Genomic DNA, 57,671 nt, shown 5'->3' on the forward strand with positions numbered 1-57,671 from the left:
AGCTTGTTTCGGAAAATAACAATACGATCATTGCCCTATTGGATGTTCAATTAGGGTCAGATGATGAATTTAAGCATATTCGTGAAAAACTTAATAAGGCCATCGCGACAGATGATGTGGAGACGTATATGACGGGCAATGGTTTAATTAATGAAGACGTCATTATTAGCTCAGAAAAAGGGTTGGCGAAAACAGAGGTCATCACAGTGATCTTTATTCTCGTCGTGCTTATATTAGTCTTCCGTTCAGCCGTGGCGCCACTGATTCCACTTTTAACCGTGGGAATGACCTACTTAGTCAGTCAATCGATTGTGGCATTTCTAGTGGATCTGCTTAATTTTCCGGTCTCCAACTTCACCCAGACCTTTATGGTGGCCGTCCTTTTCGGGGTTGGAACGGATTACTGTATTCTTTTATTAAGTCGATATAAAGAAGAGCTTTCTAGTGGTCAAGACATTCCCACCGCGATTATTACGACGTATAAAACGGCAGGGAAAACCGTGGTATATAGTGCTATTGCGGTCATGGTCGGCTTTGCCTCGATTGGCTTCGCCAGCTTTAAATTATACCAATCCGCCGTGGGTGTTGCTGTTGGGGTATTCATCTTAATCATTGCTCTCTTTACGATTGTGCCATTTTTTATGGCTACGTTGAAAAAAGCCCTCTTCTGGCCGGTTAAAAAAGACATTTCTCATAAAGAGAGTGGCCTTTGGGGGTGGATGGGAAATCTTGCAATCATGAGACCTCTTATCGCCCTAGCGGTTGTCGCTATATTCACGGTTCCGTTAATCATCAGCTATGATGGAGATTTATCGTTTAACTCGTTAGATGAAATTGGTGAGCAATATGATTCAGTAAAAGGATTCAATCTTGTGGCCGATAATTTTGGTCCAGGTGAAGTTATGCCTGTCCAAATTGTGTTGGAAAATGATGAATCGATGGAATCAAAAGAGTATATCGCCCTGTTAGAATCGATTAGTCAAAAACTAGCCAAATTGGATCATGTAGATAAAGTTCGCAGTGTAACAAGACCGACAGGAGATCCAATTGAAGAAATCTATGTGAAAAAACAAGCGGATGAACTGGGAAAAGGGATTGGCGAAGGAACAAAGGGAATTTCTACCATTAAAGATGGACTGAATGAAGCAGCCACTTCTCTTGATGAATCCAAACCTGATATTGAGAAAGCGACCTCTAGTATCGGGGATTTAACGAAAGGGACAAAAGATTTACAGACAGGAGTTACTCAGCTACAAACGGCTTTAGGTGAAATTGAAAAAGGGATTCGCCAAGGTTCGGGAGGCGCGAAAGATTTAAAAAATGGTGTGGCTGAAGCAAGTAAGCAAGCAAAAGCCTTGCAGTCAGGGGCCGCCCAATTGCAAGAAGGCTATCAAGGTGCGCAAAATGGATTGGGGCAATTAATCGCTGAATATAAAAAAATTCCGGATATGGTCAATGGGGCTGTGGGTATGCTGGCATCTCTAGAAGAGCCTTTCGGAAAGCTTATTCAAAATCATCCCGAAATCATGGAGGATCCGAATTTAGCAGAAATCCAAGGAGTAATTCAGGAAGCCGCGACACAGGTTGGTACAGCTGGTGGAACGGTTTCTGCATTGAATGAGGAGCTACAAAAGGTTCAATCAGGCTTACAAACAGCCAATGAAAATATGGCCAGCATTACAGGTGGTCTTGGAGAATTCTCAAAAGGAATGGATGAAGTAGTTGCTGGGTTAGCTCAACTAGAATCCGGCCTAGGCGAAGCAGCATCTGGGCAACAGCAAGTGGTTGAAAAAATCCCGGCCATCTCTCAAGGGCTAGGTCAAATTGCGAGTGGTCAAGAACAACTGCAATCAGGTTTCGGTGGTATGGGCGGTCAACTTGATGAACTTAGCAAAGGCCTAGGGGATAGTAGTGAAGGATTAGGAAAAATCGAAGAGGGTTTTGGAGAAGCAGAGGACCATCTCGATAAACTCGCGAAAGATACAGACCTCCAGCAATCAGGCATCTATATTCCTGACGAACTATTAAATAATGAAGATTTCCAACAAGTCTTTGATGTGTATTTTTCCGAAGATGGAAAAATGACGACAATGGACGTTGTCTTGGATGCGAGTCCTTATGACAAGCAATCGATGGATATGATCGATGAAATGGAAAGAGCGATTGTTGATGTAACGAAGGATACGAAACTGGAACAGGCGGAAGTGGGTGTTGGGGGTGTCACCAGTATGAACAGGGACCTCCAGGCAATGTCTGATTCCGATTATACAAAGACCGTTACTTTTATGATGATTGGGATTGTCATTGTCTTAATCATCTTACTTAGATCGCTCGTCATGCCTTTGTATATTATCGCATCATTACTCTTAACCTATTATTCTTCAATTGCGATGACAGAAGTGATCTTTGTCAATATTCTTGGTTATCCAGGGATCAACTGGGTGACACCATTCTTTGGATTTGTCATACTAATGGCACTCGGGGTTGATTATTCGATTTTCCTTATGGACCGTTTCTCTGAATATAAGGAAATGGATGTTAAAGAAGGAATCTTACTCGCTATGAAAAATATGGGCACCGTGATCATCAGTGCCGCCGTAATTTTAGCAGGAACCTTTGCTGCAATGTTGCCATCAGGCGTATTATCAATGCTGCAAATTGCGACCGTCGTCTTAACGGGACTATTATTCTATGCGCTGATTATCTTGCCACTCTTCGTGCCAGTTATCATTAACACCCTTGGTAAAGCAAACTGGTGGCCATTTATCCCGAAGAAATAATCGATTTGAACCGGAAGAAAGGGAGACCTGCTTCCGGTTTAATTTATTCGTTCAGATTGGCCGAGGGTCAACGGTGATTGCGCAATCTTAGGCTAGAAGCGCCCGAAATCCGGGGAAAATCCCAAAGTGGTAACGATTGAGTGTGAATCGCGCCGGAATTGGGGAAGGAACCCCAAAGTGGTAACGATTGAGTGTGAATCGCGCCCGGAATTGGGGAAGGAAGCTCAAAGTGGTAACGATCCAGTGCGAATCGTGGGAAGTCTCATTTACACAATATAATTTAAACTCCCCAAATGCGCAACTCACTTGGAATTTCGCGAATAGCGATCTAATGAAGAAGATTCAAATCAATAAGGAGAGGGTTTATTTGCAACTAGGCCTTGTGCGCCATTTTAAAGTGAAGGACCAGAAACCGACAGGCTGGGTAACAGCTGATCAATTTGCCCATTGGGTCAAGCATTATGATGAGGCTCCTATTGAACCAATTGAAAACATGGATGGAGAAATGGATTGGGAACTTTGTTTTACCAGCGACTTACCACGGGCTGTTCATACAGCCAAAAGTTTGTGTAAATGTGAGATCATTGAAACACCATTACTTCGAGAAATTCCACTCACCGCTTTTAGCAAGAAACTCAAACTCCCATTAGCTCTATGGAGTCTGGCGGGGAAATTGGCGTGGTCTTATTCGCACTCTTCACAAGAAGAAACAAGGAGAGAAACAGTAGCAAGAGCTGAAGAATTTATCGAGCTATTAAAATCCACTCAAAAAAATAAGGTCTTAATTGTGTCTCACGGGTTCTTTTTGATGGAATTATCGAAGCTCCTTGGAAAAGCTGGTTACAGCGGAAAAAGGAAATGGCATTATAAAAATGGAGAATTGCTTCTTTTTAAAAATGATGCTTGACTTCAAGGAAAAGAACCCATAAACTAAACATACCTATTAATACGAGGTAGGTGGAATGATGTTTAATCGGGAACTTTTAAAAGGAAGTACAGCCCTTATATTACTACAGTTATTGAATGAGCGAGCTATGTATGGGTATGAGCTTGTGAAAGAAATGGAAAAACGCAGTGAATACACCTTGCAGGTAAAGGAAGGAACGCTTTATCCTGCTCTCCACAAACTAGAGAAACAAGGATATATTGAAGCTTTTTGGGAGAAGCCAGAAAAAGGGCCAGCACGAAAATATTATAAATTAACAAAAGCTGGTGAAAAGCTGTTAAAAGAGAAAACGAGTGAATGGGCGCTGTTTTCCTCGATGGTCAATCGGGTGTTGGGGAAATCATGATCACTTTTCGCCAATATATCGAACAATTAGAGATAGAATTACGCCATCATCCGGATCGAACGGAGATTATCGCAGAAATCACAGTCCATATGAAGGAAGAAATGTCTGCACAGAATCTTCCTGAGAAGGAGGCGATGGCCATCATTATAAATAAGTTTGGAAGCCCACAAGAATTGGCTGGCAGTTTTCGTCAGGCTTCATTGCCTTCTCCTCAGCAAGTGAAAGTCCTGTTTATCCTATTTAACATTGGTGTATTTATAGTCGGGATAGCTATTACATTTGGGCATCATTTAGGAAACCTTTCATTCTTTCATTGGGCATGGGGAGCGCTCGCACAAAATAGCTGGTGGGTCTTAATGACTTATACAGCTTATTGGATTTTGATCGGATACCATTTGGGAAAAGAATTTGGTAGCCAAGGAAAAAAGTTGTTGACCGAAACCGTGCGGCTCACCATCATACCCAATTTATTTTTTATGATGATTGTATTATATGGCATTATGCCGATAGAGTGGTTCCGTTCGTTTTTAACAGCTCCCTTTTTCGGCGCTTGTCTTATTGCAACAATTTTGTTTTATCCGATTAGTCAAGCAGGTTTTTACCTTGGTAAACATCAGGGCCTTTAAGGGGATGTTCAAAAAGTCCGGTAAAAATGACACTGCGAATTCCTTCGTTGGCTTGCTTCTCCGCTGCTCATGTATCTAAATACATACATTCCGCTGCTCGAAGACTTCGCCGCCTCGAACTTTCGATGCACAGGACGTGCTAGTGTCGGCGTTGCTGACAGGACGTCAGCGTAGTCGCCGACGGGTCCTTTTTATCCTCCTTTTTGAACTCGCATTTTTAAGGGCTGTTCTTTTTACATATATACATAGTATTACTAAGTATATAATGATATTTGTAGAATAAAAGAATTGGAGGAGTAAAAATGGTATTTTTAAAAAATATCGGTATAAGTTTGATGAGCGCAATTGGAATCGCAGCGATCTGGTATTGGTTATTTGCGCCTACTTTTTCATCGGGTTTTTTCCTCGGAATAGGCTTGTTTTTAGCCGGAATCATCGTTTATGTAATCGCCCAAAAAGGTTCTATTTTAAAGCGGGTCGCCTTGATTGTGAGCTTATCAGGAGTAATACTAGCCGTCGGAATTATTGGCGCCATTATGGCGCTATTGACGAATATGTAAGGATCTCGTCAATCGTCCCTATCTACTACATATTGGAGACCCAAGAACATGACAGATCTGTAAGAAAACTGAAAGGAACTTCGATAGGTTAAACGGAGATTTCATCCTATACTAGAGGAGAAGAGAAAAGGAGGAATCTCCAATGACGACTCGCACCATTCAACTAAAAGAAAGTATCGGCAGTCGCACAGAGCGATTATCGAGAAGGAATTCACATAAATGGAAATGGTTAATGATCCCCGGTTTATTTTTATTGGCAGCCTTTTTATTGGTCACGGTTGCTGGAGAAAGATTAGTGGGCGACGAACAGATTGCGCAACTAAACGCTCTGAAAAGGGAAGAAAACTTTGTTCCACTTTCGCAGCTACCTGATTATGTGCAGCAAGCCTTTGTCAGTATTGAGGACCATCGTTTTTATCATCATGTTGGAATAGATCCAATTTCCTTGGCCCGTTCACTCCTCGTTGATCTGAAGACTCAATCCTTTGCCCAAGGTGGAAGTACCATTACGATGCAGCTCGTCAAGAATCAATTTTTGACGCAGGATAAGTCTCTAGGAAGAAAAGCAAAGGAGATGCTAATGGCTTTACAAATCGAACGTCATTATTCCAAGGATGAAATTTTGGAAATGTACCTGAATACAATCTATTTTGGTCATGGGACATACGGATTAACTGAGGCAGCACAGCTTTATTTCGATAAAAATTTGATCGTTGAAGACTCCCTAACATTAAAGGAAGCGGCAATCCTCGCCTCCCTACCAAAGGCGCCTGAAGTCTATTCTCCATTGAAAAACCCTGATAAGACCAGTGAAAGACAAGCGATTGTGTTGAAGAAAATGGAGGAATTTGGCCATATTACCCAGGAAGAGATGGACACGGCAGCATGGACAGATGAAAAAACCGAATAGCGAATGAATTAAAGGATTAGCGAGAGAAGGTTTGGATTGATGATGATTGGGATTAATTTGACATATTTAAAAAGGGAGAAAAAGAGAGAGCGCTTGTTGTGATCCACACAGGCGCTCTCTCTGCTCTCTAAGATTAGGATGCTTCAAGCACAACTTGCTTTGCATGATCCACATCAGAGAAAAATGCGTCCATCCCAAGCTGATCAAATAATCCACTTTGTTGAAACAGTTCTATTCCCCAATTCGGTAATCCGGCAATCAATATTGTGTAGCCGTTTTGCTGAGCCGTTGTGACAAAGATCGTAAACTTTTCCTCGCCTGTTGCATCAATGAGGCTAACATCAGTCATATCGATAATGAGTGTCTTCGGATTTCCGGCTAATTTATGAGCGATTGCCTGTTCGAAGGTTTGCGCTGTTCCGAAGAATAACGGACCTTTAATCGTAAAAATTTTATAGTGAATGCTCCAATTGTCATCCAACGACTTTTGTTGAAAGGATTCTTCCTGTTGAAGCTGAAGCAATTCGCTTTTCTTTTTCACAAAAGAGAGCACTGCTAATAACAAGCCGATCGGGATGGCGACTGTTAAATTCACGAATACTGTTAATAGGAAGGTGACTACTAAGACGAGTGAATCACTATTTTTTCTTTTGAGCAATGCTTTAAATGTTTTGATTTGACTCATATTCCAAGCTACATACATCAAAATAGGGGCCATCGCGGCTAGGGGAATATGAGAGGCATAAGGAGCGAAAAGTAATAATGTGAGTAGAACAAAAATACTATGAATGACACCTGAAAGCCTTGTCGCTGCCCCCGATTTAATGTTCGTAGCTGTTCGGGCAATCGCCCCTGTGGCTGGTATGCCTCCAAATAATGGTGTGATCATATTGGCAATCCCCTGTCCGAACAATTCTCGATTCGAGTGGTGCTTTTCTTTCGTCATTCCATCTGCCACAACTGCAGATAATAAGGACTCAATTGCCCCTAGTGATGCAATTGCAAATGCCGGTCCCCATAGCTGGTTGATTTTCGTCCACGTAATGTTGGGCAGGTGAAATGTAGGTAAGCTTTGTGAAATTCCGCCAAAGACCGTTCCAATCGTATCCAATTGACTTGGGAAAAATAAAATGGATACAAAAGTGGGAAGGAGTAAAGCAACAAGTAAGACAGGAACGCGCGGCGCTATTTTAGGTATCAAAACAATCGAAACAATGCCTATACTAGCAATGCCTAAACTATATAAATTTAAGGTAGGCAGATGTTGAAAAAACTCCAGCATATTTTCATGAAAATACTGTTTTTGCGCCATTCCATTTAAACCGAATAAATTCCCCAACTGACCTGTGAAAATAATCACAGCTATCCCCGTTGTAAATCCAATTGTCACAGACCTTGGAATATAGTGAACCAAATTCCCAATTCGCAAAAAACTCATCAGCACAAGGAAAGTTCCAGCCATAAATCCTGCAATTAATAAATTTTCATAACCGTACTGAAGAACAACGGCAAGCAAAATGGGAATGAAGGCCCCGGTAGGACCGGCAATCTGAAAACGAGAACCACCTAGCAAGGAAACAATCAATCCAGCGATGATCGTCGTGTAAATGCCGTACTCAGGCTTTACTCCAGAAGCCATGGCAAAAGCCATCCCAAGAGGAATGGCTACGATCCCGACGGTTATGCCGGAAATGAAGTCTCTACGTAGGTGTTGAAGCTGAAGACCAGCTAACAATGTGACTTCACCTCTGTCTTTATTTCATAAAAGTATCTATATTCCATTATAGCAAACAATATGGAAATTTTCAAAAATATATAAAAACAGGATCGTCTATTGTTTTTGGCTTATTTATTATATAATCGAGACGAAGGCAAAATTGATTGGATGAAAGGAGGAAGAAAATGATCATAAGCACTAAGCCATCTTTTTTAAGCTTTGTTTACTTAGGCAAGCTCCATGCAAAGTCTGTACTATGAACAACAGCGGTTGTTTGTATGGAGCTATTTTGAAACCGCTTATTTCAATCTGACTTGTATGGTGAAAAACTGTTTAATAGTATAGGCTTTGCTCCCTTAAAAAATTATCATCATTTTAAGGAGCGAGCCGGAATGAAATATATGAATGCACATGTTGTTTTTCCTAAGGATCTATTAAGGGAAATGCAGAAGTATGTACAAGGTGAGATGGTTTATATTCCGAATCCTGAAGGGGTTCGTAAAAAATGGGGCGAGAATTCAGGTCATAGAGAATTTCTGAGGCAGCGAAATGCTGAAATTCGCCACCAATTTAGCGAAGGAATCTCCATTGATCAGCTGATGGTTCAACATTCTCTTTCCTATGACAGTATTAAAAAAATTGTTTACTCGAAAAAGTAAGCAATAGGCTTGTGGGTTTCGAAACTCATGAGCTTATTTTTGTTCGGAGGTATGAGGTTATGATAGGAAAATATCTATCACGTAAAATCTTCAACGCTCTAATTGAACTAAGCTTACTATGGAATGAAACCCCAACAAAGGGCATATGGTAAGTTCGATTTCGTTACTATAAAAAACCACCGACAGAGCTTCCTAGGATAGCTAATGTTCACCAATATTCCGATCCATCGGATATTTTCCCCTCAAAAACTTGTTTTATCCTGCCCGCCGCTTTTGAATAATAATGATATTCACTCTCCCCTGGCTTTCTATGCTGTGAGCGTAAATAGGAGTGTGCCGAAAACAAGTAAGATTTGTTTTGTATATATAATTTCGTTTGAGGACTCCCTATACTTACCTTTAAAAGGGGAGCATTATAATGAAACATATTGATATGAATAGTTTACTTGAAGAACATAAAACGAAATTACAATGGATTGGTGGACAACATGCAAAAATCAAGCAAATAAAGAATATCCTAAATGGAAAAAGCGCAGATTCTGCGATGTTCTTTGCTATTGAAGGAATTTGGGCTCATCAAAAACTTATGAAAACTAACATTGAAATGGACTCCTTTCTTTTTTGTCCTGAATGTATTTATAGTGAGGAAGCCTTTCATTTAGTGGAAAAAAGTTTAAAGAAAGCTAAAAATGTTTTTATTATTTCTAAGAAAGTAATGGAGAAAATTAGCCAAGAAGATAAACTGGATGGTTTGGTCTCAATTGGATTATTGCCACATCATAAAATAGAATTTTTAAAATTAAAAAAGCATCCTGTGATTGTAGTCTTAGATGGTTTGGAGCAGGCTGGTAATATAGGCACGATCATTCGTACCTGCGATGGAGCTGGGGTAGACGCTATTTTTATTTGCAATAAAAAAGCAAAGCTAACCAATCCAAAACTAATTAAGGCTAGTATGGGTGGTGTGTTTACTGTGCCGATTATTGAATTTTCCAATGTTACAGCTTGTATAAATTGGTTAAGCAAGCATAATTTCCATATATACCTTGCAGATACCCGTGCGAATCGAACCTATAAACAGCATGAATATAGCGGGAATATAGCATTGGTGATAGGGAGTGAACGATATGGGATTTCAAAGGAATGGTATAATTATCCCCATCAACAGCTGTTGATCCCCATGCATGGTATTTGTGATTCACTAAATGTGGGAATAGCCACAGCGGTCATTGTGTATGAAATAAAAATGCAGAAGGACGGATCCGTTTTATAGAGCAGGAAATTTTGGCTTTTGAATGGAATAAAATAAGCAAAAACCCCTGAAAGAGTGCACAGAATCCAAAAGATTGATATTTAATGAGATGTATTGGTTTAAGGTGCATTCCAGTAGAAGCATATAGTCGTCACCTCGAATGTGAAAATTTCAAGAGAATCATCTATTATAAGCAAGTTATTGGAAGGATAAACCGTTATTCCCAGAGGTTTTTTACATCGTATTATCGAACAGATAAAGGGATAATATTTTAATAGGAGTAAAGTCAATGTATATAAAAACAGAAAGATTATTAATACGAAAATTTGAATCCGGAGATTGGCAAGCTGTACATGAGTATACGTCAGACATTAACGTTATGAAATATCTACCTGAAGGGGTTTTCTCTGAAGAAGAGGCAAAGACGTTTGTACATAATAACATGGGGGAAAATGCTGAAAATTTTCCTGTAGTCTTAATGGATGAAAAAACCTTGATGGGTCACATTGTTTTTCATAAGTACTTTGGTGAGCATACGTATGAGATTGGTTGGGTATTCAATCCTAAATATCACAATAAAGGATATGCTTCTGAAGCAGCGCAGGCTACATTGAAATATGGATTTGAGAATCTGAAATTGCATCGGATAATAGCTACATGTCAGCCTCAGAATATTCCATCATATCGAGTTATGGAGAAAATTGGAATGAGAAGGGAAGGCTATTTCAAGAAGTGTATACCACATGGAAATGAATGGTGGGACGAATATTATTACGCTATTTTAGAAGAAGAGTGGAAACGTGCGACGAATAGTTTTTAAATAAATCCGAACGAATTCCAAATGTTTCTGGTTAAAATTAAAACCGCATACAATTACAAACAATTAAAATTTCATATTTCCCCATTTACTCCTTTTACAAAATTCAGGGAGGTGCCAAAGCACCTCCCAGTTACTCAATTGCCAAAATGGCCTTTTTAAAGATGGTTCCTGGTTGCTGATTTCCTTGTAACGGATCTTGACTAGAAATCCTTGCAACCTTGTCCATATTGGTAATCACGACAATGATAGTAGGATCTTTTTTCGTATGTTCCAAGGCTTTTAAATTCATATGGGCCAGTTTCGTTTTAGGAGTAACACTCTCTCCTTCTTTTACGAAGACATCAAATCCTTGACCATTCAAGCTAACTGTGTCAATTCCCATGTGAATGAGGATTTCAATGCCGTTTTCAGTCGTAATCCCCACTGCATGCTTCGTCGGAAAAACAGTGGTGATTGTTCCACTTACTGGAGAATAGACATCCCCGGTATTTGATTTCATTGCGTAGCCATCACCGACTAATTTTGTTGAAAATACCTCATCTGCGACATCTTCAAGAGGCAGATAAACACCATCTGTTACGGAACGCAATTCGACTTGACCTTCAAATGCTTCTTTATCTTCTACTTGTTTAGGTTTTGGCACCATCATGTATGCCAAGACAAAGGATAGTGTGAGCGAAATAAGAATGCCTAACACCGCAAAAATAAAGTATTGGCCAATGTAAGCAGGTAGACTAAAGATACTTGAAAGGATATAACCATAAATACGAACACCAAAGAAACTAATAAAAGCAGAAGCAACAGAACTACCGATTGTTGCAGCAATAAATGCTTTTTTATACTTTGTTAAAACCCCGAAAAGGGCAGGTTCTGTGATGCCCAGTAAGCCAGATACAGCGGAAGAAACAACAATGGACTTCTCTGCTTTTGAAACTACTTTTGTATAAATCGCAGCTGTTGCCCCTGTAATCGCCATGTTCGCCATGAACATCATCGGCATTAACATGTCATAGCCTTGATTGGCAAAGTTTTGCAGTGCAATTGGAGTCATGGCGTGGTGCAAACCAGTTAAGATGGCAATCGGACGAATCGCACCAACGATGACTCCAGCCAAAATAGGGGAAATCGTAAACAACCAGCTTACGCCATCCGCTAATAGGTTTCCTAAGTGAATGCCGATTGGTCCAATCACGACAAGAGTCAATGATCCAGCCAAAAATAGGGAGAAGGTTGGAGTAAAGACGGTTCGCAATGTTTTAGGTAAAACTTTATCGACACCACGGTAAATATAGCTTAATGCAAGAACGGCAAAGATAATCGGAATAACCGTGCCTGCATAATTGAAGACCGGAACGGGTAAGAATCCAAATAATAAGAACTGAGAAATATCTCCAGCTTCTACAGCCGCAGTCATCGTTGGAAATTGTATTGTAGCGGCAATGGCGATTGCCAAGTATTGATTCGTTTTAAAGATCTTGGCAGCCGACGCAGCTACAAAAAATGGTAAGAATGTAAATACACCACTGGCAAGCATGTCAATGACTTTGAATGTGGGAGTCTTATTTGAAATGATATTCAAAGCCACAAGACCGGCCATTAACCCCTTGATCATCCCAGCACCTGCGATTGCTGGCACGATGGGACCGAAAACGCCTGATACCGTGTCCATAAAGAGAGAAACGATGCCTTTTTTCTCTCCTTTGTCTTGTTTATGATCTTCGTTGTGTTCAAGTCCTAATAATTTGGATAGCGGGGTAAAGTATTCCGCTACATTTGTACCAATCACGATTTGAAGTTGATCGCTTTGATATTTGACTCCTACTATAGCAGGATTAAGATTGAGTTTGTCATAATTGATCTTGTCTTTATCTTTAAGATTGAAACGAAGACGCGTCATACAATGCCATGCGTTGTTGATATTTTCCTTGCCGCCGATATTTGCAATAATCTCTTTTGCGACATCTTCGTGCTTCATATTGTTCATCCTTTCTGACGAATCATATTGTGTCCGTTTGCAGAATGAATGATACCATATTCCATTTATTTTGGAAACCAGTCCTAAAATTACCCAATTTCATTAATAGTTATTGTTATATCAACGTTTTTCGTGTCCTATACTTTTAATTGGACTGGTTTTTATGAGGGAAGACAGTCGTTATTTAGTCCAAATTGACAGGGGTCATTTGAACGTGTTTCAATAGCCATAAATGTTTATAATGAAGGATGATGAATAAATGAAGCCTACAATGATTACGGATATAAAAAGTTTTGCCATCAAACCAGATCGTCACAATCTTGTCGTTGTGAAAGTCGAAACAGACAAAGGGATTTCAGGTATAGGATGTGCCACTTTTCAATTTCGACCGTTAGCCGTTCAATGTATCGTAGATGAATACCTTAAACCTCTTCTTGTTGGCCGCGATGCTAATCAAATTGAAGATTTATGGCATGTTATGACTGTAAATGCTTATTGGAGAAACGGACCGGTGATAAACAATGCCATTTCAGGTGTGGATATGGCGTTATGGGATATTAAGGGAAAGCAAGCGGACATGCCTTTATATCAATTATTAGGTGGAAAAGCACGTACCGCCATCCCTGCCTATACTCATGCAGTTGCGAATGATTTAGATACGTTATACGGAGAAATTGATAAGTTTTTGGCTGAGGGGTATCGACACATTCGCTGTCAATTGGGATTCTATGGTGGGAATGCTACAAAAATGGTGACGCCTAAACAACCGATCGAAGGGACTTATTTTGACCAAAATGAATACATGAACACCACATTAAAAATGTTTGAAGCGATTGCGAACAAATATGGGGACTCATTCCAAATGCTGCACGATGTTCATGAGCGCTTATTCCCAAATCAAGCCGTACAATTCGCAAAAAAAGCGGAAAAATATAACTTGTTCTTTTTAGAAGATATTTTACCACCAGACCAAAATGAATGGCTGGCACAAATCCGTAGTCAAACTTCTACACCAATCGCTACAGGGGAATTATTCAATAATCCGATGGAGTGGAAAAAATTAGTCATGGAACGGCAACTAGATTATATGCGTGCTCATGTTTCGCAAATTGGCGGGATTACACCTGCGCTCAAATTAGCTCATGTTTGTGATGCGATGGGGGTACGAATGGCTTGGCATACACCATCGGATATTACACCAATCGGTTTAGCTGTAAATACTCATTTAAACATTCATTTGCATAATGCAGCGATTCAAGAAAATATTGATGTCCCTGAGAATACCCAAAAGATCTTCAAAAACATTCCAGCACCAGAAAAAGGATACTTTTACCCCATTGATCGTCCGGGAATTGGTGTAGACTTCCTCGAAGGCATGGCAGACGAATTTCCTGTGGAATATCGTCCACATGAATGGACGCAAAGTCGGATTCCAGATGGCACTTTAATCACTCCCTAAAAGAGGACGTTCAAAAGGAAGGCTTAAATGGATGAACAAAGGATAAACGGCTAAAGGCGCCACATCCCTATGTCTTCGCCGTTTTGACCAATGTTCTGTTGGCCTTAAAGCTAACAGTGGACAAATTAGCTTTGTCTTGCTTGATGCATTTCTTTATCAAATGGCGTTATATATGTGCAGGTGTAATCGATGGCCGTTAACTCACTATATTCATATACTCTGCCATCATTCAGCAAACAACGATTGGCAATTTTCATAGCGGGTGTTCCCTTTTTACACAAGAGTAGTTTCGCTTGTTCCTTGGTCACTGCGGTGGGTGTATAGCTAGTGATATAGTGAGAAATCTTATAGCCGCGGCTTTGAACATACTCTTGAATAGAGTGTTCCACATGTTCTTTGCTGAGGTCTGGAAAAAGTGATACAGGCATTTTAGATACCTCAATTTGCTCTATCTTAAAATCGACAATACGTACACGTTGGAATACCCATATTTCTTCCGATTGATCCAACTGAAAGATCTGTGCATCTTTTGGCGTTGATCTTTCCTTGGAGATGTCAATCATTCTTGAGGAAATGCGTTCATAAGGTGTTCGGGTCAGTGAATTAAAGATTAACGGATTTTTCTGTAGGTTGTCGTAAACATACATTCCGGAACCTTGAATAACCTTAATCACACCGATTTCACTAAGGTTTTTAATTGACTCTTGAATGGTATAGCGAGACACTTGATACATTTCCGCTAAGGTTCGCTGATCGGGAAGTTTCCCATTTGGAAATTGTTTTTGATAAATCTTGCTCAATAAATCTTGAATAATAAACTCCGTTTTTTTCAAAGAATAAGTCCCTTCTTTCCTGAAATATAGGATATGTATTCTTGTACCAAGTATATTTTTTGTTTTTAAATTGTCAATGGGGGTCACTGGCCTCATTAAAACTGAAAAGGAGAATGGCAATGCAACGAGTAACTATTTTGAATCGTTTAGAACAAGCTGGCGTGATCGCGGTAGTCCGGGGTGAGACGAAGGAAGAAGCTCTTAAAGCTAGCCATGCAATTGTGAAAGGGGGAATGAAAGGGATTGAACTAACTTTTACGGTTCCTCAGGCAGATGAAGCGATTGGTGAGTTGGTGGAAACATATCAAAATCAACCGGAAGTAGTGATCGGGGCAGGAACTGTTTTGGATGCGATAACCGCGCGTTTAGCCATCATGGCTGGTGCTCAGTACATTGTCAGCCCAAGCTTTGATCAGGATACAGCAGAAATCTGCAATTTGTATCAGATTCCTTATTTGCCAGGCTGCATGACCATAACGGAAATGCAGATTGCCTTAAAAAGCGGCGTAGATATCATCAAATTATTCCCTGGAAGTGCATATGGTCCAAGTATTGTAAGTGCCTTGAAAGCACCAATGCCTCATTTGAATATTATGCCCACAGGTGGTGTTAATCTAGAAAACATGGAAGATTGGTTTAACGCGGGGGCGATAACTGTAGGTATTGGCGGGAATTTACTAGCCCCCGCAAAAACAGGAGAGTTTGATAAGGTAACCGAAATGGCACGCCGATACATGGAAAAATTCCGTGCTATTAAAGGAGTCTGAGATATGGGAAAGGTAGTCACTCTGGGAGAAATTATGCTGCGATTGTCCACGGAAACAGGCATCCGTTTGTCAGGCGCCCATCATTTTCAAGCTCATTATGGAGGGGGAGAGGCGAATGTAGGGATTTCACTAGCAAACTTTGCGCATGAAGTATATTTCGCTAGTAAAGTTCCTGACAATGCCCTTGGACATGCCGTCAAACGACACTTGAATAGTTATGGAGTATCCACCAAACATTTATTGTTTGGCGGGGACCGTTTAGGAACCTATTATATGGAAGCCGGCGTTGGAGAACGGGCTGCCAGTATCATTTATGATCGGGCTTACTCCAGCTTTGCAGAAATGACGACTCTCGAATGGGACATGGAGACATTATTAGAAGAGGTAGACATTCTCCACTTGTCTGGAATCACTCCAGCCTTATCCAAATCTTGGAAAGCATTAGTGATGAGATGCATTCAGATCGCCAAAAACCATGAGGTGAAAATCAGTTTTGATATCAACTATCGTGGCAAACTCTGGAGTCAAAAAGAAGCTGGAGAAACGATCCGTCAAATCCTGCCGTATGTGGATTTCTGTTCAGCAGGAAAAATGGATGCCTTATATTTATTGGGAATGAAAGAGTATAAGGGGAACGAAGATGAACTGATTGATTACTACCAACAGATGCAAAAAGCTTACCCGAATATCCAACTCTTTTATTCAACCAAAAGAACGGTTCATTCAGCTAGTGCTCATACTCTCGTTGGAACATTATGGATGAATGAACAGTATTACGAATCCTGTGTGCATGTAATGGATCCGATTGTCGATCGGGTAGGTGGCGGGGACGCATTCTCCGCAGGCATCCTGCATGGTATTTTAGAAGAAAAAGAGGCACAGACAATCGTTGAATTTGCCACGGCGGCATCGGCGTTGAAACACACCGTTCATGGAGATTGCAGCCCGTTCAGCGTAGAGGAAATAGAATCCTTCATGGCTGCTGGCTCAGGGAAGATTGATAGATAAAAAGCTTGCTTCCTAAAAACGGCAAGGGGCAGTCATGCTACCCTTGTCACGTAATACTAGTTCTATTATTAGATTATCCGTCATTGGCAGCCTAGAATTGGGAGTTAGTCGGTATCTCTATATACAACAGGAAGTATATAATGAAGTTGTAACTAAAAGTAATGATCAAGTAATCGGTAAACATGGGTTAAGGAATCCATTTTGAAATATTGGGGTTATCCCTATTAGTATCAAAAATAATCGGAGAAATCATCGTGTTTAAACACCAAATTTGTGGTATAATGTATATAGAAACTGCGGTAACGCATATAATAGTAAGACCGCCGATACGGGTATATCAGCGGTCAGCAATAGACCGAACCCCGTCAAAGGGGGCGGCTCTTTGGATTAGGTAAGACCTCCCAAAAGAGACTCCGACTCAGTGGGGAGGTCTTACTTATGCCTATCAGACATAATAAATGCCACAAGCATCCCAAATGCGAACAGTAAGGTAAGCACCTGAAAAGTGGACATAGGCCTCACCTCCTTTCTCGCTGTGACATGATCCATGTCAAGCAACGAGTAACAGAAGTGAGCCACCCTCCCTTGAGAAGTCGATCTTATTGCCTGAAACTATTATACCATAAGAAGATGACGGAATTATCAAAACTAGATGGATTTTCCTGTTATTAACGTTTTTTCTTATTTTCCTGCTTAATGCAACTATATAGAGTGAGCAATCCTCCCATTTGAATGGTACGTTTATATGGTCTTGAATACTTTAATCAATATTTTCCCTTTTAAGCCATTCGGTTACAGTCGTTGAATCAGCAAACCCACGGCTAGGAAACGACCTCTGTTAAAACAACCGAAAATATTTCTTTAGTTAAATAAGTGAATCTTCACATAATTGATTGTGGCTTTCTCTACTGTATGGTAACCTAAAGAAAAGGTAATGGGGGGATGGAGATGTCCATTAGTTGGGAGGATTCGTATTTAGGGAAACTGAGAAAAGAGGTTGGCTCGCGGATGTTGATAGCCCCTGCCGTTAGAGCGGTTATACAAGATGCAGAAGGAAGGATCTTGTTTGTCAAAAGAAAAGATAATGGAGAATGGGTGATGCCAGCAGGTGGACTTGAGTTGCATGAATCTATTATGGATTGTCTTATACGGGAAGTGAAAGAAGAAACAGGCCTTGAATTGATTTCGGCTAAGCCAATTGCTATGTACACAGGGCCAAACTATGAATATACCAATGGATACGGCGATAAAAACAAAATGTTTGCGGTGGTATTTTTAGTCGAGCAATGGCCTGGTCAGCTTCTTGAGGAAACGGATGAAACATCACACGCCCAATTTTTTGCCCTAGACGAACTCCCTCCTATTCCAAATTTGTACCTTGAGACCATTGAGGATTTGGAAAAATACCAAAAATATGAGCAGATTATTTTAAAATAGCGTTATCCATAAAGCTCTCCTCTTTCATTCTAAATGCAATACGCTCGTTAAGGTTCTAAAAGAACGCCTGCCCGTGCCGGTGAGAAAGATAAGAGTATTGTTGAGAAATGCGCTAGAGAGCGATATGGACTCTACATATTCTGGAAACCCATTACTTTAGCGATGGAAGTTGTCGGTAACTATATGTTTTGTTCTAGTACTGATGATTTGCCTTGCTTTGCGGAAATAGGAAGAGGCATCTGATGATACGGTGAAAGTCACACTGACCAATTCTGCAGGGATGCATGCGATAAAATTCGACGGTTACAACAAAGAAGTCAAGGAAAAAAGCAATGGCTAAAAAATACGCCATTGCTTTCACTTGCATTTATTTTCTTAATCCGAACCTTTAGCGTCTTTAATTATTGTTTCGGCCTCTTCTTGAGCCTCTCGAATCGCGGTATTGATATCAATACCTTCATAAATAATTTTATTTGCCGTTTTACCAAATAACCATCTACCTGTTACTTGATGCTCAGAAGCTCTGCCATCAGGAACATTTAATGGATGACGCGTAAATGCTTCCATATTCTTGTTTTTAAGAATTTCCATATTGTAATCAAGTGGATCGCTGTCCTGAATCCATTCATCTGAAATTAAATATTCAATTACTTTAAATGCTTCATCAGGATATTCAGAATATGGTGAGATCGCATAGAAAGTACCGTCAGTATATGGTTGAGTTGGGTTGTCTTTATCTAAAATTGGCCAACTTACAAAGTCAAAGTCCATATCACTTTCCTCAGCCGACTCTGCTAACCCTTTAGCAATATAACGTGCATGTAGGGCCATCGCAACATTTCGCTCATTATAAATCCCGTAGCTCCATGGATCAAAGAAATCCTCTTTTCCATTATCTGGGATATTCCCGGGAATAGACGCGACTTCTCTTATTAAAGAAAGTACTTTATTGACATCTTCACGGTTTTCAAAATGTACTTCATCATCTGCATTCACAAGCCAATCATCAAGCATCCCGACCATTTGCGGGTCCAGTGCAATGTCTAATCCGCGGTACTGTGTTCCATCTCGCTCACCTGTTACTTTGCGTGCGAGATCAATGACTTCTTCCCAGGTCATATCATCTGTCGGATACGGTACACCGAACTTATCGAACACTTCTTTATTGTACGCCAACCCGTGGTATGTTAACTGACCAGGTAATGAATAAATTCCATCATCATCAGGTTTATGTGCATGCATCGCTTTGATTCGATAATCTGGCCAATCACTCGTATCTAGTTCATGCTTTTCAATGAACGGTGTTAAATCAAAAAGCATGTCATATCCTTTTAACACACTTAAACTATAGTCTGTTAAAATCATAATATCTGGAAGTTGCTGTTTTGCAATTTGCTCCTCAATCGTTTCCTTATACGCATTGACTACTTGAATATCCTCCCATTCAAATGTAATATGTGGGAAAACTTCTTTCAATCGTTCTTCAACTGCTTCATGATCACCTGGATACCAGAAACGCATCGTGATTTCTTCTTTTGGTTCATTCTCTGAGTTATTTCCTCCATCTGACGAATTATTTTCACTCGCATTGCCCTTGTTATTCTCTGTGTTATTCGAGCTTCCTTTTTCTGAACATCCAACGAATAGCATCATGCATAATAAAAGACCTAAAACAACTAGTAAGCGCCTTCTTTTCAACGATTATTCTCCCCCTTTAGTTTTTCAGCCGACTTTTTGTATGTTTCAGCATTGTTCATATTGTATTATAATATTCTGATAGATATGTATGATGTTGCTCCATCCATTTAGTAATACACTGTCGCCAAGTTGTAACTCGAAAATACGAGTTTTACGAGTCGTTTCAGCGATGGTGGAAGTTTTTCGTGTGCATTAGCTCAATAAATGAAGAAAGGATACTTCTGGCGGAAGCTTTAGCTTTCTACTTTCCATAGGAGCCTGTTTTGACTTTGTACGAGAAGATGAACATTCGCACTGCTATAGTAATAGATGACTTAATGGAGTAGATAATAATTTTGACACTAGTACAGAAGGGTAAAAATCTAAAATTAGTGGGGGATGGGAATGTTGAAATGGAGAGATTATGATCCAAATGTGGATAAGGAAATAGACTCTTGGATATTAGCCAATTTTAGTAAAAACGCCCATTTAATTAATAAATATGCTTTTTTTAATGAACCTGCATCTGAACAATACCGTTGGTACAAGGAGCATCCAAAGGAAGGATCTAATATTGCAGATTTTTTTAAAGTGGTGGAAATTAATAATGAGGTGATTGCATTCTTGATACTTAATTATTTTAGGGATGATAGTGAAAGATTGGTTTTGGGCGTTAATCCGATTGCAGTAGAGCCCAACCAAATAAATAAAGGGAATGGTACACTTGTCTTGACTGATTTAATCACCAATTCGGACACAATTATTGGTCATAAGGTGGATGTTTTTTATGCAGGAATAGATGAAAAAAATAATATAAGCACAAAGGTATTTAAGAACTTAGGATTTAAGGAATCTGGCCGATCAGATGATAAAGAATTTGTCTATTATGAATTGAAAAGATAAATCCATTGATTATATTGTTGTGCTGCTATGTACCTGACGTATAGCTAATGTATTGTCAAAAATAAAGTTATCAAAAAAGGAAATTGATAAGGTTGCATTTACTGGTAAAAGGTTAATGAGTAATAGGCGGCAGTGCAGCCAGCAGAAGGTATTTGATGGTACTATCGCTAGAGTTGTTGAGACATACGGTAACAAACTTTTAATTGAAATCCTTTTCTGTTCATGTTAATATCGACGTAAACGTTTACGCTGTGGTGAAGGAGTATAGAAGATGACGATTACCATTAAAGACGTAGCTAAAAAGGCCAATGTGTCGATTGCTACCGTTTCTAGAATTCTAAACAATAAGCCTGGTTATACGAAGGAAACGGAAGAAAAGGTTCTGCAGGTAATACAAGAATTAGGTTATCATCCTAATGGGATAGCTCGAGGGTTGATTAGTAAACGTACACATACAATTGGCGTTTTAGTGCCGCAAATTTCTAGTATGCTAATGTCAAAGTTTATTCAAGGTATTGAACAAGCTGCCCATGAATATGGGTCCAGTGTGATTGTTTGTCATACAGAATCGAAAGGTGAAAAAACGCAAAAATACTTACAATTGCTACAGGAAAAACAGGTCGATGGTATTGTTTTTACGAGTGAAGTTTTCACACAAGATCATTATCAGATCATCAAGGATACCAACAAACCAGTTGTTTTATTGTCCACTGAATCATATGATTTTCCTATTCCACATGTGAAAGTAAATGACCGTCATGCCGCCTATAGTGCTACCGAATATTTGATTGAAAAAGGCCATCGGAAAATTGGCATGGTGAGTGGCAGCAGAAGTGATATTATAGCTGGTCAGCCGCGGATTGATGGTTTTATCATGGCAATGAACACCTATCAATTACCGGTGAAAGACGAATGGATTGTACCGATAGGGTTTAATTTTGAAGAGGGGGTAAAGGGCTTTTCTCAATTAATCGATCAATTCCCAGACATGACAGCTGTAGTTGCTGCTAGTGATGAAGTAGCACTAGGTGTGTTATCTGCCGCCTATAACAGGAATATCTCTGTACCGAAACAATTATCTGTTATTGGGTATGATAATCTTAGAATAGCGGAGATGAGTACACCGGCACTCACTACAGTTTCCCAGCCTGCAGTAGAAATGGGAAAAAAGGCAGCAGAATTGGTATTTCAAATGTTAGAAACCAATGTACCTGTGAAAAGTTATATATTCCCACATAAAATAGTGGAAAGGCAAAGTGTAAAAGCATTATCCTAGGTAAATCATTCTATGGGTTACGTAAACGTTTACGAAGAGTGAATAATAAATGGTGGAGGGTTTAGTATGAGCAAGATAACAAAAGGAGTAGCAGCTCTGGGACTGGGAGTTTCTTTATTGCTGACGGGTTGTGGAAGCAATAAAGATATAGACGGAGCAGTGACTTTGGAATTCTTTTCAAATAAATCAGAAAGTATAGGGATATACAAGGAATTAATCAAAGAATTCGAAAGTCAGAATCCAGATATCAAGGTTGAATTAGAAGCTCCGCCAGAAGCAGAAACTGTACTCAAAACAAAATTGGTTCGAGGCAAAATTCCAGATGTGATGTCGCTAGGTGGAAATGCTACCTATGGCGAATTAGCGGAAGCAGGCATATTTCATGATTTTACTAATGCAGAAGTTCTTGAGGATGTACAAACTTCTTACTTGGAAACTCTTAATCTATTAGTTGGTTCTGATGTAGAGGGAGTATATGGAGTTCCTTATGCAACGAACGCTAATACGGTCATTTTTAATAAACAAAAGGTAGACGAACTGGGAATTGAGATTCCAGAAACATGGGATGAGTTTATAGAGGCTTTGGAGATAGCACAAGAAGCTGGTGAAATACCGATTAATTTTACATTACAAGAAGCCTGGACTGCGATGCCTTTATGGAATGGTTTGGCAGGTAACTTAGTAGCAACAGACTTTTCCGAGCAAAAAGATGCAGGACAAGCAAGCTTTGTAGAAGATTATGATGAGGTAGCAGACAAAGCATTAGAGCTATTAAAATATGGCCGTCCCGATAACTTCGGTATTGACTACAATGACGGGAATACGGCATTTGCCAAAGGGGAAGGGGTATTCTACTTGCAAGGTAACTGGGCAATCCCCGATATTCTGACTGTCAATCCTGATCTGGAAGTAGGAACCTTCGTCTTACCTGCCAGTAATATTGCTGAAGAAAATGACTTAGTCTCCGGTGTGGATGTTGTGTTAACAGTGGATGAAGAATCAGATCATAAAGAAGAAGCATTAAAATTTATAGAATTTTTGGCTGATCATGAAATTGCTCAGCGCTATATTGAAGATCAGAAGGCGTTCTCCGCTTTCCAAGGGGTATTGCAAGAAGATCCAGCATTTGAATGGATCAACAAGAATTTCGAAGAAGAGCGTTTAACAAGCTTCCCTGATCACTTTTATCCAGCTGGGATGGGTGAGGAAAACCTCATTCAAGAATTCCTAATTAGACAAGATAAAGAACAAGCATTAAAGAAATTAGATGCCGAGTGGGATAAAATCATCAATCGTTAGAAGTCGGGGCTAGTATTTCCCGTTATATAAGCAAGTGACAGCAGAGAGTGACTAGCTTTTAACATAAAGAAGGGAAAACTTGCATGAGGTGAAGGTGTTTTCTTTATGCCTTCCTTATAACAGGTCAGGGATATCGATAAGCCATTCCACTCATCTATGGGTGGGGGTGGTCGTTCATATCCTCCATAGATCGAGTTTTTCCTAATAAAGAATGACGAGGGAGAGAGTATTTTGGCGAAAAAAAATCGCACCTACCTATTTATGGTTATTCCAGCATTTATAATATTTTTCACTTTTCATACATTCCCGGCGTTATTAGGGATATTTTATAGTTTTACAGACTATAAAGGATATGGGACTTGGGATTTTGTCGGCCTTAGTAACTATTTTAACGTATTTAAGGATGGACGTGCCTTAAGCGCATATGGCTTTACCTTCCAATTTGCCATCACAGCAACGATACTAGTGAATATTGTCAGTTTATTAATTGCGTTGGGACTTAATGCAAATATTAAGCTACGCAAAACATTACGTGCCGTTTACTTTTTACCATTTATATTAAGTGTGTTAGTTGTTGGTTATATCTTTAAATTTATATTTACGCACTTACTGCCTGATCTGGGCAGTGGCTTAGGAATTGAATTCCTGTCATTCAATATATTAGGAAATCCTGATTGGGCCTGGATCGGTGTCGTTATTTTGGCAGTATGGCAGTCGGCAGCGTTTAATACACTGTTATATTTGGCAGGTTTATCCACGATTGACAATGAATTATATGAGGCTGCCGATATGGATGGAGCTGGATCATGGGCAAAGTTCTGGAGAATCACCTTCCCGCTTATTGCTCCATTCTTCACGATCAATATGGTTGTGGCGATGAAGAACTTCTTAATGGCATTCGATCAAGTGATGGCCTTAACTGGTGGAGGACCTGGTCAAGCAACCGAATCGATCTCTTTATTGATCTATCGAGGTGGTTTCGAAGGCGGGGAATTCGCTTACCAATCGGCAAATGCTGTTATCTATTTTATCGTAATTGTTGTCATTTCTGTGCTTCAATTACGTGTACTTGAACGAAGGGAGGAGAAGTAACATGATGGGAAAAAAGAGTTGGAAAGTGACATCATTATTGATTCTTGGCTCCATATTTATTTTCTTTCCATTATACTTGACTATCGTTATTGCGTTTAAAACACCACAAGAAATGTCTGGGAACTTGTTGGCCTTACCAGAGTCTTGGTCACTGTCTAACTTCTTTACTGCTATTGAGGTGACCAATTTCTTTAGGGCATTCACGAACAGTGCCGTCGTCACCATTATCACGGTTGTTTTGGTATTATTAACTCATTCCCTTGTAGCCTACGCGATTGCTAGAAATATGCATAAGAAATTTTATAAGTTTCTCTATCTTTATTTTATCAGTGCCATGTTTATCCCATTTCCGATTATCATGCTGCCAATTGTTAAGCAGACGAGTATGTTAGGTATGGACAATTTAATTGGTTTAGCTTTTCTTAATGTCGTTATGCAGTTGGCTTTTAATGTGTTTGTGTATGTGGGCTTTCTGAAGTCGATACCAGTCCAATTGGAAGAGGCTGCCCATATTGATGGGGCAACGACTTGGCAGGTATTCTGGAAGATTATTTTCCCAATTATGAAGCCAATGCATGCCACCGTGGCGATCTTAACAGCATTATTTGCTTGGAATGACTTTATGCTGCCACTTGTTATTTTGGGTGACACAAGTCAATATACCTTGCCATTAGTGCAATATGCTTTCCAAGGGCAATTTAGTACAAATTATAACTTAGCCTTTGCTTCCTATTTAATGGCGATGCTGCCAATGATTATTGTGTATATTTTCGCACAGAAATGGATTATCGGCGGGGTGATGAGAGGATCGCTTAAATAGATGGTATATAAAGTACCCTTGTTAGTCTTCATAATAGGTGAGTTGGATAGACAAACCAAATTAATGGCAAAAAGCTGATATTCAGGCTGTTGAGACTTTCTCAACAGCCTTTAAACTCATATAAAGTGAAAAATACATTTATTCTTCTGTTTTTCTATATTCTTCGCTTAATTTTTCTAAAGTTTCGATCAGAACTTCGTTTTGATCAATGATGGTCTTGTTTTGATTATATGGGATTTCAAAATATTAATAATAGTAACTAGCCAATGATGAGGACAATTGTTAATAAGAGCATATCGGAGCCCCCTTAAGTTTAAACGTATACATTGAGTGTAGCATGAGAATTTCTTTTAAGAAAGAACGTATTTCCCGCTAAAATCCTATTTAGTACAAGTATAGACGCAACTATAATTTGCAACGAAAAGTCTGTATACTTAGAGTAAAAGGAAAAGGGAGAGGGATTGCAATGTCATTTACCTTTAAAAAAATTGACCATGTCCAATTGGCTGCACCAAAGGAGTCGGAGGAGCTGGCGAGAGAATTTTATTCTGGTATTTTAGGATTTAAGGAAATCGAGAAGCCCGAGACACTTCGAAAACGGGGTGGCGCTTGGTTTGCAATGGATGGGATTCAACTCCATATCGGCACAGAGGAACCATTTGTTCCAGCTAAGAAAGCGCACCCCGCGTTTGAAGTAGAAAATTTAGAAGCGTTAAAGCAATATTTATCCGATTGTGAAGTTGACTATATTGTCGACGAAAATCTTCCTAGAGCAAATAGAATTTATATCCATGATCCTTTCGGAAATAGAATTGAATTGTTAGAGTGGCATAATTAAATGCGCGAATTTCAATATGAGCAATTTTATGATGAAATTGGAAGGGTGAATGGGTGGGATTTTAGTAAAGTAAAATGTCGTTCTGAAGACGTAAAGTGGGACTTTTATGGGGAAGTCAGGAAAAGGTGTGAAGGGAAGGAAATTCTTTTAGATATCGGTACTGGCGGTGGAGAAAATGTTTTGAAAATCGCTTCCTGCCTCCTTCTTGTTGTTGGAATAGACCTTTCAAGTGGGATGTTAGAAAAAGCCCAAGCCAATCTAAGGAGTACAAATGTAAGGAATGTTCGACTTTTCCAAATGTCTTCCAAGAGTATACAGTTTCCCGACGGTTTTTTCGATATCATCTCCTGTTGTCATGCGCCTTTTGACTCGATAGAGGTTGCAAAAGTATTAAAAAAGAAAGGCGTCTTTTTAACGCAGCAAGTAAGTGAAGCCGATAAGACCAATCTTAAAAAGGCATTTGGCCGTGGGCAATCTTTCCATAAAAAAGATGGAGAATTAAAAGAAAAATATGCCCAAGAGCTTAAAAAGGCCGGTTTCTCTACCGTTCGCACATTTGAATATGATGCGATCGAATATTATCAGCGACCGGAAGATCTGATCTTCTTACTGACACATACTCCTATTATCCCAAATTTTGGTCAAGATAAGAGAGATTTTGAGATTCTGCATCAATTTATTGAAAACAATCAAACGGAAAAAGGCATCCGAACAAATTCTAAGCGCTTTATGATTGTGGCAGAAAAATAGATGGAGGGATGTAGATGAATAATAAAAAACTAAGGAAATCCTCAACAGATCGGTCCTTATATGGCGTTTGCGGAGGAATCGCAGAGTTTTTTGGGTGCTCATCTTTTCTGATCAGACTACTATTCATTTTTGTCATACCCGCTTCTTTATTAATCTACCTCATTCTTGCCAATACACTTGCTGATAGTCCTCGGTCATTATAAAGCTCTTTACGTGGGGAAAATAAAAAGGAGGGCTATACTTGCAAATTAAAACATTTAGGTCTTTAAGCATGCCTAGTTTAGATCAGAAGGTCAATGAATTTATAAAAAATCCATCTATTGAAATTGTCGACGTGCAATTTAAGATGACTATTTTTGATTGCGACGCCATGCTTCTTTATAAAGAAAAAGAAGCATAATTCCTAATGACTCCAAAGGGCAATGGGTTCTCTTAATCCAATTGCTCTTTAAACCCGTAATGATAACTTTGTTGCGTTGCACTGATGAAAGGTTACATATCGCATGAAAGGTGCAAGAATGGAATATGATCAAACTAGTCTCGTTTTATATAGGCATTTAATTGAATAGAGAGGGGGAGAGATTATTTTGAAAACAGGTATACTCTTGTACCATCATTTTAGCGAATATGAACTATCTGTTACCTTATCCGTTTTAAAGCAGGGCAATCAGGAGATTGAAACAATTGGTCTGAATGAAGATCAAGTAGTAGGTGAGGCGGGATTAATATGTGTTCCAACATCAACTATTAAACAAGTCGATGTAAATGAGTTAAATTGCCTTGTGCTACCTGGATGTGATGATATTGGTCATTTAAAAGATGAAATACAGCTGTTCTCATTCATTCGTCAGGTTATAGAATGTAATTCAGTAGTAGCTGCGATTTCGAGTGCTCCGTTCTTATTGGCAAAAGCGGGTGCTCTTCATACGCATCGTTATACAGTTGGGTTTACTCGGGAGCAGCGGGATCTTATTGGTGTTTTTGATGAAGCGAATTACATAGATGCACCATTGGTCACGGACGGAAAGATGTTAACGGCAAAAGGAGCATACTTTATAGATTTCGGGATTCGATTGGGAAAAATGCTTGAATTAGATTTTGATTCAAATTGGTACCGTTAAAATTAACTTAGTTTTTATTCCGTAATGTCAGTTTGCTGAATCGGCGCAACTCGGTAGCGAAAATAGATCCAAAGTGTGCTTGGATTTACGAAAAAGTGAAGGAAGATCAAAAACGTAGATCCAAAGTGTGCTTGGATGTAGGAAAAAGCGAAGGAAGATCAAAAACGTAGATCCAAAGTGTGCTTGGATGTAGGAAAAAGCGAAGGAAGATCAAAAACGTAGATCCAAAGTGTGCTTGGGTGTACGAAAAAGCGAAGGAACCGCAAAAACGTAGATCCAAAGTGTGCTGGATGTACGAAAAAGCGAAGGAACATTAAAAAAGTAGATCCCAGAATGGTGCTCTTTCTTTTATGCTAAGGGGTAAGTTGTGGAGTGAGATTAGATAGTTGTCGTAAGAGTTGCAAAGTGTAAATGAATTTATTAACCAGCTTTTCAACAGCTGGCCAAATTTGTAAAATACGCCTTCTTTTGCATCTGATTGTAGATTATAATAGAAGGAAGTGAAACATTGCCTTCAGGAGGAAAATCATATGAAAATTGTTATTGCTCCAGATTCCTTTAAGGGGAGCGTTAGTGCCAAAGAAGCAGCGGCATCGATTGAACGGGGTGTAAAGAAGGCTTATGCACATGTCGAAACCGTGTTAGTTCCGGTTGCCGATGGTGGAGAAGGAACGATGGAAAATCTTGTTGCCGCGACTAATGGGCGGGAAATAGATATGACGGTCACAGGCCCACTTGGCCAACCTGTGCAGGCGAAGTTTGGTGTGCTGGGAGACCAGCAAACATGTGTGATTGAAATGGCTAGTGCCTCTGGTTTACATACAATCGCAACTTCTGAGCGAAATCCCTTGAAAGCGACTACATACGGTACGGGAGAATTAATTAAAAAAGCATTGGACTTGGGATATCGCCATTTTGTCTTAGCCCTTGGCGGCTCTGCAACGAATGATGGTGGAGCAGGAATGCTGCAAGCACTTGGTTTACAGCTATTAGATGATAAGGGAAATGAGATTGATTACGGTGGAGGAGAGCTTTGTAAAATTGCTCAAGTTATAACCGATGAATTAGATGAAAGAATCCAAGAAAGTCAGTTTTTAATTGCCTCGGATGTCGATAATCCATTCATTGGTGAAAATGGGGCTAGTCATGTGTTTGGTCCACAAAAGGGGGCCACGCCAGAGATGGTTGCAACTCTTGATCGAAACCTTTCCCATTGGGCAGACTTGATTGAAAATACAACGAATATCCGTGTTCACGAACGTCCAGGTGCTGGGGCAGCAGGTGGGATCGGTGGCGCTTTTCAGGCATTTTTTCCAGCCGAAATGAAAAGGGGAATTGATGTTGTGCTCGATTATACGAATCTAGCAGAAAAACTTGTTGGTGCTGATCTCGTGATTACGGGGGAAGGCCAAGTGGATTTCCAAACAGCTTTTGGGAAGACCCCAATGGGAGTGGCGGAAATGGCAAAAAAGCAACAGATCCCCACGATCATTGTTGCAGGCTCAGTTGGAGAAAAGATTGAAACTCTTTATCCTTACGGGGTGATTGGCATTTATAGCATAGTCAATGGTCCCATGAAGCTTGAGGAAGCGATGGAAAACGCCGAAAGTATGTTAGAGAAGCTCTCAGAACAAATATGTCGTACATATTTTTATAATAGAAGTAGAGGAGAATAATAGATGAAAACCCTTTATATTGATTGTTTTTCAGGAATTAGTGGAGATATGATGGTAGGCGCCCTGATCGACGCAGGGGCCTCTTTTGAAAACATTCGACAAGAATTAGAGAAATTGAACGTCCAAGGCTATCAGTTAAATAGAAGAAAAGTGATGAAAGAAGGCATTAGCTCAACGAAATTTGATGTTCTTTTAGAAGAGGACGAGCATACCCATCATCATGATCACGAACATTCCCATTCTCATGAGCATCACCATCATCACGATCATTCTCATCTTCATGATCACCATCATCATCCTGATCACGGTCATGAACATCACCACGACTCCCATAGTCATGATCATGGGCACGGCCACCACCATCGCAGCTATGCAGATATTCTTCAATTAATTGAGGAGTCTGAATTGGCTCCGGGTGTGAAAGAACGAAGTAAACAGATTTTTGCGCCGATTGCCAAGTCGGAAGCGAAAATCCATAATATGCCCGTAGAAAGTGTTCATTTTCATGAAGTGGGTGCCGTAGATTCAATTGTCGATATTGTCGCCACAGCAATTGCTCTAGAAGAGTTGGAGATTGAAAAGGTCGTCTCCGCGCATGTTCCACTTGGATCTGGAAGTATTCGTTGTGCCCACGGTATTTTTCCGGTTCCAGCACCGGCAACACTTGACATGATGAAAAATATTCCGATTGCACCAACAGAGTTATCCTATGAATTAACGACACCTACAGGGGCTGCAATTGTGGTGAGCCAAGCAGATGATTTTGGCACATTGCCAGCGATGAAGGTTGAGGCCATTGGATATGGCGCTGGAACACGAGATATCCCGAATCGTCCAAATGTACTGCGAATTATGATTGGGGAAGAGGTAAAAAAAAAGTCTCTAACGTGAATCAGCATGAGGCCATCTCCATTTTAGAATGTCAAATGGATGATATGACTGGAGAGGCACTTGGATTTACAATGGAAAGGCTTTTGAATGCAGGTGCTCTAGATGTCTATCACACTCCTATATATATGAAAAAAAGTCGGCCAGGAGTTTTACTTACGACCCTTGCACCTCAAGCACTCGAATCCGCCTTAACCAATATTTTGCTAGAGGAAACGACCACTCTTGGTGTGCGAAGCTCTTCATCTGCTCGGACCATTTTAGAAAGAAAGCTCGTCACAGTGGATACGCCATATGGCCCCATCCGCATTAAACAAGCGATTAAAGACGGAAACATCATCCGTGCCTTACCCGAATATGAAGATGTGAAGCGAGTAGCTCTTGAGCACAAGCTTCCTTTTCAGAAGGTATACAAAGAAGCTTTAACCATCAAAAGTGATTGAAATACTGTGAACATGTAACAGAAATATATTCATCCAAGAAAGGAGAAATGGCATGCATATTGTCATCGCAGGAGGTAGCGGCTTTGTTGGACAGGTATTGCAAAAGCAACTTCTAGCCCAAGGACATCAACTGACGATTTTAACGAGGGATTCTTCGAAAATTCAGTCAACCAATCAAGTCCAATATGTCGAATGGTTAACCCCCAACAGTCAACCGGAAACACAATTGGACAAGGTGGATGCTTTTGTGAACTTGGCCGGAGAATCGATTAATGGATTAAGATGGACAAAAGCAAAGAAGCAACGAATCCTTCAAAGCCGAATCACAGCCACAAAGGAAGTTTTACGGATCATCGAAAAACTAGATCCCAAGCCAAGCGTGCTTGTGAATGCCTCTGCCATTGGCTATTACGGCATGTCCGAAACCGCAACCTTTACAGAGAAAGCGGACCCGAATGCGAGAGACTTTCTAGCAACAGTTGTCCAAACATGGGAAGAGCTAGCTTCCGAAGCGGAAAAATGGGGAGTGCGCACCGTATATGCTCGCTTTGGCATTGTTCTCGGAAAAACAGGCGGAGCTTTTCCACTTATGTCTTTGCCCTATAAGCTGGGGGTCGGAGGGAGGATTGGGTCAGGAAAACAATGGGTATCCTGGATTCACGTGGATGATGTAGCGGGAATAATCGCACTAGCGATTGAACAATCCTCTATCCGAGGCCCCCTAAATGTAACAGCACCTGAACCAAAGAGAATGGATGACTTCGGCAAAACGATTGCTCATGTCCTTCATCGCCCCCATTGGTTCCCCGTTCCCAGCTTTGCGATGAAAGCATTGTTAGGCGAAATGAGTGAAATGCTCCTTTGTGGTCAAAAAGCCGTCCCGGAAAAAGCTTTGAATGCCGCTTATACTTTTCAATACCCAAAATTGGAAGTGGCATTAAGAGAAATTCTCACTTCTAAAGATTAGTGTTGATTTGAGAGAATGGGATCTTTGAATTCAACAATCTGGACAGAATGTTGCTCTGGGTGAGGGGGAAAAAGGATGAAGAAAAAAGTTATGTGGTCTGCTTTGGTTTTAATTATAGTTATTATCATGGCACTTCCATTTGGTTTCTTTTATGTGCTAAATAACGGTAATCCTTATACAAACTATATAGCAGATAAAAAAGTTCCGAAATATTTAGAGGGAAAAGGATATACGGAGAACGATATAGAAGAATCGCATTATGTAGAGCCGAAGCATATTATTAATAAAGATTTTTATCACGGTCATTATATGGTTATCTTCAAAGACGAACCAGATGTGACCTATTATTATGGTATCACCAAAAAGGGAAAACAAGTTAATCAATTCTGTGAAAAGGATAAACTATCTTCTGCTGGTGTTACAGATATTGTTGAAAGTGAAACAAAACACAGTGAAGAAAAATGTATTAACTCTCTAGATAATCGAGATTAGATAAGATAAATGGAGAAATATGTTAGTATCCAGGTGATAAGGAGTGTGGTTTAAATAGAGGTAATATTTTTTTTAATTGGCTCTGTTAATCAATAATGTTGATAGGGGAAAAATAAAAAGAGACTGATGGGATTCACTGCCTCCATCTTTCACCATAATGGTTCTTCTATATTAGTTAATTTCAAGAACAATGGCATTACAAATAGAACCACGAGTATTAAAGCAAGTTCTAATAATAATGCAGAAGTTAAGGATAAATTAAACATTATAGAAAATGGAATCGTGATAATTGGAAATAAAACAAGTAAAGAAGTTATATTTCTAGAAGATGCACTTTGATATTGAATCTTTCCGCAATGATTACATTTCATACTTTTACGGAATGTTAATAATTTTTTTATTGAATCAAACCAAGACCATTTTTTACCGCAGTTTTGACAAGTAGGCATACAGAAATCCTCCTCTCTTTGAATGTCCTTGATTAAATACTTATACGTTCTTAATGACTGATAAGTTTCATTTATTGGAAATAAACAAGGTACGCAGGTTGGTCTAATGATTTATAATTAAATAGAACCTGTCTATAGATTTCACTTCAAACAATCGCGTTTGCGGCATAGTATTGTTCCAGAATCGGGCCATTTAATGGATTATAGGGGGATTGGGGACGATTAATAAAAACTTAAAAAGGTGGATGTCTTTTACTATCTTATCGGTTTTAATTGTTGGTATGGCAATATACTATATTTTCTTTTTCACACCAAAGAATTCTCTTGAATTATATCAAACCATTTCATTTGCGGATGATTTTGATGAAGCCCAAAATGTAATGTTGAAGGGGTATGAGTCATATTTTAAAAAAGAGGATTTCGATTTCATTAATGACTTGGGTAACTCTCCCAATAGGATAAGTCAGTTTACTCTGTTTGAATATAACCAAAAAACATATATGGTTATGACTACACCGGGTACTAAAAGATTAAAGGTTCTCGCAGTTGAAGAGTTGCCTGAAGAGATTGAACAATATTTTCTTGGGGTAACGCCTAAATAGTTGTGCGTCAATCGGGCTGGATGACTAAAGAAAGAGAGAGAGACATACCACCAGTGGGTAGGACACAATGCCTCGAAATGGTTGATTTTCATACTTGGTATAGTTGTGGGGGTTATCATTTTCGAATTGGTTAGGTACTTCATTTTTTAGTTATTTTTCATAACTAAGCAGGGCGCAAATCCTGAATAAGATTTGAGCCCCTTCTCGGCTTATCGGGATGTTTTGTAAAACAACAATTTATTTAGCTGTGGGGATAAAATGAGTGAATGTACAGATTAAAAAGGCATCAGTAGAACAAAATTTACGGCTTTAATACAACCTTTATACAGTCGTCTTCACGATTATTAAAAATTTGATAACCATGACTTGCATCTTCAAGGGCCAGTTTATGTGTAATAATCTCTCTCGGGTCAAACTCATTATTTGTTATCCTTTTAAATAATTCAGGCATAAAATGGATGACTGGTGCCTGTCCCATTTTCAGATTAATATTTCTCACCCAAAATGCCCCCATCGGAAACACATTATAGTTGCCCCCGTAAACACCTGTTAAATGGACCGTTCCATATTTGCGCACAGCTTTTGTGGAAATTTGAATCGGGCCAAGGGTTCCACCTTGCAATTTTAATTTTTGTTCAAGAAACTCCAGGGGGGATTTTTTCCCGTCCATTCCTACACAATCAATGACGACATCTGCTCCTCCATGGGTGATTTCTTTCAAATGTTCCCCCATATCTGGATACTTTGTAAATTCAAAGACCTCCACATTGTTCATTTTTTTGGCATGATTCATTCGATAATCTAAATAATCAATCGCAATTACGCGCTTTGCCCCTTTCATCCAGGCGAATTTTTGCGTCATTAACCCAACAGGCCCGCAACCAAGCACGATAACAGTATCCCCTGGTTTGACTCCTGCATTGACTACACTCCAGTAGGCAGTTGGAAGAACATCGGATAAAAAAAGCAATGATTCATCTTCTAGTTCACATGATTCTGGGATCACAAAGGGAGTAAAGTTTCCAAAAGGGACTTTTAAATATTCAGCTTGACCACCTGGGTGGTTACCAAACTTCTCGGAATAACCAAAGTATCCTCCTGAATCGTAATGGGGATTCGCGTTATCACATTGGCTTTCCATCTCATGCTCACAATAAAAGCAATGACCACATGCAACAGTAAAAGGGATAATCACACGATCCCCCTTTTTTACCTTCGTGACTTCGGGTCCTACTTCTTCTACAATCCCCATCGGTTCGTGGCCAATAATGTATCCAGGAGGCAATGGGAAATTTCCTTGGTATAAATGCAAATCAGATCCACAAATTGCAGTAGATGTAATCTTGACAATCACATCATCTTTTTTCTCTAATTTTGCATCCTCTACTTCGTTCACCTGTATTTTCTTTGGTCCTTGATACGTGACAGCTTTCATAATGGCCAGGTCCTCCCATTTTTTTAGCATTCTTTGTTCCTTATGTTCAGCTAAGAAAGGAAATAATATACTTCGTTACTCGAAACCTTGCTTGAGTTATGATTTGCTGAGATGGTAAAAAACTAAGTACTTATAGCAGCCCTGATATTTTCCATTTCAGTTGTAATAAAAAAAGAAAAAAGGCTGGAATCACAGGGATAAAAAGTACGTTAACACCTATTAGTTGGAGAGGTTCACATGAGAACCCCAACAGGCTAAGAGGCATAAGATTATGAAGCTAAAGATAGTAAATCGTTTACTTGGAAGCTGAAATGGCGATTTCGTATAAAGGGAAACGCAAAATAATAGATAAGTTTACCGTAATGAAGGTAAAGCGATCTCGTGAATGGGGATGCGCCTTTTTTGTGCAGAGGTAGATTTTTGAATGCTTATATTGTGAAAAAAATGCGGAAATAAAAAGGGAAGTTAGAAAGCACCATCAAAAAATATTTTCACTTATGAAGTAAGATGAAACCTTACCAAATGGGTTTTCGTATACATTATAAAGGAATAAATGTATACCTTGAATGAAGTATCAAGAATCCTCTGGTAATCTCTGGAATTAATAGTAAAATGAACAATGTTGTCATAAACATCAATGAATAACGATTTAGAAAACAATGAGAGGGGTGAAAAGCTTATGGAAAGAAATATGACATTAAAAGATTGGATTATTACAATGATTTTGCTTGCACTTCCGATTGTAAATATTGTTATGCTGATTATATGGGCGGTAGATAAAGATGAGCCGCGTAATTTATTTGCTAAGGCTTATTTAATTGTCATGGCAGGAGCATTCGTACTTGTTATTATATTTTATATCATTATGCTAGTAATTATTTTTGCTTTTTCTGCCGCCTTTGCCTATTGAGAAGTCGTCAATCTGGCTTTAGACGAATAATCTGCTATAATAAAATATGAAAATCATACTATATGGAATGTAGGGGAACCGGTTATGCCGGTTGAGAGTGCATCCTTGAGATGCTGACCCTTAGAACCTGCCCTGGTTAAGACCAGCGAAGGGAACATGGATTCATTCATAATTAAATGATGAATGTTCTTTCAAGATGCCCAGGTTCAAACGAATTTGGGCATCTTTTTCATGTTTAGGGGTTGCATTTCTGGAAGAACATGGAGGGAAAAAAGATGAAAAAGTGGTTAGGTATTGCTTTAGTTATGGTTCTTTTGCTTGCTGGTTGTAGTGGAGCAACAGAAGAGAAAAGTGAGACAGGCGAGAAAAAGGTATCGATCGTGCTTGATTGGACACCGAATACCAATCATACGGGGCTATATGTAGCACGTGATAAAGGGTATTTTAAAGAAGAGGGCTTGGATGTCGAAATTATTCTGCCTGGTGAAGCGGGAGCGGACCAGTTAGTCGCATCGGGTAAATCTGAATTTGGCATTAGTGCCCAAGAAAGTTTAACGGAAGCAAGAGCCCAAGATATTCCGATTGTGTCGATTGGGGCAATTATTCAACATAATACTTCAGGTCTCGCCTCACCCGTTGAGAAAAATATTAAAAAGCCGAGTGATTTTGAAGGAAAGACATACGGCGGCTGGGGCGCACCAGTTGAGCAAGCGGTTCTGACTTCTTTGATGGATGCTGATGGCGGAGATTTCGATAAAGTTGATGTAGTCAATATGGGTGATACCGATTTCTTTACAGCCGTGCAAAGAGATATCGATTTTGCGTGGATTTATTATGCTTGGACTGGTGTAGAAGCGGAGTTGCGCGGGGATGATTTAAATATGATTTACCTTACGGATTACTCGGACAAGCTTGATTATTACACCCCAGTGATTTCCACGAGTGAGAAAATGATTGAGAAAGATCCCGATACGGTAAAAGCCTTTATGAAGGCTGTCTCAAAAGGGTACCAACTGGCAATCGATAATCCAGAGGAAGCAGCTGAGGTTTTGATCAAGGCGGAACCCGATCTTGATGAGGAACTTGTGCGCAAAAGCCAAGAATGGTTGGCAACTCGTTATCAAGATGATGCTGCGCGTTGGGGAGAGCAGAAGCAAGAAATTTGGCAGAACTATATGGATTGGATGTTAGAGAAAAAGGTCCTTGAAAAGGAAATCGATGTAAAACAAGCTTTCACCAATGAATTTTTACCCGAATAAGGAGGAAGAAAGATGGCGAATGCATTAGTAAGTATTCAAATTATCCCGAAATTAGCCAGTGGAGGGGATACTTATCCACTTGTGGATGAGGCGATCAAAGTCATTGCGGAATCAGGGGTCTCATACGAAGTTCATCCATTAGAAACAACGATGGAAGGTGATCTATCGTATATCATGCAAATCATTGAAAAAATGAATCAAAGAATGATTGAGTTAGGGAGTATCAGTATTATTTCTCAAGTAAAAATTGTCTATAAACCAGATGGGATTACGATGGGGTCGCTTACGGAGAAATATCGATAATGGGAGCGATTTGGAGGAAAGGGTGGAGACCGATGGCGGTTCTCCTCTTCCTACTTATGATCTGGGAGGGCGCTGTCCGACTTTTGAACACCCCTAGTTGGTTGTTGCCAGCTCCGAGTGCGATTTTACAGGAAGCCATAGCGGGATATGAGCGATTTCTTCCACATTTGCAATCAACGATTGGCTTAGCGGTGACAGGATTTTTACTTGGCTGTTCGATTGGGATTCTCGTTGCGGTCATTCTTCATTTGCTGCCGGGAACCCAAGAGGCGGTTTACCCGCTCTTAATTCTATCGCAAAACATCCCGATTATTGTATTAGCTCCCTTATTGGTCATCTGGTTTGGATTTGGTTGGCTTCCTAAGTTAATTATCATCACGCTTGTCTGCTTTTTCCCAGTCACCATTGCTGCCATGGGAGGATTCCGTCAAACTTCTCAAGAGATCAAACAATATATGTTAATGGCGGGGGCGACGCGACTGCAAATTTTCACGAAGTTAGAATGGCCACACTCTCTCCCAGCCTTATTTTCGGGCTTGAAAATATCAGCCACCTACAGTGTCATGGGTGCTGTGATTTCTGAATGGCTTGGTGCCAAAAAGGGAATTGGCGTTTATATGACGTTAGCTTCTTCCTCGTTCCGAACAGATCGAGTGTTTGTGGCGATTTTCCTGATTATGATTTTAAGTATGTTATTCTTTCTGTTGATCCAGCTTGCTGAAAAATGGCTGGTTCGCTGGACAAAAGAGGAGATGAAATAATGGGCACTCTTACGATCAATGGAGTATCCAAAAGCTTTCAAGAACGAAAAGTATTGGATCACATTCAATTTCAAGTGGAGGAAGGAGAGTTTGTGACGATCTTAGGACCTTCTGGTAGTGGGAAAAGTACATTATTTCAGTTAATTGGCGGACTTCTCGTACCAGAAGAAGGATCGATTATTTTAGATGGCCATGATATGACTGGAAAGCGTGGGGCGATTAGTTATATGCCACAACAGTCAGCTTTACTTCCATGGAGAACGGTTTTACAAAATGTCTTACTTGGTCAAGAGCTGCAAGGAAAGAAAGATGAGAAAAAGGCAAGAGAGATGATTAAGAAGGCGGGGTTGGCTGGTTATGAAGAGGCCCTGCCTGGTGCTTTGTCCGGAGGGATGAAACAAAGGGTGGCTTTTATCCGTGCTTTATTAAGTCCGCAATCCTTGATCTGCCTCGATGAGCCTTTTTCCGCTTTAGATGATTTTACCCGCGAAGAAATGCATGAATGGTTATTATCAATCTGGTCCGCTTACCGTAGGACGATTCTATTTGTTACCCATAACATCGATGAGGCACTGTTTTTGTCAGATCGTATTCTCGTGCTATCCACGAACCCGGCCCAAGTTGTTCATGAGCTATCGGTACCTTTCGTAAGGCCACGTCACCATGAACTACTATTAACGGAGGAATTTTTAGAAAAAAAGCGAGAACTGACGAGTTTTCTAAGAGGATAATGGCTTTATAGAACCGTTTAAACCTTATGAAAGCCAAAAGCGGGCATATAGCAGGCTTTATAGTACCCGAAAGACTGTTCAACGGTCGTAAGTGGTAACATAGGAGTCTTCATATTACCCGAAAATCTGATTAATGATCAAAAGTGGAAACATAGGGTTCTTCATAGTACCCGAAAAGCTGTTCATTAATTAAAGGTGGTCATATAAAGGGAGTTATAATACCCAAACAGTTATTATTCATTAAAAGCGGTAATATAGAAAGCTTTATAATACCTGATAATCGTTCATCAATTAAAACCGGTAATATAAATGTTCGAAGACTATTCACAGGTTTAAACGGTTTTCGATAAACTGGTGCTTTTTTGGAAGAAATGTAAAAGGAGGAGGGCAAAATGAATAGACAAGTGATTGATGCCCATCTTCATTTGGATCACTACAAAGAGAATGAAATCGAGCAAATCATCCGTGATTTGTCGATAGAAAGCTATCCAGCACTTATCTCTGTGTCCTATCATTTACAATCTTGTAAGCAAAATCTATCCTTGGCTAGAAAACATTCTCAAGTAAAACCAGCTTTTGGTTTCCATCCGGAGCAGAAATTGCCAACAGAGCAAGAACAGCAGTCATTATTTCAATGGATGGAAGAACATGTGGAAGATATGGTCGCAGTTGGGGAAATTGGCCTGCCTTATTACACACGTAAGGAAGCGCCTGCCTTGAAAATCGAGGGGTATATTTCATTATTGGAGCAATTTTTAGTGTTTGCAAAAAAGTGGAACAAACCCGTTGTTCTTCATGCCGTTTATGAAGATGCTGATCTTGTATGTGATCTATTAGAACAACACCATATACGCAATGCACATTTTCATTGGTTTAAAGGAGCTGATCCAACCATTGAGCGCATGATTCGACATGGTTATTTGATTTCTGTCACTCCTGATGTCGTGTATGAACCGGAAATCCAAGCGTTAGTGAAAAAGTATCCATTAGAAAAAATAATGGTCGAAACAGATGGACCTTGGCCATTCGAAGGTCCATTCAAGGGCATGATGACACATCCTCGCATGATTCATGAGTCCATTAAGGTGATTGCGGAAATAAAAAACGAGGACCTAGAGGGGGTTTACCAACAACTCTACCAAAACACGATAAATTTCTATAAATTGTACTAAAATGTTTCGTTGCACCTCCCATAAGGAAAAAGAGAACTAAACCAAGGGAGGGAAAGAAGATGAAGCATCAACCAACACAAGATAAAATTAATCGTGATAAAGTACTGAAGGAACGGAATGATCGTGACAAAGCATTTTATCAGGATCCAGAAAAACAAGCCCAACGTGATCAATTGGTGATGCCGATTGACGATATCTCGGATGACCTCGTTGAAAAACGCGAAAAAAATGAACAGGATAAAAGAGGAACTTTTGGAGAAAATGATGGATAAGTTTAAAGTCTAGGATTTCACTAGAGGGATGGAGATGGAATGAATCTTCATCCCCTTTTCGAGTAAATTATGCAGGTAAATCTCTTTATATAACAATCGTTGCCCCTCTGTATAAAGGCGAAGTATACATCAAGCCACAGGATGTAAATCAGAAAGGTGTGGCGATTTTCGTCACCATCCTAATTCTTCCCTCTTACTAAATAAAAATGATATCCTTGATAAGGAGTTATTCTCATCTAACATCAATGCTCAAACAGAAAAGGATAGGTGCATGCAGAATGAGAAATTCAACGTCAAAATTTTCCCGAGTTTGGGACTATATTATGGTCGTTTTTGGCGCCACATTAGTGGGACTAGCTTATAATATATTTTTACTTCCAGCGAAGATTGCGGCTGGAGGGATTTCAGGTGTTAGCACCTTATTCTATGAAGCCTTTCAATGGAATCCTGCGCTAGTGCAAGCGGCAATTAATATTCCGTTGTTTTTTCTAGGTCTTTGGTTATTAGGAAAAGATTTTGGGGTGAAAACATTAATTGGTACTATTTTTGTTCCGTTTGTAATTTGGTTGACACAGGGAATCGATATCAATCTTCATGAACCCATGCTTGGTGCCATTTATGGTGGGATTCTTATTGGGGTTGGTCTAGGAATTGTCTATCGAGGTGGAGGATCGACAGGTGGAACAGCCGCTATTTCTCAAGTGTTAAAAAAATACACCGGCTTATCGAGCGGTTTTTCCCAACTGATTGTGGATGGAGTTGTCGTTATAGCAGCCGCTTTTGTTTTAAATTTAGAACTTGCCCTATTCGCACTAATTTCGATCTATGTCACGAGCAAAGTCATTGATTTTGTCCAACTTCAAACATCCCCAACAAAGCTTGTGATGATTATTACGGAAAAGGAAGAAGAGGTACAGCAAATTATCCGGGAAGAAATTGATCGTGGCCTAACAAAAGTGAAATCATTAGGCGGGTACACAAATTTAGAACGAACGATGATTCTCTGTGTCGTAGAACAAGCAGAAGCGGTCTATTTGAAAAAAGTCCTACAAGAACAAGAACCATCTTCGTTTGTAATTTTCCTCAACGCTTCGGAAATTTTAGGCAGGGGCTTCTCGATGGAAAAAATCCATGGCACCAAATAACGGTAAACAAGCGGAATGCCATTAAGGGAGATGATAATAGGAAATTGGTACATTTTTCCTATAAAATGTGTTATTCTCCCTATAAGGTGTTCTCTTTTTATCCCCATATATCTCATTCTTCCTCACCATAGAAATTTACATTTACAATGCAAGTAAGCGATATCAATTCAAGCGGAATTTACTCGAATTGTTACTACAAGATCCGCAGAAAAGTTCTCGGGAATATATTCAATCCTTGTTCCATTTTATCGATTATATATTAGAAATTCCGAAGGAGATGACAAGGGAGTTGCAAAAAGACATTAGAGCAATGATTAAAAAGGAGGAGAGTTATATGGAAAGAACGATGCACCCTGTTCCACCAACATTGAAACCTTTTATCGATGAGTGGCGGGAAGAAGGAAAAAAACTAGGAATAGCTAAAGGAAAAGCGGAAGGTAAGGCAGAAGGGAAAAAGGAAATAGCCATGGCAATGCTTAAAAAAGGTTTTTCGTTCAAAGAAATTATGGAATTTACGAACCTCACTGAAAAAGAGTTAGAGGATCTTAAGGATCAAGTGTAAACACAAGTAAAGAATGGTTGGATTCACCGGACAATATGTAATTTATAATTTAAAGAAATTTTACAAACAATACCCCTTGACAATTCCTTTTTGAAAAGTTAACATGTTAAATAATTCAAACTAAATCGATGATTTTGGCAGTGACGAAGAGGAGTAGCTATTTTGTTGCACGAAAGAGAGCTGGTGGGTGGTGCAAACCAGTGTGTAAGAATAGTGAATGGACTTCTGAGCCTCCAAACCGAACCCTTGATGAAGGTGGTAGGCTTTGGCGTGAAGGTCTCGACGTTACGAAGACTAGGCATGAGCAGAAGTGTGATGCTTGTTGCTGTCAAAGTGAGCTGATTTTCAGCTAATAAAGGTGGTACCACGGGTTCCTCGTCCTTTGGATGAGGGGCCCTTTTTGTATTTTTAGGCTTGTTTAAAAAATAACATAGATATTGGAGTAAATCGTTGAGTAAGAGGAGTATATTTGGTAAGGCGGAAAAGAGAGCCGGTGATGGTGGGATTCCGGCCCGTACTGCCAAATGGAATGGGCTTACGAGAGATTTCCTGAACAAGGCTTAGTAGGGAAATCCGGCCTCCACCGTTAACAGGATAGGGTATCGAGCATACAGGTTGTGGTTCAGAACGGCTTTTTACGGTACCTAATTGAGATGAGGAATCAATCCTCAACCAGAGGTGGCACCGCGACTTTCGCCCTCTGTTCTAGACATAGATTTTATGTCTGGGACAGGGGGCTTTTTTATATTTACCTTTATTAGAAAGGAGAATGAAAATGAAAACATATTTACAGAAATTAATGGCAGGGAAATCTTTAACGATAGAGGAAATGTATAAGGCGGGAAGACTTTTATTCGAAGGAGAAGCAACGGAAAGTGAGTCAGGTGCTTTGCTCGGCTTGTTAGCCTTAAAAGGAGAGACTGCAGATGAAATTGCGGGTTTGGTGCAAGCGATTCGCGAGAAATCTCCTGCAAGCTTACATGTGAAACATAGTGTGATTGATAATTGCGGGACTGGGGGAGATGGCTCCAGTAGTTTCAACATCAGTACGACTTCAGCGTTTGTCATTGCTGGAACAGGAATAAAAGTGGCAAAACATGGCAATCGCAGTGTTTCAAGTCAAACGGGTAGTGCCGATGTATTGGAATACCTTGGGGTTTCCCTTGATCAAACGCCAGAAGAAACAAAGGAATTATTAGAGGAAAACGGGATTTCCTTCTTATTTGCTCCTCATGTCCATCCAGCGATGAAGGCGGTTATGAAAGTACGAAAGGATTTGCGTGTGCCGACTATTTTTAATCTCATTGGTCCACTAACAAATCCGGTTGAATTGGATACCCAATTGTTGGGCATTTATCGACGAGATAAATTAATGCTAATGGGAGAAGTTTTGAAAAAGTTAGGTCGTAAGAGAGCCGTCATTATCAATGGTGCAGGTTTTCTTGATGAAGGCTCCTTGTCAGGAGAAAATCATCTCGTTATTTTAGAAGACGGGGAGTTAACCGCCATTACGCTAAAACCGGAAGATGTTGGGCTTCCGTATTATACGAATGAGGAAATTCTTGGGGGCGACGCTGAAAGAAATGCCCAAATCATGCATAGTGTATTAAGGGGCGATGACGGTCCTTTCCGTGATACTGTCTTATTGAATGCAGGGATAGGTATTTTTGCCAACGGGAAAGCAAAGACGATCCAAGAGGGGATTGAATATGCCAAGCAAAGCATTGATTCAGGAGCGGCGATGGAGAAATTAGAGTTTTTAATTAGAAAAAGCGAAAAATCTCGGCAAGGAGTGGTTTAAGTGACAATTCTTGATGAAATTTTGAAACAAAAGGAATTGGAGGTTCAAGAGTTAAAAGCCATTTATAGTGGAGGACATGAAGCGGAACCATTGAAAAAACGTCCTTCCCTATATGATCAATTTATGGATTCAGCAAATATGAATGTGATTGCCGAAGTGAAGCGAGCCTCCCCTTCAAAAGGAATGATTAATCAAGACGTAGACCCTGTTGCACAAGCAAAGGCCTATGCGACGGCAGGGGCAGGCGCGATATCAGTTTTAACCGATCGAACGTTTTTTAAGGGATCGATGGCAGATTTATCTGCTGTCGCTCAGGCTGTTGATGTTCCCTTATTATGTAAGGATTTTATGATCGATGAGGTGCAAATTGATGCAGCGAAAGAGCATGGGGCCAGTATTATTTTACTGATCGCAGCGGCCTTACCTGAAACAAGATTGCAAGAGTTATATGATTATGCCCGCTCCCAACAGCTTGATGTTTTATTTGAAGTGCACAATGAGGAAGAAGCCGAAACGGCGCTCCGTGTTGGAGCGAATATCGTCGGTATTAATAATCGCAATTTAAAAACCTTTGAAGTCGATCTCGGAGTAACGGAGCGGGTTGCTTCTCTTTTACAGCAGACGGATCGTCTTCTAATCAGTGAAAGTGGAATGAAGGTGAAAGAGGATATCAAAAGGGTGCGGGCAGCAGGAGCAAAGGGAATTTTAGTTGGAGAAACGCTTATGCGCTCTGGAGATATCCAACAAACAATGAACCAATTCAGAATCCCCTTCACGAAGGTGGCGAAATAATGAAAGTTAAAATTTGTGGCATTACCACAAGAGAAGCGGCCCACGCAGCTGTCGAAGCTGGAGCCGATTTTCTCGGATTCGTATTTGCCAAAAGTAAAAGAAGAATTGCACCTGAAAAGGCTGCTGAATTGATTCGAGAGCTACCTCCCAATGTAAAATCCGTAGGCGTCTTCGTGAATGAAAGTAAAGAAGAGATTCAAAGAATCGCAGAGTTAGCCAAACTGGATTATGTCCAAATGCATGGAACAGAATCACCTCAATTTTGCTCAAGTCTAGGACTTCCGGTTATCAAGGCTTTTTCCATCAAACAGGAAAAAGATTTGGATGACTTAAAACACTATAATTGTGATTATTATCTTGTCGACAGTCCAGGGATTCAATATGCTGGCGGAAGTGGGATTCCTTTTGATTGGAATTTATTGGAGTCTAAACAACTGCCACAAGAGCAGCTTATTTTAGCTGGAGGATTAACAATTGAAAATGTGCCCATGGCCATAGCCAAAGTCCAGCCAAAAACAGTCGATGTGTCCAGTGGAGTAGAAACAGACGGAGAAAAGGACCCTGTGAAAATAAAAGCATTTATCGAAACGGTAAAAATGTATCAAGCAAATCAAACATCCAGGAGTGAAGAAAATGGCTGTATACACATCACCAGATGAAAAAGGGAAATATGGACCATATGGGGGTCGCTTTGTACCGGAAACCTTAATGACCGCCGTATTGGAATTAGAGGAAGAATACAATAAAGCAATTGAGGATCCTACGTTCATACAGGAAATGGAGTATTATTTAAAACAATATATCGGGCGAGAAACGCCGCTTTATTTTGCGGAAAATTTATCGCAACAATTGGGTGGCCCCAAGATCTATTTGAAGCGGGAAGATTTGAATCATACCGGTGCTCATAAAATTAACAATACAATTGGGCAAGCATTATTAACGCAAAGAATGGGCAAGAAAAAGGTTGTAGCGGAAACAGGAGCTGGTCAGCATGGCGTGGCCACAGCAACCGTTTGTGCTTTACTTGGACTGGAATGCATTGTGTTTATGGGAGAAGAAGATATTAGACGTCAAGCATTGAATGTCTTCCGAATGGAACTACTCGGTGCAGAGGTCAGAGGCGTATCCCAAGGAAGTGGAACGCTGAAAGATGCGGTGAATGAGGCTCTGCGTTATTGGGTGGCCAATGTTGAAGATACGCATTATATCTTAGGGTCGGTTGTCGGGCCCCATCCATTTCCGAAGATTGTTCGGGATTTTCAAAGCGTAATTGGTAAAGAAACAAAACAACAAATTCTGGACCAAGAAGGCAAGATTCCTGATGCAGTTGTAGCTTGTATCGGGGGCGGGAGTAATGCGCTGGGCATGTTTTATCCTTTCATTCAGGATGAAGATGTCAAGATTTATGGCGTCGAAGCGGCTGGAGCGGGAATCGAAACAGGGGAGCATGCGGCGGTTCTAACAGATGGAAAAGCGGGAATCTTACATGGAACGATGACCTATCTATTACAAGATCCGCATGGACAAATTCAAGAGGCTCATTCGATCTCGGCAGGACTTGACTATCCTGGAGTAGGACCAGAACATTCTTATTTAAAAGATCAGGGACGTGTGAATTATACATCTGTGACAGATGCAGAAGCATTGGAAGCTTTTCAAATGCTTTCTAAAACAGAAGGAATTATCCCGGCACTAGAAAGCTCTCATGCAGTAGCTTTTGCCGTGAAACTCGCAAAGGAAATGAAGGCATCTGAATCATTGGTGATTTGTTTGTCTGGAAGAGGAGATAAAGATGTCGATGCCGTTCGAGCAGCGATTGGAGGTCAAATCAATGGGTAAAGCAAAAATAGATACGGCGTTCTCCAAAGTTTTAAATCAGGGAGATAAAGCTTTCGTTCCTTACATTATGGCAGGAGATGGAGGGCTGGAAAATCTAAAAGAGCAGATTTTGTTTTTAGAAAAAAACGGGGCAACCGTTGTGGAATTGGGGATTCCCTTTTCTGACCCCGTTGCGGATGGACCGGTTATTCAAGAGGCGGGCTTACGATCTCTTGGGAACGGTACGACCCTTGCGGCTATTTTAACAAGCTTAGAGGAGTGGAAAGATACGAGGGAAATACCGATTGTACTGATGACATATATTAATTTAGTCTATTCATTTGGGGTTGAAAAGTTTGCGGAACGTTGTGAAGAAGTTGGGGTGGATGGACTGATTATTCCTGATCTTCCATTGGAAGAAGAGGAGCTTGTGACACCTGCATTGGGGGAATTTGGCATTGCCTTAATCAGACTCGTGTCCCCGACAAGCCCTTCCCATCGCATCGAGCAAATTGCCAAGCGTTCAGAAGGTTTTTTATATGCGGTAACCGTAAAAGGGACAACGGGTGTAAGAAGTAAATACGAAGAAGGGGTAGAAGCTTACTTAAAAGGGTTGAAAGAGTATGCGGAAGTCCCAGTGCTAGCTGGGTTTGGTGTTTCTTCACCAGAACAAGTGAGGACCATGAGTGATTACTGCGATGGAGTGATTGTTGGAAGTAAAATTGTTGAATCCCTTCATCAAGGTGATAGAGAAACCATTGTGGCATTAATGGCCGCTTCTAAAAAGTCCACAGTGAAACAAACATCCCTTTAGACGCTAAAACATTTAAATTTTATTTGACTTCCAATTGTAAAGAACTTGTCATCCTTTTCATGCTTAATTATTCGAAAAATAGGGTAAAGAATAGACAAATAATGAAAAGGAGGCAATCCTATGGCTATAAAGCGCTTAACCCCATATGTAATGTTAGGGATTGGAATTGCCGGTGTGACCTATTTGGTGAAGGAAGAGAATCGAAATAAAACATTCAATACCGTTCAACAGATGAAGGAAACTGTACAGAAATGGTTCAATAGACAGAACTCTGAAATTCAAAAAAAGCTGCTCGATAAAGCAGGTCATCCTAACCCCTTTGATCACGGAGATGCGGAGATGGTCTCAGAAGGCGCGATGTACGCGGTAGAATATTATAATAAAGAAGAGCAATAAATGACTTTGAAAAAGAACATTCCCTATGGACGAAATGGGGAATGTCTTTTTTCTATTGTAAAGATGTTCATACCATGTCATGATCATAAATATATTAATAGTACATTCTATCTGAAGGGATTTATTGTATGGCTCGAAAAATATTTACATTGCTGATTTGTTTGCTCGTCCTTTGGGTATTTTTAGAATTAAACAATTCATGGATAAAAACCACGAAATATACAATTAAATCCAAAGAAATACCGAAAGCATTTGATGGTTTGAACATTGTTCAGATTTCTGATTTGCAGGATGCGACTTTTGGTGAGAAGCAAGAAAAGTTGATGAGAAAGATCCGAAAAGCAGAACCTGACTTGGTTGTCATTACAGGAGACTTAATTGATAGCAATCGCTATGATTTAGCCAATAGCCTAGATTTAATGAAACAATTAGTCATGATCACAGATGTCTTTTTTGTTTTAGGGAATCATGAGGTCGCTGTTAATAAAGTGGACGAGATTACAGAGGCCCTTTCAGCTCTTGGTGTCCATGTTTTGCGAAATCAGGCGATCCACTTGAAGAAGGATCACGAATTTATCTCGATAATGGGAGTAGATGATCCACTTATGAAGGGAAAACAGAGCCCAGATAAGGCCATGGAGCAAATGATACAAGCAGCTCTTTCCTCTGTTCCACAAGAGAGATTTACCATTCTTCTTTCTCATCGTCCAGAGCTAATCGATGTTTATGCGGAAAATGAAGTGAATCTCGTGTTTAGCGGCCATGCGCATGGCGGACAAATTCGCCTTCCAGGATTTGGCGGTCTGATTGCCCCTGGCCAAGGATGGTTTCCTCGCTATACATCAGGGGAACATCAAGAGAAAAAAACAACGATGATTATTAGTCGAGGGTTGGGGAATAGTCTTTTTCCTTATCGGATTTTCAATCGACCTGAAATTATTGCCGTCACATTGAAAACCAGCTAAAAAGGTATAATTTCATTGTAAATAGGCATCCTTTTCATATAGGTAAAAGGAGGCACTATTCATGTTAAATATTATACTAAAGATTATTGTGGTTCCAATCGTTCTAATCCTCGCATCCAATTTATTACCTGGTGTTTATTTTCCATATCTTTATCAACCCATTGTAACAGGTGTTGTACTAGCTATTGTCGGGCATTTACTTGAATGGGCTTTATTAAAGAAAGGAGCGTTTTGGATAACGCTTGGCATTGATTTTGTCATATCTGCCATATTTTTGTATACATTTGCCTATTTCTACCAAGATGCCTATATTACAGTCTGGGGTACTGTGCTTACTTCAGCTGTTTTAACGGCAATCGAGTTTTTGGTTCATTTATGGTTAATCGGATCGGGCAGGGCCAGGAAAGAGCCCAGTATATAGGAGAGGAGAAGCGTAAGACACATAGAGCTAGCGGATCTATCCAAGTGGAAAACTTTATGCTTTCTATCTTTAAAAACGATAAAAGGGGCTGTCCAGAAAGTTGTTTTTTCGACTTTTGGATGCCCCTTTTCATGTTTCAATCCCTTGATATATCGTCATATTGTACTTGAGAAGGCTTCTACTTTTTGAACTGCCCTTTTTGGTTAAATCATTTCTAAAGCTTGTTCAATATCTTTCTCACCAGATATAACTTCGATTATTTTATTTTGGGTGTTTTTTGTATGCAAGCAAGCAACCAAAATATGAGCTACATCTTCACGTGGAATTTGATGCTCGTCGACAATGTCCAATTTTTCCGCGATCGTAACCTTACCTGTTGAGGGATCATGAGTTAAGTGACCTGGGCGAACAATGGTATAGGTTAATCCGCTATTGATAAGATAATCATCGGCCTCTTTTTTTGCGGCTAAGTAGTGTTCGAGAGGGCCTTGGGGCTCGTCTGCTCCCATTGAACTTAGCATGACAAAGTGCGAGATTTGATTCTCTTTTGCTGAGTCAATGATTTTTTTCGCACCTTCTTGATCCACCGCAATGGTTTTGTCTGGACCGGTGTGGGATCCGGAGCCTGCCGCAAATATAATCGCATCCATCCCCTTCGTGATTTCATGGTCGATCTCTTTCTCAAGATCAGTCACTATCACCTCGACGGCACCCCATTCCATCAATTCTTTTTCCTGAGCTTCGTCCCGAATCATGGCATATGGATGATCCTCTGTATGACTAGCCATATATTCAATAATCAAACGACCTGTATGACCGTTCGCCCCTACAATTAATACCTTCATTCAAGTTCACTTCCTTTTTACTATACAATTTCCGTAAATGCTTCAATTTAAACAGACTTCCTATATAAAAATCCTCAAAAGCCTGTAAGAAAAGCCCGAGGAATAGTTTTAAGGATGAATGGCCAACGACCGAGTTCTGAAGTAATCCTAAGATAAATTATAAGTATTCTGTCAAAAATTGCTGAAAGTGAAAAATACCAAAAAAAGTCTCGAAAACTATTTAGCATGCATGACAAAACTTCTCTTGAAGTGACAGTTTTAGAGAGAGGAAATAAAGTGGATTCCATTGAAGTTTTAGAATAACAAGAAAATCGGGAGGGATTCGGTGGAACATTCCATTTTTACTACAGAGGCGGCCAAAATTCTTGGTGTTGGGGTGAGTACTTTAAGAAAATATGCAGCTTTATTAGAAGCAAAGGGGTATGAATTCGATCGTGGTCATCATAATAACGGACGGATCTTTAAAGAAGATGATCTTGTACTTTTATCTTCCATGTTAAAGAAAATGGAGGAGGGAATGTCTGTCGAGGCAGCGGCTGAATCAATGGTAGGGCAAGGAAGAAAAGCTTCTCCGTTATTATCGCAATCAAATGATTTGCAGGAATTTATCGCTCAAATAAAAGAATTAGAAGTCCAACAAGCTTCTCTTACAGAAATGAACCGACATCTTGTCAAGCAGGTAGAAATATTAACAGAAAAAATAGAAGAAAGGGAAAGAGAGCAACAATTATTTCGCTTAATCGAAGAATCGCGGAAAAAGAAGAAACGAAAGGGAATTGCTTTTTTAGGACCGTTGAATTCTTTGGCTGGTAAGAGATAGAACAATAAATGCAATTTCATTTGGTCCATTTTTCATTCTTCTCATTGGGAATCTTACAAATGTTTGAAATAGATTATGATCCTATCGATAAAAAGGTAAATATATAGGAATAATGGAATTTCAACGTATTTGTGTATGCCTACATGCTATAATAGAAGCATTACGAAATGGGGAGGATTGGAATACATGGCCATTGAATTTGTTGATCAGTCCATCGATGAGATATGGGAGCAGATTACCCGCCTAATGAATGAGCATCCCGAACCGCATCAAGATTCTGAATGCGTTTATCAATTTGACTTATCAGGGGAAATGAGTGGCACCTACCAGCTTATCCTAAATAAAGGGAAAGTCTCGGTGGAACAAGGAAGCCCTTACAGTTCTGAATGCCGACTGATAATGGATTTTAATGAATTCAAACAGCTTTTGTTTGGCCAACTCAATAGTACAATGGCTTATATGATGGGGAAAATTAAAGTCGATGGCAGTCTTGGATTAGCATTAAAGCTAGAAACTTTACTGAAAAAATATAAGGAATTTAGTTGCTAAAGTCAGGGGGCGTCTAATTTTGAGAGTCCTATAGACATTTTTGATTCGTAGTTGCTGCTATGAAGATCATCATATCTGTATGTTAGGGCTTGTATTCCGTAGAACTGGATATTTCAGTGGCAATCCGTACATACACATCGGGGTATGTACGTTTTTTCTTAGAAAAGAAGTTGATCTTCGACCCGTTTTATAGAACGTTACGGTAGGCAGCTTCTAGATCCTTTCATTAGAAGGGATTTTTCCTGTGTCACCTATTTTTTTACATAATTTGTGATTATTTTCAAGTAAGCTGGGTAAAGTAATAAAAGCTAGAACAAAATAGTTGACAAATTCTTTAAGCTTTAAAAAAACGATATACAGTCACTAAAATTTGAGGTAAAATATAACTAAGATGTCAAATCTTAAAGAGGTGGATCTTCTTGCAAAGAGATCATGACCAACTTCAGAAAATGATATGTAGTCTATCGGAGATTGGTGTAAAAATATCGAAAACGAAGTCTAGGCTTGAATTAAGCAAGGTTGTTGAAAATGTCGATAGACTTCGGAAATACCCTGAACTGCATTCATAAGAGAAAAATAAACTGGGCAGCCATTTGGACATGTCTAGTTTATTTTTTTAGGCCAACAGGATGTTGGTCAGAACGGCGTTGCGCCAGGACGGAGGCCAACAGGACGTTGGTCACAAAGGCGTTGCGACGTACAAGGATGTACTAGTGCAGACGAAGCGACAGGACGTCGCGATTGAGTCTGCCGCCAAGACGGTGCGTATTTAGCCTTTGAACCTTTTCATCCTTATTATAAAAATTTGTACGTCGCTAAACGGGCGCTTGCGCTTTTTTTACCTCCACTGTACTGATGTGGGATCCTTCCATAGCTTGTACTTGGAATTGGTACCCCTCCGCTTCAATAATATCTCCTTCTCGTAAATCATACTTTTGCGTCAATAACCAGCCTCCGATCGTATCTACTTCATCTTCAAGTATCTCAATATTCAGTAAGTCATTCACTTCTTCTATAAGCAGTTTCGCTCCAAATATATAATGATCTTCGGCAATTTTTCGAATTTCGGGCAGTTCATCTGAATCAAACTCATCGCGAATTTCGCCTACAATTTCTTCGAGTATGTCTTCCACCGTAATAATACCAGCCGTTCCACCATACTCATCTAGTAAAACGGCCATATGGGTTCTCTCCTTTTGCATTTTTACTAAAAGGCTTTGGATGGGGATTGTTTCAATCACACGAATAATCGGTTTTACATAAGGCATAATGGGTTCACTGCCATGGCAATCTCCATTTATGCAGTCAGTTAGAAACTCTTTTACATTGACTAATCCAATAATGGAATCTTTGTCCCCATCAATAATTGGATATCGGGTAAATCTTTCGTGCCTGATCGTTTCCATAATCTCCTCTATTGAAGCATCCTTTTCGATTGTATACACTTCCACTCTAGGCACCATAATCTCTTTTGCAATGCGATTATCAAATTCAAAAATTTTATTAACATAACGATATTCAGATTGATTGATTTCACCACTTTTAAGGCTTTCTGAAAGGATAATTCTCAACTCTTCTTCAGAATGGGCGATCTCGTTTTCCGACGAATGTTCAAAGCCGAAAATCTTCACGATCAATCTTGCTGAATGGTTAAGAATCCATATAAAGGGATACATGATTTTATAAAAAAAGATGAGCGGAGCCGAAACAGCTATGGCGACTTGTTCCGCTTTCTGAATTGCGATCGTTTTGGGAGCTAATTCTCCTACCACGACATTCAAAAAGGTGACGATAGTAAAGGCAAGGACGAACGAGATGATTTTTATAAAGGAGTCTGAGATCGGTAATTTTTCGAATAGTGGATGGAATAAAGCCTGTACTGTAGGCTCACCAAGCCAACCTAACCCAAGAGCTGCCACGGTAATACCAAGTTGGGTTGCGGATAAATAACCATCTAAGTTGTTTAACAGTTTCTTCGTTGTGACCGCTCTTGCGTTACCTTCAGCAATTAATTGATCAATTCTAGAACTGCGCACTTTCACAATCGCAAATTCTGATGCAACAAAGAAAGCTGTTAAGGCAATTAAAAAAATGACAAGAAAAATATTTAAAAAGAGCAATGGAGTATCTTGCTTTCAAGCAAAACTTCGCTAAAGCAAGATTTCACCTCCTTGGATTCAAAGTATAATTTCTTTTACTTTACCCAAAATAGGGGACTTCAATCAAAGAAGGATATAATTTTCCAAAGTTGCTTGTTAACGATACCGTAGAAATGACAAATGCTAATCTTTATCTCGAGAGGGTCGCGAGTTTTTTGCTGTTCCATCGCAATTTCGCAGAACCAACCTCCGCTTGGATCTACGTTTTTTCTGTTCCTATAGCTTTTCGTAGATCCACCCCCCCTTTGGATCTACGTTTTTGTTGTTCCTTTGCATTTTCGTAGATCCAACCCCTATTTGGATCTACGTTTTTGTTGTTCCATCGCAATTTCGTAGATCCACCCCCTCTTTGGATCTACATTTTTCTGTTCTTTCGCATTTTCGCTGATCCAAACACCCTTTGGATCTACATTTTTTCTGTTCCTCTGCATTTTGCCGATCCACCCCCCGCTTAGATCTACGTTTTTTCTATTCCTTCGCATTTTCATACATCCATGCGGAAGGATGTGGCGATGTTGACCGTTTGTCCTTTAATTAATGATACATATTTGTAATATAGGTATGTCTACCTATTATGATATAATAAAGATCATCTAATGCAGGTATGATAATAGTTCATCGATGGGATGGGGGTTGTTTTTTGAATAATCCTATAAAGAATCAAAATATTTATATTCATATGAACGATTCTGATCGTTTTGTAATATCTTCGGGTATTTCCTTCTCTAATTTTATCAATGGAATTCCCCTAGATTTGCCGAACCTCTTGTTAATTCGCCATAAATTTGAAGATAGCCATTTCAACATGCATTTGTTGCTTGATTATGCAGATGCGGATTCGTTGAAAAAGCTTTCGGCAGATGATGTGCAAGGATATGGAGACTTTTGTTGGTTAGATTTTACGGAAGAAGAATATCTGAATCAGTTAAGTGGACAGGAAATAGCTGAAATTTTATACATGGGTCATTTTAAGGAACATCTAAAATCCCCCTTTTATCGGAAGCTTCAGAACCAATTTGTCTATCTTACTGGGGATGACGGCCGGCTGAATAAAACGTATTACAAATCTTGGGAGCCTTTTTACTCCATGCTGGGGGCCGTGATTTCTCAAAAAATAACCCATCAACGTGAGATTTCCTTTTTAAATTTCCGTAAGAAAAAATCGGTACCTTCTATTCCTGGAAAGATCCTTCGCTCTTTTATGAGTGACATGAAAGAGGGATTGGTCATTTCGATTGAAAAGTCGAACCGCAATCGCTCTGTGATTGAGGTACCGGTCTGGGTAGTGGGAGATTTTTATGATATGGATTCAATGGCGACAGAATTTGAGAACTTATCCGATCACAAACAGCCTGATGGCAAGATTGTTTTAGATCGAAAAACCGGAGAGTGGCAATCACTAACCCAAATGCAAGTGATTTAGGAGATAAAACCGTAACTTAATGTGGAACTACTTAAAGTGGCTCCACATTTTTTACGCCCTTTTAACGGTACGATTCCAAAATCCGCCCATATACTATAAGAAAATAATTTAGATTCCATAGGAATCCATGGTAAAATAAATAACATATGTAAATGATGGAGGATTTTTTGATGAAAATTAATCTTTGTTTATTATACGGTGGTAAATCAGCAGAACATGAAGTTTCTCTTCAAACGGCAAAAGCTGTTATTCAAGCTTTGGATATAGAAAAGTTTGCCATTCATCCGATCTTTATTACAAAGGAAGGAGAATGGAGAAAAGGACCTGAGCTTTTGGAGCCTGTTGAAACGATCAAGGAGCTCCAATTTGAACAAATACCTCAAGAGATCGGGGCTAATGCTTTATCCACGATCCTTTCTTCTGAGGGCAGTCAAACATTTGATGTTGTGTTCCCATTATTGCATGGACCGAATGGGGAAGATGGTACTGTGCAAGGAATGCTTGAATTGTTAAACCTTCCTTATGTTGGCAATGGAGTCCTTTCCTCCTCAGCAGGAATGGATAAGATCATCATGAAAAACTTATTCGCGCAAGAAGGTTTAGATCAAGTGAACTATACGTGGTTTACGAAAAGTACATGGGAAGCTGCACCGGAACGTAGTTATGAGCAGGTAGAACAAGAGATTGGGTATCCATGTTTTATAAAACCAGCGAATCTCGGGTCCAGTGTAGGAATAAGCAAATGTGAAAATCGGGAAGAATTGAAAACAGCCTTTTCCACTGCTTTCCAATATGATCGAAGAATTATTGTAGAAGAAGGTGTAACCGCAAGAGAAATTGAAGTCGGATTACTTGGCAATGATTTTCCAGAATGCTCAGTTGCAGGTGAAATCGCACCTAAGAGTGAATTTTACGATTACAAAGCCAAATATTCCGATGGAGACACGGACTTGATTATTCCGGCAGACATTTCTGCTGAGCAATATACGGAAATAAGAAATATGGCAACGAGAGCCTTTCAAGCTTTAGACTGTGCAGGTCTTGTACGGGCGGACTTCTTTATCACAAATGAAGGAAGAACGTTAATTAACGAAGTGAACACCATGCCCGGCTTCACCCCGGTCAGCATGTTCCCACTTCTATGGAAACACACAGGTCTTGACTATCCAGCACTTATTGAGCGTCTCGTCCAACTGGCCCTAGAACGACATAAAGAAAAACAAAACATTATCCATACATTTTAGTAATAAAAGCGGAGGCGACTGTTCAGCGGCGTACAAATTTTAAGGCTTCTGACGAGATAAAGGAAACACGGCGAAGAATGAGCCGATGTTGACTTATCGTAGGAAGAAGACGTAAATTTGCTAGCCACTAGGAGCCGGAGCTGGACAAAGAAAAGCGGAAGGCGGTTGTTTAGGGGCGACAAGCAAATGTTCCTGAACCTAAGAAGGGCGGTTTTTCCCTTCCTGGATTCAGGGTTATTTGACCTCGAGCCCCTACCGCCTGCAACTAGACACCGCAGGGTGAATCGATGTTGACTTACGCAAGCAGGCACCGAAAGTTTGCTAGCAGCCGGAGCTAGACAACGAAAAGCAGAGCCGCAACATTGTTCTAACCAACATTGTGCGGGCTTTAGCTTTGTTATTGGAGGAATCCGTATGATACAACGAACAATAGAACAACTCGCTACCATGATGAAGGTAGAAAATGATATATCGAAATATAAGAAGCAATCGATCAAGGGAGTTGCCTTTGATACGCGAATGATTAAAGAGGGAAATCTTTTTGTGCCGCTCAAAGGCGAAAAAGCAGATGGCCATCAATATGTAGAAAAAGCTATCTCTCAAGGAGCGGGAGCTGTTTTATGGCAAAAAGATATGCCTTATCCACCTGAAGGCATTCCTGTTTTGCTGGTAGAGGACACTTTGGTCGCATTACAGGAATTAGCCCACGCTTATCGAAAACAAATACCAGTGAAAGTGATCGGGATTACGGGGAGCAACGGAAAAACGACAACGAAGGATATTGCAGCAGCTGTTTTTTCACAAAAGTATCGAGTTCATAAGACAGAGGGGAATTTTAATAATCATATCGGCTTGCCTTATACTTTGCTTCATATGGCGGAAGATACTGAAATTGCCATTCTTGAAATGGGGATGAGTAGTAAAGGAGAAATCTCGCTACTTTCCAAAATAGCTGAGCCAGATGTGGCGATTATTACCAATATTGGGGAAGCGCATCTGCAAGATTTAGGCTCCCGTGAAGCCATTTCTGAGGCAAAATTTGAAATCGTGGATGGTCTTGCCGAAAATGGTTTATTGATTATTCCTGGTGAAGAGACACTTTTGCAAGATAAGGTAGTTAATTTTAATCAATATCGCATACAGACATTCGGCGAAATAACAACAAATGATGCTTTTCCAGAAAGAATCCAAAGTGATGAAAAGGGAAGTGTGTTTACAGTACCATCATTTTCCGAAGAACCCGTTTCTCTTCCTATCGCCGGTAGACATAATGTGTTTAACACGCTTGCCGTTTTTTTGGCCGCCAGGGAATTTTCAATTTCTCTTTCATTAATAAAAATAGGTTTAAAAGCTGTTAAGTTATCTAATATGAGAATGGAATGGCATGAAGGAATAAAAGGAACAAGGATTTTAAATGATGCTTTTAATGCTAGTCCAACATCCATGCGCGCTGTGCTCTCAATGTTTGCAACAATGGGAGATCACCACGATCGAATGGTCGTTTTAGGAGATATGCTTGAACTAGGGGAACATGAAAAGGACTATCATCTTCAGATTGGAAGGGAGTTAAATCCGCAATCCATTAAATATGTCTTTACTTATGGGGAGCTTGGGAAATATATAGCTGAGGGTGCTCGCGAACAATTTCCAAAAGATCGAGTATTTGACTTTACCGAGAAAGATGAA

The 57,671-nt window shown here is 39.9% G+C and carries 61 protein-coding genes, 1 riboswitch and 2 other annotated features (2 of these 64 cut by a window edge); of the genes, 52 read left to right on the forward strand and 9 right to left on the reverse strand.

Features of this window, described 5'->3' with window-relative positions:
• From KI363_RS06225 to KI363_RS06250, 6 genes are all read left to right on the forward strand, one after another.
• Positions 1 to 2,780: the 3' portion of an MMPL family transporter gene (locus KI363_RS06225; protein ID WP_212965844.1), read on the forward strand. It extends 346 nt beyond the left edge of the window; the window shows 2,780 of its 3,126 coding nt (coding positions 347–3,126); the start codon falls outside the window, past its left edge; its stop codon occupies positions 2,778 to 2,780.
• Between the two features lie 367 nt (positions 2,781 to 3,147).
• A complete protein-coding gene (locus tag KI363_RS06230) occupies positions 3,148 to 3,687 on the forward strand; it encodes a histidine phosphatase family protein (protein WP_212965845.1) in 540 nt (179 codons plus the stop codon).
• 58 nt (positions 3,688 to 3,745) lie between these two features.
• Positions 3,746 to 4,072 (forward strand): PadR family transcriptional regulator, encoded by a 327-nt coding sequence (locus KI363_RS06235; protein WP_212965891.1) that lies wholly within the window; start codon positions 3,746 to 3,748, stop codon positions 4,070 to 4,072.
• Entirely contained in the window at positions 4,024 to 4,698 is a 675-nt protein-coding gene (locus tag KI363_RS06240; RefSeq protein ID WP_212965846.1) for an HAAS signaling domain-containing protein, read from the forward strand. The genes KI363_RS06235 and KI363_RS06240 overlap by 49 nt, the downstream gene beginning before the upstream one ends.
• A gap of 302 nt (positions 4,699 to 5,000) precedes the next feature.
• Complete coding sequence (locus KI363_RS06245; RefSeq protein ID WP_212965847.1) at positions 5,001 to 5,258, forward strand: hypothetical protein; 258 nt, start codon at positions 5,001 to 5,003, stop codon at positions 5,256 to 5,258.
• Between the two features lie 142 nt (positions 5,259 to 5,400).
• Complete coding sequence (locus KI363_RS06250; RefSeq protein ID WP_212965848.1) at positions 5,401 to 6,168, forward strand: transglycosylase domain-containing protein; 768 nt, start codon at positions 5,401 to 5,403, stop codon at positions 6,166 to 6,168.
• Positions 6,169 to 6,301: 133 nt separating this feature from the next.
• On the opposite strand, the gene KI363_RS06255 is transcribed toward KI363_RS06250, so the two are convergent.
• Positions 6,302 to 7,903, reverse strand: a complete 1,602-nt coding sequence (locus KI363_RS06255) for a SulP family inorganic anion transporter (protein ID WP_246516785.1) — start codon at positions 7,901 to 7,903, stop codon at positions 6,302 to 6,304.
• Between the two features lie 374 nt (positions 7,904 to 8,277).
• On the opposite strand from KI363_RS06255, the gene KI363_RS06260 reads away from it, so the two are divergent.
• The 3 genes from KI363_RS06260 (at position 8,278) to KI363_RS06270 (ending at position 10,616) form a co-directional block, all read left to right on the forward strand.
• Complete coding sequence (locus KI363_RS06260) at positions 8,278 to 8,544, forward strand: CD3324 family protein (protein WP_158321128.1); 267 nt, start codon at positions 8,278 to 8,280, stop codon at positions 8,542 to 8,544.
• A 418-nt stretch (positions 8,545 to 8,962) separates the two neighbouring features.
• Positions 8,963 to 9,817, forward strand: a complete 855-nt coding sequence (locus tag KI363_RS06265) for a TrmH family RNA methyltransferase (RefSeq protein WP_212965849.1) — start codon at positions 8,963 to 8,965, stop codon at positions 9,815 to 9,817.
• Positions 9,818 to 10,085: 268 nt separating this feature from the next.
• Positions 10,086 to 10,616 (forward strand): GNAT family N-acetyltransferase, encoded by a 531-nt coding sequence (locus KI363_RS06270; protein ID WP_158321130.1) that lies wholly within the window; start codon positions 10,086 to 10,088, stop codon positions 10,614 to 10,616.
• 130 nt (positions 10,617 to 10,746) lie between these two features.
• Here the strand turns inward: KI363_RS06270 and KI363_RS06275 are convergent, their stop codons facing one another.
• Entirely contained in the window at positions 10,747 to 12,591 is a 1,845-nt protein-coding gene (locus tag KI363_RS06275; RefSeq protein WP_246516786.1) for a glucose PTS transporter subunit IIA, read from the reverse strand.
• A gap of 259 nt (positions 12,592 to 12,850) precedes the next feature.
• Here KI363_RS06275 and KI363_RS06280 point away from each other — a divergent pair, with 259 nt between their 5' ends.
• Complete coding sequence (locus tag KI363_RS06280) at positions 12,851 to 14,050, forward strand: enolase C-terminal domain-like protein (RefSeq protein ID WP_158321132.1); 1,200 nt, start codon at positions 12,851 to 12,853, stop codon at positions 14,048 to 14,050.
• A 125-nt stretch (positions 14,051 to 14,175) separates the two neighbouring features.
• Here KI363_RS06280 and KI363_RS06285 read toward each other — a convergent pair whose 3' ends face one another.
• Entirely contained in the window at positions 14,176 to 14,883 is a 708-nt protein-coding gene (locus tag KI363_RS06285; protein ID WP_158321133.1) for a GntR family transcriptional regulator, read from the reverse strand.
• A gap of 119 nt (positions 14,884 to 15,002) precedes the next feature.
• Here KI363_RS06285 and KI363_RS06290 point away from each other — a divergent pair, with 119 nt between their 5' ends.
• The 3 genes from KI363_RS06290 (at position 15,003) to KI363_RS06300 (ending at position 18,095) form a co-directional block, all read left to right on the forward strand.
• On the forward strand, positions 15,003 to 15,650 hold the full coding sequence (locus KI363_RS06290; protein ID WP_158321134.1) for a bifunctional 4-hydroxy-2-oxoglutarate aldolase/2-dehydro-3-deoxy-phosphogluconate aldolase: 648 nt from the start codon (positions 15,003 to 15,005) through the stop codon (positions 15,648 to 15,650).
• Positions 15,651 to 15,653: 3 nt separating this feature from the next.
• A complete protein-coding gene (locus KI363_RS06295; RefSeq protein WP_212965851.1) occupies positions 15,654 to 16,658 on the forward strand; it encodes a sugar kinase in 1,005 nt (334 codons plus the stop codon).
• Positions 16,659 to 17,606: 948 nt separating this feature from the next.
• A complete protein-coding gene (locus tag KI363_RS06300; RefSeq protein WP_212965852.1) occupies positions 17,607 to 18,095 on the forward strand; it encodes an NUDIX domain-containing protein in 489 nt (162 codons plus the stop codon).
• A 375-nt stretch (positions 18,096 to 18,470) separates the two neighbouring features.
• Here KI363_RS06300 and KI363_RS06305 read toward each other — a convergent pair whose 3' ends face one another.
• The gene (locus KI363_RS06305) at positions 18,471 to 19,793 is read right to left on the reverse strand and encodes an ABC transporter substrate-binding protein (RefSeq protein WP_158321136.1); all 1,323 of its coding nucleotides are present in this window, start codon (positions 19,791 to 19,793) and stop codon (positions 18,471 to 18,473) included.
• Between the two features lie 384 nt (positions 19,794 to 20,177).
• Here KI363_RS06305 and KI363_RS06310 point away from each other — a divergent pair, with 384 nt between their 5' ends.
• The 15 genes from KI363_RS06310 to KI363_RS06380 all read left to right on the forward strand — a co-directional run bounded on the left by KI363_RS06310 (position 20,178) and on the right by KI363_RS06380 (position 32,337).
• Positions 20,178 to 20,675 carry a GNAT family N-acetyltransferase gene (locus KI363_RS06310; RefSeq protein WP_191967367.1) on the forward strand — a complete coding sequence of 166 codons (498 nt, stop codon included), beginning with the start codon at positions 20,178 to 20,180 and terminating at the stop codon, positions 20,673 to 20,675.
• A 271-nt stretch (positions 20,676 to 20,946) separates the two neighbouring features.
• Positions 20,947 to 21,951, forward strand: coding sequence for a LacI family DNA-binding transcriptional regulator (locus KI363_RS06315; protein ID WP_158321139.1), 1,005 nt, complete (start codon positions 20,947 to 20,949; stop codon positions 21,949 to 21,951).
• Between the two features lie 66 nt (positions 21,952 to 22,017).
• Positions 22,018 to 23,250, forward strand: coding sequence for an ABC transporter substrate-binding protein (locus KI363_RS06320; protein WP_212965853.1), 1,233 nt, complete (start codon positions 22,018 to 22,020; stop codon positions 23,248 to 23,250).
• A gap of 231 nt (positions 23,251 to 23,481) precedes the next feature.
• Positions 23,482 to 24,342, forward strand: a complete 861-nt coding sequence (locus tag KI363_RS06325) for a carbohydrate ABC transporter permease (protein WP_212965854.1) — start codon at positions 23,482 to 23,484, stop codon at positions 24,340 to 24,342.
• A gap of 1 nt (position 24,343) precedes the next feature.
• Positions 24,344 to 25,162, forward strand: a complete 819-nt coding sequence (locus KI363_RS06330; protein WP_158321141.1) for a carbohydrate ABC transporter permease — start codon at positions 24,344 to 24,346, stop codon at positions 25,160 to 25,162.
• A 466-nt stretch (positions 25,163 to 25,628) separates the two neighbouring features.
• Positions 25,629 to 26,000 carry a VOC family protein gene (locus KI363_RS06335; protein ID WP_158321142.1) on the forward strand — a complete coding sequence of 124 codons (372 nt, stop codon included), beginning with the start codon at positions 25,629 to 25,631 and terminating at the stop codon, positions 25,998 to 26,000.
• Positions 26,001 to 26,750 carry a class I SAM-dependent methyltransferase gene (locus KI363_RS06340; protein WP_212965855.1) on the forward strand — a complete coding sequence of 250 codons (750 nt, stop codon included), beginning with the start codon at positions 26,001 to 26,003 and terminating at the stop codon, positions 26,748 to 26,750.
• Positions 26,751 to 26,764: 14 nt separating this feature from the next.
• Positions 26,765 to 26,953 carry a PspC domain-containing protein gene (locus tag KI363_RS06345; protein WP_158321144.1) on the forward strand — a complete coding sequence of 63 codons (189 nt, stop codon included), beginning with the start codon at positions 26,765 to 26,767 and terminating at the stop codon, positions 26,951 to 26,953.
• A gap of 38 nt (positions 26,954 to 26,991) precedes the next feature.
• Positions 26,992 to 27,150: a hypothetical protein gene (locus KI363_RS06350; protein ID WP_212965856.1), complete on the forward strand. Its 159-nt coding sequence runs from the start codon at positions 26,992 to 26,994 to the stop codon at positions 27,148 to 27,150.
• 187 nt (positions 27,151 to 27,337) lie between these two features.
• Complete coding sequence (locus KI363_RS06355; RefSeq protein WP_212965857.1) at positions 27,338 to 27,871, forward strand: DJ-1/PfpI family protein; 534 nt, start codon at positions 27,338 to 27,340, stop codon at positions 27,869 to 27,871.
• Positions 27,872 to 28,401: 530 nt separating this feature from the next.
• Entirely contained in the window at positions 28,402 to 29,547 is a 1,146-nt protein-coding gene (locus tag KI363_RS06360) for a glycerate kinase (RefSeq protein ID WP_212965858.1), read from the forward strand.
• Positions 29,548 to 29,550: 3 nt separating this feature from the next.
• Entirely contained in the window at positions 29,551 to 30,438 is an 888-nt protein-coding gene (gene larC / locus KI363_RS22220) for a nickel pincer cofactor biosynthesis protein LarC (RefSeq protein ID WP_212965859.1), read from the forward strand.
• On the forward strand, positions 30,435 to 30,878 hold the full coding sequence (gene larC2, locus KI363_RS22225; RefSeq protein WP_212965860.1) for a nickel pincer cofactor biosynthesis protein LarC2: 444 nt from the start codon (positions 30,435 to 30,437) through the stop codon (positions 30,876 to 30,878). Before larC ends, larC2 begins: the two co-directional genes overlap by 4 nt.
• A gap of 52 nt (positions 30,879 to 30,930) precedes the next feature.
• Entirely contained in the window at positions 30,931 to 31,845 is a 915-nt protein-coding gene (locus KI363_RS06375) for a TIGR01777 family oxidoreductase (protein WP_212965861.1), read from the forward strand.
• A 75-nt stretch (positions 31,846 to 31,920) separates the two neighbouring features.
• Positions 31,921 to 32,337: a DUF3139 domain-containing protein gene (locus tag KI363_RS06380; protein WP_212965862.1), complete on the forward strand. Its 417-nt coding sequence runs from the start codon at positions 31,921 to 31,923 to the stop codon at positions 32,335 to 32,337.
• 149 nt (positions 32,338 to 32,486) lie between these two features.
• On the opposite strand, the gene KI363_RS06385 is transcribed toward KI363_RS06380, so the two are convergent.
• The gene (locus tag KI363_RS06385; protein WP_212965863.1) at positions 32,487 to 32,786 is read right to left on the reverse strand and encodes a TIGR04104 family putative zinc finger protein; all 300 of its coding nucleotides are present in this window, start codon (positions 32,784 to 32,786) and stop codon (positions 32,487 to 32,489) included.
• Positions 32,787 to 32,998: 212 nt separating this feature from the next.
• Here KI363_RS06385 and KI363_RS06390 point away from each other — a divergent pair, with 212 nt between their 5' ends.
• Positions 32,999 to 33,388, forward strand: coding sequence for a hypothetical protein (locus KI363_RS06390; RefSeq protein WP_246516787.1), 390 nt, complete (start codon positions 32,999 to 33,001; stop codon positions 33,386 to 33,388).
• Between the two features lie 301 nt (positions 33,389 to 33,689).
• Here the strand turns inward: KI363_RS06390 and KI363_RS06395 are convergent, their stop codons facing one another.
• Positions 33,690 to 34,823: a zinc-dependent alcohol dehydrogenase gene (locus tag KI363_RS06395; protein ID WP_212965864.1), complete on the reverse strand. Its 1,134-nt coding sequence runs from the start codon at positions 34,821 to 34,823 to the stop codon at positions 33,690 to 33,692.
• Between the two features lie 679 nt (positions 34,824 to 35,502).
• Here KI363_RS06395 and KI363_RS06400 point away from each other — a divergent pair.
• From KI363_RS06400 to KI363_RS06480, 17 genes are all read left to right on the forward strand, one after another.
• Complete coding sequence (locus tag KI363_RS06400; RefSeq protein WP_212965865.1) at positions 35,503 to 35,733, forward strand: hypothetical protein; 231 nt, start codon at positions 35,503 to 35,505, stop codon at positions 35,731 to 35,733.
• A gap of 61 nt (positions 35,734 to 35,794) precedes the next feature.
• Positions 35,795 to 35,904: riboswitch (TPP riboswitch) on the forward strand.
• Positions 35,905 to 36,008: 104 nt separating this feature from the next.
• On the forward strand, positions 36,009 to 36,992 hold the full coding sequence (locus KI363_RS06405) for an ABC transporter substrate-binding protein (RefSeq protein ID WP_212965866.1): 984 nt from the start codon (positions 36,009 to 36,011) through the stop codon (positions 36,990 to 36,992).
• A gap of 12 nt (positions 36,993 to 37,004) precedes the next feature.
• On the forward strand, positions 37,005 to 37,295 hold the full coding sequence (locus KI363_RS06410; protein WP_212965867.1) for a thiamine-binding protein: 291 nt from the start codon (positions 37,005 to 37,007) through the stop codon (positions 37,293 to 37,295).
• Positions 37,295 to 38,056, forward strand: a complete 762-nt coding sequence (locus tag KI363_RS06415; protein WP_212965868.1) for an ABC transporter permease — start codon at positions 37,295 to 37,297, stop codon at positions 38,054 to 38,056. The genes KI363_RS06410 and KI363_RS06415 overlap by 1 nt, the downstream gene beginning before the upstream one ends.
• A complete protein-coding gene (locus tag KI363_RS06420; protein WP_158321159.1) occupies positions 38,056 to 38,787 on the forward strand; it encodes an ABC transporter ATP-binding protein in 732 nt (243 codons plus the stop codon). The genes KI363_RS06415 and KI363_RS06420 overlap by 1 nt, the downstream gene beginning before the upstream one ends.
• A gap of 392 nt (positions 38,788 to 39,179) precedes the next feature.
• Positions 39,180 to 39,959: a TatD family hydrolase gene (locus tag KI363_RS06425; RefSeq protein ID WP_212965869.1), complete on the forward strand. Its 780-nt coding sequence runs from the start codon at positions 39,180 to 39,182 to the stop codon at positions 39,957 to 39,959.
• Between the two features lie 59 nt (positions 39,960 to 40,018).
• The gene (locus tag KI363_RS06430; RefSeq protein WP_158321161.1) at positions 40,019 to 40,231 is read left to right on the forward strand and encodes a hypothetical protein; all 213 of its coding nucleotides are present in this window, start codon (positions 40,019 to 40,021) and stop codon (positions 40,229 to 40,231) included.
• Positions 40,232 to 40,509: 278 nt separating this feature from the next.
• The gene (locus KI363_RS06435; protein WP_212965870.1) at positions 40,510 to 41,376 is read left to right on the forward strand and encodes a YitT family protein; all 867 of its coding nucleotides are present in this window, start codon (positions 40,510 to 40,512) and stop codon (positions 41,374 to 41,376) included.
• 334 nt (positions 41,377 to 41,710) lie between these two features.
• Positions 41,711 to 41,938, forward strand: coding sequence for an Rpn/YhgA-type helix-turn-helix domain-containing protein (locus tag KI363_RS06440; RefSeq protein ID WP_212965871.1), 228 nt, complete (start codon positions 41,711 to 41,713; stop codon positions 41,936 to 41,938).
• 131 nt (positions 41,939 to 42,069) lie between these two features.
• Positions 42,070 to 42,324, forward strand: a binding site (T-box leader).
• Between the two features lie 55 nt (positions 42,325 to 42,379).
• Positions 42,380 to 42,642 (forward strand) — a binding site (T-box leader).
• A gap of 71 nt (positions 42,643 to 42,713) precedes the next feature.
• Positions 42,714 to 43,739, forward strand: coding sequence for an anthranilate phosphoribosyltransferase (gene trpD, locus KI363_RS06445; protein WP_158321164.1), 1,026 nt, complete (start codon positions 42,714 to 42,716; stop codon positions 43,737 to 43,739).
• Positions 43,740 to 44,531 (forward strand): indole-3-glycerol phosphate synthase TrpC, encoded by a 792-nt coding sequence (gene trpC / locus KI363_RS06450; protein ID WP_212965872.1) that lies wholly within the window; start codon positions 43,740 to 43,742, stop codon positions 44,529 to 44,531.
• On the forward strand, positions 44,531 to 45,190 hold the full coding sequence (locus KI363_RS06455; RefSeq protein WP_212965873.1) for a phosphoribosylanthranilate isomerase: 660 nt from the start codon (positions 44,531 to 44,533) through the stop codon (positions 45,188 to 45,190). The genes trpC and KI363_RS06455 overlap by 1 nt, the downstream gene beginning before the upstream one ends.
• Positions 45,165 to 46,370, forward strand: coding sequence for a tryptophan synthase subunit beta (gene trpB, locus KI363_RS06460; protein WP_212965874.1), 1,206 nt, complete (start codon positions 45,165 to 45,167; stop codon positions 46,368 to 46,370). The genes KI363_RS06455 and trpB overlap by 26 nt, the downstream gene beginning before the upstream one ends.
• Positions 46,363 to 47,163, forward strand: a complete 801-nt coding sequence (gene trpA, locus KI363_RS06465; RefSeq protein ID WP_212965875.1) for a tryptophan synthase subunit alpha — start codon at positions 46,363 to 46,365, stop codon at positions 47,161 to 47,163. The genes trpB and trpA overlap by 8 nt, the downstream gene beginning before the upstream one ends.
• 120 nt (positions 47,164 to 47,283) lie before the next feature.
• Positions 47,284 to 47,559 carry a YbyB family protein gene (locus KI363_RS06470; RefSeq protein WP_158321169.1) on the forward strand — a complete coding sequence of 92 codons (276 nt, stop codon included), beginning with the start codon at positions 47,284 to 47,286 and terminating at the stop codon, positions 47,557 to 47,559.
• Between the two features lie 128 nt (positions 47,560 to 47,687).
• Positions 47,688 to 48,524 carry a metallophosphoesterase gene (locus KI363_RS06475; protein WP_212965876.1) on the forward strand — a complete coding sequence of 279 codons (837 nt, stop codon included), beginning with the start codon at positions 47,688 to 47,690 and terminating at the stop codon, positions 48,522 to 48,524.
• 61 nt (positions 48,525 to 48,585) lie between these two features.
• Positions 48,586 to 48,945 (forward strand): phage holin family protein, encoded by a 360-nt coding sequence (locus KI363_RS06480; RefSeq protein ID WP_212965877.1) that lies wholly within the window; start codon positions 48,586 to 48,588, stop codon positions 48,943 to 48,945.
• A gap of 203 nt (positions 48,946 to 49,148) precedes the next feature.
• Here the strand turns inward: KI363_RS06480 and KI363_RS06485 are convergent, their stop codons facing one another.
• Positions 49,149 to 49,790 carry an SDR family oxidoreductase gene (locus tag KI363_RS06485; protein ID WP_212965878.1) on the reverse strand — a complete coding sequence of 214 codons (642 nt, stop codon included), beginning with the start codon at positions 49,788 to 49,790 and terminating at the stop codon, positions 49,149 to 49,151.
• A 325-nt stretch (positions 49,791 to 50,115) separates the two neighbouring features.
• Here KI363_RS06485 and KI363_RS06490 point away from each other — a divergent pair, with 325 nt between their 5' ends.
• The 3 genes from KI363_RS06490 (at position 50,116) to KI363_RS06500 (ending at position 51,728) form a co-directional block, all read left to right on the forward strand.
• A complete protein-coding gene (locus KI363_RS06490; protein ID WP_158321173.1) occupies positions 50,116 to 50,610 on the forward strand; it encodes a helix-turn-helix domain-containing protein in 495 nt (164 codons plus the stop codon).
• A 186-nt stretch (positions 50,611 to 50,796) separates the two neighbouring features.
• Positions 50,797 to 51,159, forward strand: a complete 363-nt coding sequence (locus tag KI363_RS06495; RefSeq protein ID WP_191967371.1) for an SCP2 sterol-binding domain-containing protein — start codon at positions 50,797 to 50,799, stop codon at positions 51,157 to 51,159.
• A gap of 419 nt (positions 51,160 to 51,578) precedes the next feature.
• Positions 51,579 to 51,728, forward strand: a complete 150-nt coding sequence (locus KI363_RS06500; RefSeq protein ID WP_191967372.1) for an Lmo0850 family protein — start codon at positions 51,579 to 51,581, stop codon at positions 51,726 to 51,728.
• A gap of 246 nt (positions 51,729 to 51,974) precedes the next feature.
• On the opposite strand, the gene KI363_RS06505 is transcribed toward KI363_RS06500, so the two are convergent.
• Both KI363_RS06505 and KI363_RS06510 read right to left on the reverse strand, forming a co-directional pair.
• Complete coding sequence (locus tag KI363_RS06505) at positions 51,975 to 53,279, reverse strand: hemolysin family protein (protein WP_212965879.1); 1,305 nt, start codon at positions 53,277 to 53,279, stop codon at positions 51,975 to 51,977.
• Between the two features lie 332 nt (positions 53,280 to 53,611).
• Positions 53,612 to 53,749: a hypothetical protein gene (locus tag KI363_RS06510; RefSeq protein ID WP_212965880.1), complete on the reverse strand. Its 138-nt coding sequence runs from the start codon at positions 53,747 to 53,749 to the stop codon at positions 53,612 to 53,614.
• A gap of 209 nt (positions 53,750 to 53,958) precedes the next feature.
• Between KI363_RS06510 and KI363_RS06515 the strand changes: the two genes are divergently transcribed.
• From KI363_RS06515 to KI363_RS06525, 3 genes are all read left to right on the forward strand, one after another.
• On the forward strand, positions 53,959 to 54,741 hold the full coding sequence (locus KI363_RS06515; RefSeq protein WP_246516788.1) for a hypothetical protein: 783 nt from the start codon (positions 53,959 to 53,961) through the stop codon (positions 54,739 to 54,741).
• Positions 54,742 to 54,911: 170 nt separating this feature from the next.
• Positions 54,912 to 55,985, forward strand: coding sequence for a D-alanine--D-alanine ligase (locus KI363_RS06520; RefSeq protein WP_212965881.1), 1,074 nt, complete (start codon positions 54,912 to 54,914; stop codon positions 55,983 to 55,985).
• A 414-nt stretch (positions 55,986 to 56,399) separates the two neighbouring features.
• On the forward strand, positions 56,400 to 57,671 hold the 5' portion of the coding sequence (locus KI363_RS06525) for a UDP-N-acetylmuramoyl-tripeptide--D-alanyl-D-alanine ligase (RefSeq protein ID WP_212965882.1). 105 nt of this gene lie beyond the right edge of the window; 1,272 of the gene's 1,377 nt are visible here — the first part of the coding sequence; the start codon lies at positions 56,400 to 56,402; its stop codon lies off the right edge, out of view.

The sequence above is a fragment of the Lederbergia ruris genome, assembly GCF_018332955.1.
In the GTDB taxonomy this organism is placed as follows: Bacteria; Bacillota; Bacilli; order Bacillales; family Bacillaceae_C; genus Lederbergia; species Lederbergia ruris.

Bases quoted from the DNA above. Each gene is read 5' to 3' on its own strand.
- KI363_RS06235 (WP_212965891.1), top strand. From the start codon at position 3,746: ATGTTTAATCGGGAACTTTTAAAAGGAAGTACAGCCCTTATATTACTA.
- KI363_RS06240 (WP_212965846.1), top strand. From the start codon at position 4,024: ATGGGCGCTGTTTTCCTCGATGGTCAATCGGGTGTTGGGGAAATCATG.
- KI363_RS06245 (WP_212965847.1), top strand. From the start codon at position 5,001: ATGGTATTTTTAAAAAATATCGGTATAAGTTTGATGAGCGCAATTGGA.
- KI363_RS06250 (WP_212965848.1), top strand. From the start codon at position 5,401: ATGACGACTCGCACCATTCAACTAAAAGAAAGTATCGGCAGTCGCACA.
- KI363_RS06260 (WP_158321128.1), top strand. From the start codon at position 8,278: ATGAAATATATGAATGCACATGTTGTTTTTCCTAAGGATCTATTAAGG.
- KI363_RS06265 (WP_212965849.1), top strand. From the start codon at position 8,963: ATGAAACATATTGATATGAATAGTTTACTTGAAGAACATAAAACGAAA.
- KI363_RS06270 (WP_158321130.1), top strand. From the start codon at position 10,086: ATGTATATAAAAACAGAAAGATTATTAATACGAAAATTTGAATCCGGA.
- KI363_RS06275 (WP_246516786.1), bottom strand. From the start codon at position 12,591: ATGAAGCACGAAGATGTCGCAAAAGAGATTATTGCAAATATCGGCGGC.
- KI363_RS06280 (WP_158321132.1), top strand. From the start codon at position 12,851: ATGAAGCCTACAATGATTACGGATATAAAAAGTTTTGCCATCAAACCA.
- KI363_RS06290 (WP_158321134.1), top strand. From the start codon at position 15,003: ATGCAACGAGTAACTATTTTGAATCGTTTAGAACAAGCTGGCGTGATC.
- KI363_RS06295 (WP_212965851.1), top strand. From the start codon at position 15,654: ATGGGAAAGGTAGTCACTCTGGGAGAAATTATGCTGCGATTGTCCACG.
- KI363_RS06300 (WP_212965852.1), top strand. From the start codon at position 17,607: ATGTCCATTAGTTGGGAGGATTCGTATTTAGGGAAACTGAGAAAAGAG.
- KI363_RS06310 (WP_191967367.1), top strand. From the start codon at position 20,178: ATGTTGAAATGGAGAGATTATGATCCAAATGTGGATAAGGAAATAGAC.
- KI363_RS06315 (WP_158321139.1), top strand. From the start codon at position 20,947: ATGACGATTACCATTAAAGACGTAGCTAAAAAGGCCAATGTGTCGATT.
- KI363_RS06320 (WP_212965853.1), top strand. From the start codon at position 22,018: ATGAGCAAGATAACAAAAGGAGTAGCAGCTCTGGGACTGGGAGTTTCT.
- KI363_RS06330 (WP_158321141.1), top strand. From the start codon at position 24,344: ATGATGGGAAAAAAGAGTTGGAAAGTGACATCATTATTGATTCTTGGC.
- KI363_RS06335 (WP_158321142.1), top strand. From the start codon at position 25,629: ATGTCATTTACCTTTAAAAAAATTGACCATGTCCAATTGGCTGCACCA.
- KI363_RS06340 (WP_212965855.1), top strand. From the start codon at position 26,001: ATGCGCGAATTTCAATATGAGCAATTTTATGATGAAATTGGAAGGGTG.
- KI363_RS06345 (WP_158321144.1), top strand. From the start codon at position 26,765: ATGAATAATAAAAAACTAAGGAAATCCTCAACAGATCGGTCCTTATAT.
- KI363_RS06360 (WP_212965858.1), top strand. From the start codon at position 28,402: ATGAAAATTGTTATTGCTCCAGATTCCTTTAAGGGGAGCGTTAGTGCC.
- larC (WP_212965859.1), top strand. From the start codon at position 29,551: ATGAAAACCCTTTATATTGATTGTTTTTCAGGAATTAGTGGAGATATG.
- KI363_RS06375 (WP_212965861.1), top strand. From the start codon at position 30,931: ATGCATATTGTCATCGCAGGAGGTAGCGGCTTTGTTGGACAGGTATTG.
- KI363_RS06380 (WP_212965862.1), top strand. From the start codon at position 31,921: ATGAAGAAAAAAGTTATGTGGTCTGCTTTGGTTTTAATTATAGTTATT.
- KI363_RS06385 (WP_212965863.1), bottom strand. From the start codon at position 32,786: ATGCCTACTTGTCAAAACTGCGGTAAAAAATGGTCTTGGTTTGATTCA.
- KI363_RS06395 (WP_212965864.1), bottom strand. From the start codon at position 34,823: ATGAAAGCTGTCACGTATCAAGGACCAAAGAAAATACAGGTGAACGAA.
- KI363_RS06400 (WP_212965865.1), top strand. From the start codon at position 35,503: ATGGAAAGAAATATGACATTAAAAGATTGGATTATTACAATGATTTTG.
- KI363_RS06405 (WP_212965866.1), top strand. From the start codon at position 36,009: ATGAAAAAGTGGTTAGGTATTGCTTTAGTTATGGTTCTTTTGCTTGCT.
- KI363_RS06410 (WP_212965867.1), top strand. From the start codon at position 37,005: ATGGCGAATGCATTAGTAAGTATTCAAATTATCCCGAAATTAGCCAGT.
- KI363_RS06415 (WP_212965868.1), top strand. From the start codon at position 37,295: ATGGGAGCGATTTGGAGGAAAGGGTGGAGACCGATGGCGGTTCTCCTC.
- KI363_RS06420 (WP_158321159.1), top strand. From the start codon at position 38,056: ATGGGCACTCTTACGATCAATGGAGTATCCAAAAGCTTTCAAGAACGA.
- KI363_RS06425 (WP_212965869.1), top strand. From the start codon at position 39,180: ATGAATAGACAAGTGATTGATGCCCATCTTCATTTGGATCACTACAAA.
- KI363_RS06430 (WP_158321161.1), top strand. From the start codon at position 40,019: ATGAAGCATCAACCAACACAAGATAAAATTAATCGTGATAAAGTACTG.
- KI363_RS06435 (WP_212965870.1), top strand. From the start codon at position 40,510: ATGAGAAATTCAACGTCAAAATTTTCCCGAGTTTGGGACTATATTATG.
- KI363_RS06440 (WP_212965871.1), top strand. From the start codon at position 41,711: ATGGAAAGAACGATGCACCCTGTTCCACCAACATTGAAACCTTTTATC.
- trpD (WP_158321164.1), top strand. From the start codon at position 42,714: ATGAAAACATATTTACAGAAATTAATGGCAGGGAAATCTTTAACGATA.
- KI363_RS06455 (WP_212965873.1), top strand. From the start codon at position 44,531: ATGAAAGTTAAAATTTGTGGCATTACCACAAGAGAAGCGGCCCACGCA.
- trpB (WP_212965874.1), top strand. From the start codon at position 45,165: ATGGCTGTATACACATCACCAGATGAAAAAGGGAAATATGGACCATAT.
- trpA (WP_212965875.1), top strand. From the start codon at position 46,363: ATGGGTAAAGCAAAAATAGATACGGCGTTCTCCAAAGTTTTAAATCAG.
- KI363_RS06470 (WP_158321169.1), top strand. From the start codon at position 47,284: ATGGCTATAAAGCGCTTAACCCCATATGTAATGTTAGGGATTGGAATT.
- KI363_RS06475 (WP_212965876.1), top strand. From the start codon at position 47,688: ATGGCTCGAAAAATATTTACATTGCTGATTTGTTTGCTCGTCCTTTGG.
- KI363_RS06480 (WP_212965877.1), top strand. From the start codon at position 48,586: ATGTTAAATATTATACTAAAGATTATTGTGGTTCCAATCGTTCTAATC.
- KI363_RS06485 (WP_212965878.1), bottom strand. From the start codon at position 49,790: ATGAAGGTATTAATTGTAGGGGCGAACGGTCATACAGGTCGTTTGATT.
- KI363_RS06495 (WP_191967371.1), top strand. From the start codon at position 50,797: ATGGCCATTGAATTTGTTGATCAGTCCATCGATGAGATATGGGAGCAG.
- KI363_RS06510 (WP_212965880.1), bottom strand. From the start codon at position 53,749: ATGCAGAGGAACAGAAAAAATGTAGATCCAAAGGGTGTTTGGATCAGC.
- KI363_RS06520 (WP_212965881.1), top strand. From the start codon at position 54,912: ATGAAAATTAATCTTTGTTTATTATACGGTGGTAAATCAGCAGAACAT.